53 protein-coding genes and 1 tRNA gene (1 of these 54 running past the window's edge) are annotated in these 57,671 nt (G+C 69.4%); 46 read left to right on the top strand and 8 right to left on the bottom strand.

The window, feature by feature from the left end:
* From fliD to csrA, 30 genes are all read left to right on the top strand, one after another.
* Positions 1-122: the 3' end of a flagellar filament capping protein FliD gene (gene fliD / locus C4K88_RS14260; protein ID WP_104122312.1), read on the top strand. It extends 1,255 nt beyond the left edge of the window; 122 of the gene's 1,377 nt are visible here — the last part of the coding sequence; its start codon lies off the left edge, out of view; its stop codon occupies positions 120-122.
* 9 nt (positions 123-131) lie between these two features.
* Positions 132-584, top strand: coding sequence for a flagellar export chaperone FliS (gene fliS, locus C4K88_RS14255; RefSeq protein WP_174705251.1), 453 nt, complete (start codon positions 132-134; stop codon positions 582-584).
* Entirely contained in the window at positions 574-1,155 is a 582-nt protein-coding gene (locus C4K88_RS14250; protein WP_104122310.1) for a hypothetical protein, read from the top strand. Before fliS ends, C4K88_RS14250 begins: the two co-directional genes overlap by 11 nt.
* A gap of 123 nt (positions 1,156-1,278) precedes the next feature.
* On the top strand, positions 1,279-1,620 hold the full coding sequence (locus tag C4K88_RS14245) for a flagellar basal body rod protein FlgB (protein WP_104122309.1): 342 nt from the start codon (positions 1,279-1,281) through the stop codon (positions 1,618-1,620).
* Positions 1,620-2,012, top strand: a complete 393-nt coding sequence (locus C4K88_RS14240; RefSeq protein ID WP_104122308.1) for a flagellar basal body rod protein FlgC — start codon at positions 1,620-1,622, stop codon at positions 2,010-2,012. Before C4K88_RS14245 ends, C4K88_RS14240 begins: the two co-directional genes overlap by 1 nt.
* Positions 2,012-2,314, top strand: coding sequence for a flagellar hook-basal body complex protein FliE (gene fliE / locus C4K88_RS14235; protein ID WP_104122307.1), 303 nt, complete (start codon positions 2,012-2,014; stop codon positions 2,312-2,314). The genes C4K88_RS14240 and fliE overlap by 1 nt, the downstream gene beginning before the upstream one ends.
* The gene (fliF, locus tag C4K88_RS14230; RefSeq protein WP_104122306.1) at positions 2,314-3,954 is read left to right on the top strand and encodes a flagellar basal-body MS-ring/collar protein FliF; all 1,641 of its coding nucleotides are present in this window, start codon (positions 2,314-2,316) and stop codon (positions 3,952-3,954) included. The genes fliE and fliF overlap by 1 nt, the downstream gene beginning before the upstream one ends.
* Positions 3,951-4,973, top strand: coding sequence for a flagellar motor switch protein FliG (fliG, locus tag C4K88_RS14225; protein WP_104122305.1), 1,023 nt, complete (start codon positions 3,951-3,953; stop codon positions 4,971-4,973). The genes fliF and fliG overlap by 4 nt, the downstream gene beginning before the upstream one ends.
* A complete protein-coding gene (locus C4K88_RS14220) occupies positions 4,963-5,568 on the top strand; it encodes a FliH/SctL family protein (protein WP_104122304.1) in 606 nt (201 codons plus the stop codon). Before fliG ends, C4K88_RS14220 begins: the two co-directional genes overlap by 11 nt.
* The gene (locus C4K88_RS14215) at positions 5,565-6,893 is read left to right on the top strand and encodes a FliI/YscN family ATPase (protein WP_104122303.1); all 1,329 of its coding nucleotides are present in this window, start codon (positions 5,565-5,567) and stop codon (positions 6,891-6,893) included. The genes C4K88_RS14220 and C4K88_RS14215 overlap by 4 nt, the downstream gene beginning before the upstream one ends.
* A complete protein-coding gene (locus C4K88_RS14210; protein WP_104122302.1) occupies positions 6,893-7,327 on the top strand; it encodes a flagellar export protein FliJ in 435 nt (144 codons plus the stop codon). The genes C4K88_RS14215 and C4K88_RS14210 overlap by 1 nt, the downstream gene beginning before the upstream one ends.
* Positions 7,324-8,205, top strand: a complete 882-nt coding sequence (locus C4K88_RS14205; protein ID WP_104122301.1) for a C40 family peptidase — start codon at positions 7,324-7,326, stop codon at positions 8,203-8,205. Before C4K88_RS14210 ends, C4K88_RS14205 begins: the two co-directional genes overlap by 4 nt.
* Before the next feature lie 402 nt (positions 8,206-8,607).
* Positions 8,608-8,937 (top strand): hypothetical protein, encoded by a 330-nt coding sequence (locus C4K88_RS17460; protein WP_167399057.1) that lies wholly within the window; start codon positions 8,608-8,610, stop codon positions 8,935-8,937.
* A 440-nt stretch (positions 8,938-9,377) separates the two neighbouring features.
* Positions 9,378-10,133, top strand: coding sequence for a flagellar hook-length control protein FliK (locus tag C4K88_RS17170; protein ID WP_146065702.1), 756 nt, complete (start codon positions 9,378-9,380; stop codon positions 10,131-10,133).
* Between the two features lie 14 nt (positions 10,134-10,147).
* On the top strand, positions 10,148-10,588 hold the full coding sequence (locus C4K88_RS14190) for a flagellar hook assembly protein FlgD (RefSeq protein ID WP_104122299.1): 441 nt from the start codon (positions 10,148-10,150) through the stop codon (positions 10,586-10,588).
* A 51-nt stretch (positions 10,589-10,639) separates the two neighbouring features.
* Positions 10,640-11,485 (top strand): flagellar hook-basal body complex protein, encoded by an 846-nt coding sequence (locus tag C4K88_RS14185; RefSeq protein ID WP_104122298.1) that lies wholly within the window; start codon positions 10,640-10,642, stop codon positions 11,483-11,485.
* 581 nt (positions 11,486-12,066) lie between these two features.
* Positions 12,067-13,677 (top strand): HNH endonuclease, encoded by a 1,611-nt coding sequence (locus tag C4K88_RS14180; RefSeq protein WP_241521980.1) that lies wholly within the window; start codon positions 12,067-12,069, stop codon positions 13,675-13,677.
* Between the two features lie 219 nt (positions 13,678-13,896).
* Positions 13,897-14,277: a flagellar FlbD family protein gene (locus C4K88_RS14175; RefSeq protein WP_104122296.1), complete on the top strand. Its 381-nt coding sequence runs from the start codon at positions 13,897-13,899 to the stop codon at positions 14,275-14,277.
* Positions 14,277-15,119: a motility protein A gene (locus C4K88_RS14170; RefSeq protein WP_104122295.1), complete on the top strand. Its 843-nt coding sequence runs from the start codon at positions 14,277-14,279 to the stop codon at positions 15,117-15,119. The genes C4K88_RS14175 and C4K88_RS14170 overlap by 1 nt, the downstream gene beginning before the upstream one ends.
* Positions 15,116-16,093 (top strand): OmpA/MotB family protein, encoded by a 978-nt coding sequence (locus C4K88_RS14165; RefSeq protein ID WP_104122294.1) that lies wholly within the window; start codon positions 15,116-15,118, stop codon positions 16,091-16,093. The genes C4K88_RS14170 and C4K88_RS14165 overlap by 4 nt, the downstream gene beginning before the upstream one ends.
* Positions 16,094-16,133: 40 nt before the next feature.
* A complete protein-coding gene (locus tag C4K88_RS14160) occupies positions 16,134-17,045 on the top strand; it encodes a flagellar motor switch protein FliM (RefSeq protein ID WP_241521978.1) in 912 nt (303 codons plus the stop codon).
* Positions 17,042-17,746: a flagellar motor switch protein FliN gene (gene fliN, locus C4K88_RS14155; RefSeq protein WP_104122293.1), complete on the top strand. Its 705-nt coding sequence runs from the start codon at positions 17,042-17,044 to the stop codon at positions 17,744-17,746. The genes C4K88_RS14160 and fliN overlap by 4 nt, the downstream gene beginning before the upstream one ends.
* Positions 17,746-18,327, top strand: a complete 582-nt coding sequence (locus C4K88_RS14150) for a FliO/MopB family protein (protein ID WP_104122292.1) — start codon at positions 17,746-17,748, stop codon at positions 18,325-18,327. The genes fliN and C4K88_RS14150 overlap by 1 nt, the downstream gene beginning before the upstream one ends.
* A 53-nt stretch (positions 18,328-18,380) precedes the next feature.
* Positions 18,381-19,202: a flagellar type III secretion system pore protein FliP gene (gene fliP / locus C4K88_RS14145; protein ID WP_104122526.1), complete on the top strand. Its 822-nt coding sequence runs from the start codon at positions 18,381-18,383 to the stop codon at positions 19,200-19,202.
* 1 nt (position 19,203) lies between these two features.
* Positions 19,204-19,479, top strand: coding sequence for a flagellar biosynthesis protein FliQ (gene fliQ / locus C4K88_RS14140; protein ID WP_104122291.1), 276 nt, complete (start codon positions 19,204-19,206; stop codon positions 19,477-19,479).
* A 1-nt stretch (position 19,480) separates the two neighbouring features.
* The gene (locus C4K88_RS14135) at positions 19,481-20,239 is read left to right on the top strand and encodes a flagellar biosynthetic protein FliR (protein WP_104122290.1); all 759 of its coding nucleotides are present in this window, start codon (positions 19,481-19,483) and stop codon (positions 20,237-20,239) included.
* Between the two features lie 2 nt (positions 20,240-20,241).
* Positions 20,242-21,342, top strand: a complete 1,101-nt coding sequence (locus C4K88_RS14130; RefSeq protein WP_104122289.1) for an EscU/YscU/HrcU family type III secretion system export apparatus switch protein — start codon at positions 20,242-20,244, stop codon at positions 21,340-21,342.
* A 3-nt stretch (positions 21,343-21,345) separates the two neighbouring features.
* Positions 21,346-23,394 (top strand): flagellar biosynthesis protein FlhA, encoded by a 2,049-nt coding sequence (locus tag C4K88_RS14125; RefSeq protein ID WP_104122288.1) that lies wholly within the window; start codon positions 21,346-21,348, stop codon positions 23,392-23,394.
* Positions 23,369-24,904: a hypothetical protein gene (locus C4K88_RS17165; RefSeq protein ID WP_146065701.1), complete on the top strand. Its 1,536-nt coding sequence runs from the start codon at positions 23,369-23,371 to the stop codon at positions 24,902-24,904. The genes C4K88_RS14125 and C4K88_RS17165 overlap by 26 nt, the downstream gene beginning before the upstream one ends.
* Positions 24,905-24,908: 4 nt before the next feature.
* Entirely contained in the window at positions 24,909-25,184 is a 276-nt protein-coding gene (csrA, locus tag C4K88_RS14110) for a carbon storage regulator CsrA (RefSeq protein ID WP_104122285.1), read from the top strand.
* A gap of 169 nt (positions 25,185-25,353) precedes the next feature.
* On the opposite strand, the gene C4K88_RS14105 is transcribed toward csrA, so the two are convergent.
* A tRNA-Thr gene (locus tag C4K88_RS14105) sits at positions 25,354-25,429 on the bottom strand.
* 215 nt (positions 25,430-25,644) lie between these two features.
* Between C4K88_RS14105 and C4K88_RS14100 the strand changes: the two genes are divergently transcribed.
* On the top strand, positions 25,645-26,460 hold the full coding sequence (locus C4K88_RS14100) for an HAD-IA family hydrolase (RefSeq protein WP_104122284.1): 816 nt from the start codon (positions 25,645-25,647) through the stop codon (positions 26,458-26,460).
* A gap of 8 nt (positions 26,461-26,468) precedes the next feature.
* On the opposite strand, the gene C4K88_RS14095 is transcribed toward C4K88_RS14100, so the two are convergent.
* Genes C4K88_RS14095 through tmk form a run of 3 tightly spaced genes read right to left on the bottom strand, consistent with a single transcriptional unit; the run spans position 26,469 to position 29,895 of the window.
* On the bottom strand, positions 26,469-28,061 hold the full coding sequence (locus tag C4K88_RS14095; RefSeq protein ID WP_104122283.1) for an alpha/beta hydrolase: 1,593 nt from the start codon (positions 28,059-28,061) through the stop codon (positions 26,469-26,471).
* A complete protein-coding gene (locus tag C4K88_RS14090) occupies positions 28,058-29,251 on the bottom strand; it encodes a DNA polymerase III subunit delta' (protein ID WP_241521976.1) in 1,194 nt (397 codons plus the stop codon). Before C4K88_RS14090 ends, C4K88_RS14095 begins: the two co-directional genes overlap by 4 nt.
* A complete protein-coding gene (tmk, locus tag C4K88_RS14085; protein WP_104122282.1) occupies positions 29,248-29,895 on the bottom strand; it encodes a dTMP kinase in 648 nt (215 codons plus the stop codon). Before tmk ends, C4K88_RS14090 begins: the two co-directional genes overlap by 4 nt.
* 147 nt (positions 29,896-30,042) lie before the next feature.
* On the opposite strand from tmk, the gene C4K88_RS17805 reads away from it, so the two are divergent.
* The 3 genes from C4K88_RS17805 (at position 30,043) to C4K88_RS14070 (ending at position 33,950) form a co-directional block, all read left to right on the top strand.
* Complete coding sequence (locus C4K88_RS17805; protein ID WP_146065700.1) at positions 30,043-31,950, top strand: HNH endonuclease signature motif containing protein; 1,908 nt, start codon at positions 30,043-30,045, stop codon at positions 31,948-31,950.
* A 118-nt stretch (positions 31,951-32,068) separates the two neighbouring features.
* Entirely contained in the window at positions 32,069-33,370 is a 1,302-nt protein-coding gene (locus C4K88_RS14075; protein ID WP_104122281.1) for a trans-sulfuration enzyme family protein, read from the top strand.
* A gap of 250 nt (positions 33,371-33,620) precedes the next feature.
* Positions 33,621-33,950, top strand: coding sequence for a DUF2516 family protein (locus C4K88_RS14070; RefSeq protein WP_104122280.1), 330 nt, complete (start codon positions 33,621-33,623; stop codon positions 33,948-33,950).
* A 6-nt stretch (positions 33,951-33,956) separates the two neighbouring features.
* Here the strand turns inward: C4K88_RS14070 and C4K88_RS14065 are convergent, their stop codons facing one another.
* Positions 33,957-34,757 carry a class I SAM-dependent methyltransferase gene (locus C4K88_RS14065; protein ID WP_241521974.1) on the bottom strand — a complete coding sequence of 267 codons (801 nt, stop codon included), beginning with the start codon at positions 34,755-34,757 and terminating at the stop codon, positions 33,957-33,959.
* A gap of 674 nt (positions 34,758-35,431) precedes the next feature.
* Here C4K88_RS14065 and C4K88_RS14060 point away from each other — a divergent pair.
* Positions 35,432-36,178, top strand: a complete 747-nt coding sequence (locus tag C4K88_RS14060; RefSeq protein WP_104122278.1) for a phosphoglyceromutase — start codon at positions 35,432-35,434, stop codon at positions 36,176-36,178.
* A 91-nt stretch (positions 36,179-36,269) separates the two neighbouring features.
* Here C4K88_RS14060 and phoU read toward each other — a convergent pair whose 3' ends face one another.
* Positions 36,270-36,929, bottom strand: coding sequence for a phosphate signaling complex protein PhoU (phoU, locus tag C4K88_RS14055; RefSeq protein WP_104122277.1), 660 nt, complete (start codon positions 36,927-36,929; stop codon positions 36,270-36,272).
* A gap of 171 nt (positions 36,930-37,100) precedes the next feature.
* Between phoU and C4K88_RS14050 the strand changes: the two genes are divergently transcribed.
* Both C4K88_RS14050 and C4K88_RS14045 read left to right on the top strand, forming a co-directional pair.
* On the top strand, positions 37,101-38,345 hold the full coding sequence (locus tag C4K88_RS14050) for a sensor histidine kinase (protein ID WP_104122276.1): 1,245 nt from the start codon (positions 37,101-37,103) through the stop codon (positions 38,343-38,345).
* Positions 38,342-39,022, top strand: a complete 681-nt coding sequence (locus C4K88_RS14045; protein ID WP_104122275.1) for a response regulator — start codon at positions 38,342-38,344, stop codon at positions 39,020-39,022. Before C4K88_RS14050 ends, C4K88_RS14045 begins: the two co-directional genes overlap by 4 nt.
* A gap of 146 nt (positions 39,023-39,168) precedes the next feature.
* Here the strand turns inward: C4K88_RS14045 and C4K88_RS14040 are convergent, their stop codons facing one another.
* On the bottom strand, positions 39,169-39,702 hold the full coding sequence (locus tag C4K88_RS14040; protein ID WP_146065699.1) for a hypothetical protein: 534 nt from the start codon (positions 39,700-39,702) through the stop codon (positions 39,169-39,171).
* Positions 39,703-39,959: 257 nt separating this feature from the next.
* On the opposite strand from C4K88_RS14040, the gene C4K88_RS14035 reads away from it, so the two are divergent.
* The 6 genes from C4K88_RS14035 to glgX all read left to right on the top strand — a co-directional run bounded on the left by C4K88_RS14035 (position 39,960) and on the right by glgX (position 46,673).
* Positions 39,960-40,442 carry a CarD family transcriptional regulator gene (locus C4K88_RS14035; protein WP_043443336.1) on the top strand — a complete coding sequence of 161 codons (483 nt, stop codon included), beginning with the start codon at positions 39,960-39,962 and terminating at the stop codon, positions 40,440-40,442.
* A 71-nt stretch (positions 40,443-40,513) separates the two neighbouring features.
* Positions 40,514-41,392: a 2-C-methyl-D-erythritol 4-phosphate cytidylyltransferase gene (gene ispD, locus C4K88_RS14030; RefSeq protein ID WP_104122273.1), complete on the top strand. Its 879-nt coding sequence runs from the start codon at positions 40,514-40,516 to the stop codon at positions 41,390-41,392.
* Positions 41,385-41,918 (top strand): 2-C-methyl-D-erythritol 2,4-cyclodiphosphate synthase, encoded by a 534-nt coding sequence (gene ispF, locus C4K88_RS14025; protein ID WP_104122523.1) that lies wholly within the window; start codon positions 41,385-41,387, stop codon positions 41,916-41,918. Before ispD ends, ispF begins: the two co-directional genes overlap by 8 nt.
* A gap of 26 nt (positions 41,919-41,944) precedes the next feature.
* Positions 41,945-43,405, top strand: coding sequence for a cysteine--tRNA ligase (cysS, locus tag C4K88_RS14020; protein ID WP_104122272.1), 1,461 nt, complete (start codon positions 41,945-41,947; stop codon positions 43,403-43,405).
* 179 nt (positions 43,406-43,584) lie between these two features.
* A complete protein-coding gene (rlmB, locus tag C4K88_RS14015) occupies positions 43,585-44,568 on the top strand; it encodes a 23S rRNA (guanosine(2251)-2'-O)-methyltransferase RlmB (protein ID WP_104122271.1) in 984 nt (327 codons plus the stop codon).
* A 2-nt stretch (positions 44,569-44,570) separates the two neighbouring features.
* Positions 44,571-46,673 carry a glycogen debranching protein GlgX gene (glgX, locus tag C4K88_RS14010; RefSeq protein ID WP_104122270.1) on the top strand — a complete coding sequence of 701 codons (2,103 nt, stop codon included), beginning with the start codon at positions 44,571-44,573 and terminating at the stop codon, positions 46,671-46,673.
* Between the two features lie 307 nt (positions 46,674-46,980).
* Here the strand turns inward: glgX and glgP are convergent, their stop codons facing one another.
* Entirely contained in the window at positions 46,981-49,593 is a 2,613-nt protein-coding gene (gene glgP / locus C4K88_RS14005; RefSeq protein WP_174705250.1) for an alpha-glucan family phosphorylase, read from the bottom strand.
* 134 nt (positions 49,594-49,727) lie between these two features.
* Between glgP and C4K88_RS14000 the strand changes: the two genes are divergently transcribed.
* The 3 genes from C4K88_RS14000 to glgB are packed head-to-tail and all read left to right on the top strand — an operon-like array spanning position 49,728 to position 57,327.
* A complete protein-coding gene (locus C4K88_RS14000) occupies positions 49,728-51,767 on the top strand; it encodes an alpha-1,4-glucan--maltose-1-phosphate maltosyltransferase (protein WP_104122268.1) in 2,040 nt (679 codons plus the stop codon).
* Positions 51,767-53,533, top strand: coding sequence for a maltose alpha-D-glucosyltransferase (gene treS, locus C4K88_RS13995; protein ID WP_104122267.1), 1,767 nt, complete (start codon positions 51,767-51,769; stop codon positions 53,531-53,533). The genes C4K88_RS14000 and treS overlap by 1 nt, the downstream gene beginning before the upstream one ends.
* Complete coding sequence (gene glgB, locus C4K88_RS13990; protein WP_104122266.1) at positions 53,533-57,327, top strand: 1,4-alpha-glucan branching protein GlgB; 3,795 nt, start codon at positions 53,533-53,535, stop codon at positions 57,325-57,327. Before treS ends, glgB begins: the two co-directional genes overlap by 1 nt.
* The last annotated feature ends 344 nt before the right edge of the window (positions 57,328-57,671 follow it).

The raw sequence follows: 57,671 nt of genomic DNA, 5'->3' as shown, positions 1-57,671 counted from the left end.
AGCGCCGGGCCACCCTGGAGCGCACCTACTCGGCACTCGAGGTGCAGCTCTCACAACTCCAATCACAGGGGGACTGGCTGTCATCCCAGCTGGCAGGCCTCCCCACGGGAAGCGGGCTCTAGATGCTGCAGATGAACGGATACCAGGCCAAGCGGTCGCAGTACGTGCAGGACGCCGTCCTCTCGGCGACCCCGGCCGGGCTGCTGACCATGCTCTACGACCGCCTGCTGCTCGACTTGGCCCGCGCCGGTGCCGCCCAGGAGGCGGGGGAGTGGACGGAGGCCTCCGAGCAGCTGCTGCATGCACAGGACATCGTGGGCGAGCTCATGTCATCGCTGCGCACCGACGTGTGGGACGGCGCAGCCGGCCTCATGTCCCTCTACACCTACGTCCGGCAGACCCTGATCGAAGCCAACACCCGGCGGGATCGCGCCAGAACGGCGGAATGCGCCGAGATCCTCGAGCCACTGCGCCAGGCGTGGCACGAAGCGGCCAGCACGGGCCAGGCGCCTGCGAGCCAGGTGCCTGCGCCCCAGCAGGACGAGGCCGCGCCCCGCTCCCTCGGAGTGCTCGGTGTCGGTTGATCCCGACAACCTGAGGGACCCCGACAACTTGAGGGGCCCCGGCAGCCCGATAGATTCCGACAATCCGACAGATCCCGACAGCCCGACGGCGACGGCGGCCCTGAAAGCCTGGACGGCGGTTCTGGACGCCCTGGAAGCGGCGCTGGAAACGGCCCTGGATGCCGCATCCGGGACCCCCGCAAATGCCGCGTCCGCCGCCGACGCCGACCCCGGGACGGCGCCCGACGGCCCCACGGACGCCGCGCTCAGGACGACCGGCGACGGCGTCGTCCCGTCTTGGACCGTGACCGGTGGCGCCGCCACCGGGGACGCCGCGGCGAGCATCTCCGCGGTCGGTGACCTCCAGCGTCAGACCGCCGTCCTCGCCGGGTGGATCCCGCCTCGGGTCGAGGGCCCCATCCCCGCCGAACTCCTCCCGCGTGCGCGCAGCATCAGTGAGCGCCAGCGGGCAGCTCTCGCGCAGCTGACGGCCGACGCCGACACCCTGCGGCGCCACCGGAACGCCCTCGGGACCGTCCAGGCGGCGACCGCCCCGCGGCAGTCGGCCGTGTATCTCGACGTCACGGGCTGAAGTTCCCCCGAAGAGGACCTAACGGCGGGCCCGGGCACGTCCGATAGTGGCCGGTGAGCATGGATCGCTCACCCCCAGGCCATGGATCGGCCGCTCAGCCTTGCCAGAAGAGGTTCTGCCGCCGTGCTCGATTCAGTGTCCTCGCTCGCCCTGCGCAGTGCCCTCGACGGGCTCGCCCTGCGCCAGCGCGTCACCGCGAACAACATCGCCAACGTCAACACCCCTGGCTTCCACGCGCAGCGGGTCAGCTTCGAGGACGCCCTGGCGCGCTCGGTGGCCATGGGGGACGGCAGCGTGCAGGCCACCACCGACACCTCCCTGGAACCCACCCGGCTCAACGGCAGCAACGTCAACATGGACACGGAGACGCTCTCCAACATCGACACCGTCCTGCGCTTCCAGTTCGCGGCCCGCGCCGTTGAGGGCCCCTTCACCAGCCTCCGCACCGCCCTGAGGACCAACTGATGACCTTCGACGCCATCGGCATCTCCGGCACGGGGCTGACCCTGCACCGCAAGTGGCTCGACGCCGTCGCGGACAACATGGCCAACGCCAACACGGTCACCGCGACCGACGGCGCAGCCTTCCAGCAGCGCTACGTCACGGCCCGCGCCGACGGGAACGGGCAGGGCGCTTACGTGGCCGGCGCCGAGTTCGGCAGCGCCGAGGGCCGCATGGTCCACGAACCCACCCACCCCCTCGCGGACGCGGACGGTTACGTCCGCTACCCCGACATCGACATGAGCGCCCAGATGGGGCAGCTCATCATGGCGCAGCGCGGCTATCAGGCCAACGCCGCCGTCGTCGACCGCGCCAAAGCCACCTACGAAGCAGCCCTCCAGATCGGACGCTCCTGATGCCCGTCCCCGCCATCGCCGCCGTCCAGCCGGCCGCCACCTCCTACCTGCCCTCCGTCGGAGCCGTCTCCGACGCCGGCGGTGAAGGCTTCGCGTCGTCCCTCACCTCGGCCGTGGACAATCTCCAGGGCCTGCAGTCGACGTCGAACGCTCTCTCCGTGCAGGCCGTCACCGGCGACCTGACGGACATCCACAACGCCACCCTCGCCTCCACACGGGCCCAGGTGACGCTGGAGCTCGTCGCGGCCGTCCGGAACAAGGGCGTTGACGCCTTCAACGAGATCATGAGGATGCAGGCCTGATGCCCACGCCCCTGTCCACCGCAGCCACCCGCCTGGGTGACGCCGTGAAGAGCTTCACCATCGCCCAGCGCACCATCGCCATCATCGGTGTCGCCGTGCTCGTGCTCGGCGGGATCGCCCTCACGTCCTGGCTCTCCAAGCCCTCCTACACCCCGCTGTTCTCGGGGCTGAGCGGTGAGGACGCCAGCACCATCGTCGACCAGCTGCAGACCGACGGCGTGCCGTACGAGCTGACCCAGGGTGGCGGCACCATCCTCGTCCCCGAGACCGCGGTGTACGACCAGCGGATCAAGGCCGCCTCGGCGGGCCTGCCGTCGTCGTCGACCGGGGGCTACTCGCTGCTCGACGACATGGGGGTCACGTCCTCCGAGTTCCAGCAGTCCACCACCTACAAGCGGGCGCTCGAGGGGGAGCTCGCCGCGACGGTCTCCGCGATCGACGGCGTCAAGGCCGCGACCGTCCGCCTCGCCGTCCCCGAGGACACCGTATTCGTGGCCGAGCAGGGCAAGCCGACGGCGTCGGTCTTCGTGGAGACCAACCCGGGTGCCACACTCTCGAGCGATCAGGTGCAGGCGATCACGCACCTGACCTCCGCCTCGATCGACCGCATGGACGCCGCGGACGTCGCCGTCATCGACTCCGAGGGCCGCGTGCTCTCGGCGGTCGGCGTCGGCGCGACCGGCGGTAGCGACCAGCAGGCCTCGGACTACGAGAAGCGAATCCAGGCGTCGGTGCAGGCCATGCTCGACCGCGTGGTCGGGGTCGGCAACGCGACCGTCGCCGTGGCGGCGGACATGAAGCGCGAGAGCGCCGAGCGTGTCGAGGAGACCTTCACGACGCCCGAGGACGCCCCCGCGCTCAACGAGTCCACCTCCACCGAGGACTACGAGGGGGCCGGAGGCGCCCAGGCCGGCGTCCTGGGTCCGGACAACATCGCCGTCCCCGAGGACGGCGCCAAGGGTGACGGCACCTTCAACTCCGTGACGAGCACGCGCAACAACGCCGTGAACAAGACCACGGAGTCCACCACCGTGCCCTCCGGTGGGATCAACCGCCAGACCATCTCAGTCGCGGTGAACCGCGGCGCCACGGCCAACATGGACGTCGCAGCCCTCACCGCCGTCGTCTCCAGCGCCGCCGGCGTGGACACCGCACGCGGCGACGTGGTGACGGTCGAGGAACTACCGTTCAGCGACGCCGGGGCCAACGCCGCCGCGGACGCCCTCGCGGACGCAGCGGATGCCGCCGCGGAGCAGCAGCGGGCCGAGCTCATCCGGACGCTCTCCATCGTGGCGGCCATCCTGTTCGTCGCCATCGTGGCGCTCATCATCTACGCACGCCGGTCACGCCGCCAGCGGCGCGAACCGCTCGATCTCGGGGAGCTGCAGGGCGTCTACCCGGCGATCCCGGCGCCGAGCACCCCCGCGATCGATCCTGCGGTGGCCCTCCTCGCGCCCCTGGAACCGGTCCCGAACACCACCACGATCGACGTCGCCGCGGTGCAGGCCGCGCTGCAGGCCAAGACGGCGGAATCCGACCTCGACCGCATGCGTGCCGAGGTCGAAGCCCTCGCCACCCAGGACCCCGCGAAGACGGCCGAACTCCTGCGCAGCATGATGGATGACAGGCAGAGCGTATGAGCACGCTCGCCCGCACGGCCGTGACCGGGACGCAGAAGGCCGCCATGGTGCTCATGCAGCTCGATCAGCACCGGGCGTCCGAGGTCCTCAAGCAGATGTCCGAGGCCGAGGCCGAGGAGATCGTCGCGGAGATCGTGCGCCTGCGCCGGGTGGAGCCCGCCGCCGCCGAGGAGGCACTCGCCGAGTTCCACGAGCTGAGCACCAGCGGCCGACGCCGGACGCGCGGCGGGATGGACGTGGCCATCGGGCTGCTCGAGTCCTCCTTCGGCGCGGAGCGTGCAGCGGGCGTGGTGGGGCGCCTGGCCTCGACCGCGGCCGGGAAGTCCTTCGAGTTCCTCGACAGCGTGGAGCCCGGCCAGATCCAGACCGTCCTCGAGGGCGAGCTCCCGCAGACCATCGCCCTGGTCCTCGCGCACCTCAAGCCGGAGCGCGCGTCGGTGGTCCTGGCCGCCCTGAACCAGGACACCGGCACCGACGTGGCCCAGTGCATCGCGACCATGGGCTCCGCGACGCCGGAGGCCGTGTCCATCGTGGCCGACACCATCAGGATCCGGGCCGGTGCCGTCGCGGCGCCGCGGCGGGGCACGACGGCGATCGGCGGCATCCAGCCGCTCGTGGACATCATCAACCGGGCCGACATCGGCACCGAACGCGCACTGCTCGACGGCCTCGAGACCCGTGACCCGGCCCTGGCCGAGGAGGTCCGCGCCCGCATGTTGACCTTCGCGGACATCGTCCACTTCGAGCGTCGCGACGTGCAGCAGGTGCTGCGCGGCATCGACACCGCCGTCCTCGCCCTCGCGATGAAGGGCGCCGCCGAAGCCGTGGTCACCGTGATCCGCTCCAACGTCTCCGAGCGCAACCGGGAGATCCTCGACGACGAGATCCGCGCCGTCGGGCCCGTCCGCATGTCGCAGATCGAGGAGGCCCGCGCCGAGGTGGTGCGCGCCATCCGCGACCTCGAGGCGCAGGGCACCATCACCATCCAGCGCGGGGAGGAGGACGAGTATGTCGACTGACGCCCTGACCCCCGTCGCCTTCCCGCGTCTCGGTCCCGGCTCGGGGCAGGCCACGCACCACGCCGCCGTCGCCCAGGGGCACGCCGCCGGGTACGCCGACGGGCTGGCCCTCGCCCGCGCCGAACTCGCGGAGCGCCGCCTACGGCTCGAGGCCGACCACGCCGCCGCCCGCGCACGGGCCGATGACGCCCTCGCGGAGCGACTGCGGGTCCTCGACGCAGCAGCGCGGGCCTTCGACGCGCGGACCGCCCCGGTCCTGGACGAGGCCCGCACCCGGATCCTCGACGCCGCCGTCCACATCACCGAGGCCCTGCTGGGCCGGGCCCTGGAGGACGGGCCGTCCTCGGCGCGAGCCGCCGTCGCGCGGGCCCTCCAGGGAGCGGAGGATGTGCAGGTGCGCACTGTGCGCCTGCATCCCGCGGACCTCGCCCTGCTCAGCCCGGATGACGCGCCGGCCACCGTGCAGCTCGTGCCCGATGCCTCCCTCCAACGCGGCGACGCCGTCGCGGAGTGCCCGGACGGCCATGTGGATGCACGCCTCGGCACCGCCCTCGCCCGTGTGCGGACCGCCCTCGCCGCAGGGGGTGCCGCATGAGCCTCGCCATCGACGACGCCGTCGGCCTCGCCCGCGCTGCCGCCGCGCCCCAGCGGTACGGCAGGGTCGCGTCCGTCGTGGGACTCGGCGTCGACGTCGTGGGCCTCGACTGCGCCATCGGGGACGTCGTCACGATCGGGGACCCCACCGCCGGCTCCGGCACCGTCGATGCCGAGGTGGTCGCTGCCTCGCTCACCGGGCTGCGCTGCATGCCGTACGCCCACCTCTCCGGGATCCAGGCGGGAGCCCCCGTCCGTGCGCACGGGGGTCCGCTCCTGGTGCCGGTGGGTCCGGGGCTGCTGGGCCGCGTGCTCGACGGCGTGGGTCGGCCCATCGACGGGCGGGGGCCGCTCACCGATGTCGCGTGGGTGTCGCTGGACAACACGCCGCCGCCTGCGCTGGAACGCACCCGCATCACCGAACCGCTCCAGCTCGGCGTGCGTGTGATGGACACGCTCACCACGGTGGGCCGCGGGCAGCGGATGGGTCTGTTCGCCGGGTCCGGGGTCGGCAAGTCCTCGCTGCTGTCGATGATCGCCCGCGGCACGGACGCCGCCGTCTCCGTGATCGCCCTCGTGGGGGAGCGCGGCCGTGAGGTGCGGGACTTCCTCGAGGACGATCTCGGTGCCGAGGGCCTCGCCCGCTCGATCGTGGTCGTTTCGACGTCGGACGAACCGGCGCTCCTGCGCCTGCGTGCCGCGTTCGTGGCCACCCGGATCGCGGAGGCGTTCCGTGACGGCGGCGCCGACGTCATGCTCATGATGGACTCGCTCACGCGGGTCGCGATGGCGCAGCGCGAGATCGGCCTGAGCGTCGGCGAACCACCCGCCACCCGCGGCTACCCGCCGTCCACCTTCTCCCTGCTCGCCCAGCTCCTCGAACGTGCCGGGACCGGCGCGAGAGGGTCCGTGACCGGCATGTACACCGTGCTCGTGGACGGCGACGACCACAACGAGCCCGTCGCCGACGCGGCACGGTCCATCCTCGACGGGCACGTGGTGCTCGACCGCAAGCTCGCCGTCGCAGGACACTTCCCGTCGATCGACCCGCTGGCCTCGATCTCACGGGTGGCGTCCCGTGTGACCACGCGCGAGCAGGCGGCGGTCGCCGCCGTCCTGCGCAGGACGCTCGCCGCGCGGAAGGCAGCCCAGGATCTCATCGACGTCGGTGCGTACGCCCGCGGGTCCAATCCGCTGGTCGACGCCGCGCTGAACCACGAGGCCGGGATCACCGCGTTCCTGCAGCAGCGGATGGACGAGCAGACCCCGTTCGACGACGCCTGGAACCGCCTCGCCCACCTCACCACCTCGATGGGAGTCTCCTGATGGCACGACAGTTCCCCCTGGCGGGCCTGCTCCGGCTGCGCCAGCTGCGCGAGGAGGAGGCCGCGGGATCCCTGGCGGCAGCGAACGAACGCCTCCGGTCATCACGCACCCGCGCCGAGGTGCTGAACGACGCCCTCGACGGCACGGACATCAGCCCCGCGGGCTCGGCATCGCTCTATGCAGTGGCCGCGGCCAGGGCCTCGGCACGCAGCATGATGGCCGACCTCCACGCCCTCGAGGCGCACCTGCAGGGTGAGCAGCACCGTGCACAGGACCAGTACCGCGCAGCACGCGCGGCGACCATGGGTCTCGAGAAGCTCGAGGACCGCCACCGGGACACGGAGGCTGCGGCGCTGATCGGCGCCGAGCAGCGTGTCCTCGACGAACTCGCCTCGGTCAGCAGTGCCCGGCGCGGTGCAGAGGAAAGACCATGACGATCACCGACGCGGTGGGCCGTATCCAGCAGATCCAGTCCACCCTGACCATGCTCTCCACCCCGCCGACGCGGGCGCAGGCTGCTCCGGCAACGACGGCGGGCGCCTCCTCTGCCGGGGCCTCGGCGGCGAGCGCCACTTCGACGGGATCGTCGAAGGCGGCGGCGGGTTCGTCGGCGGATCTGTTCGCCAATGCGCTCGCGGGTGCCTCCGGTACTCCGGGTCCGTCCGCTGCTCCGGGTGCATCGGGTGCATCGGGTGCATCGGGTGCATCGGGTGCGTCCGGTACGTCGGGTGTCGTCGGCGCCGGTGCGGCCGACGCCGCCCCGGTCGTTGCTCCCGCTGCCGAATCACCGGCGCCCGTCGTGCCTGCGGACACCGCGCCGGTTCCCGTTCCGGCCTCCGCGGACGCGGCCCGGCTTATCGAGGCTGCGCGGTCCTACGAGGGTGTCCCCTACGTCTGGGGCGGCACCGACCCGGCGTCGGGCCTCGACTGCTCGAGCTTCGTGCAGCGTGCGTACTCGGACATCGGCATCCAGTTGCCGCGCGTGACCTGGGACCAGATGAACGCGGGGACGCAGGTCCCGTCGCTCGCGCAGGCCCAGCCTGGTGACCTCCTGTTCAGCTTCGACGGCGGCCACGTGTCCATGTACCTCGGCGGAGGCAAGGCGATCGATGCCCCGCAACCCGGCAAGACCGTCGCGGTCCGGGACATGTGGGAGACCGACGCGAACATCACCACCATCCGCCGCATCCTGCCGACGGATCCCGCAGGGGCTGCAGCTATGGGTGCCCCTGTCGCAGCGCCGGCGGTCTCCGAATCGGTCGACGCGGCCCTCTCGGCCCAGGCTGCCTTCCTCGCGAGCATGGCGCGATGACGCCCGTTCAGGGGCCGCCCGCCGCCGCCGTTCCGCGCGCAGCAGGCGATCCGTTCCGTCCGGGTGTCGGGTCCCGCGACAGGAACTCGGCGGCGTCCTTCGGCGACCTGTACCGGACGCACGTTGGGGAGCGCCCGGGCGAGGTCACGGGCGACCGGGGAATCGGCGGGCTAGGGGGTCGTGGTGCGGGTAGCGGCACGGGTCGTGTGGTCGACCGCGGTGTCGCGGGTCCTGCGGTCGACCGGTATGCCGGCCGCGATGCCGGCCCTGTCGCTGGTCGACGCCCGGAGTCCGCCGCAGACCGTGCCGGTCGCTCCTCAGCAGGACCCGGGCCGGGCTCAGCAGCGAACCGGGCGCGCCTGGCCGCGCAGACTTCGGCGGACCGTGTGGATCGGCCCGGTCATGCTGACAGTGCAGATCGCGCTGACCGTGCTGACCGTGCTAACGGTGCTGACCGTGCTGACCGTGCTGACGGTGCTGACGGTGCTGACGGTGCTGACGGTGCTGACGGTGCTGACGGTGCTGACGGTGCTGACGGTGCTGACGGTGCTGACGGTGCTGACGGTGCTGACGGTGCTGACGGTGCGGGTCGCGCTGACCGTGCTGACGGTGCGGATCCTGCTGACCGTGCCGGTCGTGCCATCCCGGATACCGCGATCGCCCCGGCAACGCATTCATCATCCGTGGCAGTCTCATCATTCGTGGGCGGTGGGTCCGTTCCACAGGCAATGAACTCGGCCCCTGGAACAGTCGAACCCGGTGCCGCTTCGTCATTCAGGGGCGATTCGAGTGCCTACGGAAGCACGGCATCACCCGCTCACGGGGTCATGGGTACAAACACCGTAGTGGTCCCGGCACTTGCGGAGGGCCCGGCGACACTGGTTGCCGAGTCCCGAATGGATGTGTCCGCAGCAGCCGCTCACGGGACGGCGTCGTCGGGAGCCGGCACCGGCACGGTGGTGACGTCGTCGAGCGCCGGCACTGTCGCCACATCGCCGGGAAGCGACGCTGGAGTGACGCCACCGGGCACGGTCATCGGTGTCGCGTCATTGTTGGGGGCGGCCGATTCCGCGGGTGCAGGCGCTGCAGTTGCTCCGCCTGGTCCTCTGGTCCAAGCTGCTTCGGCTGCTTCGGCTGGTGCTTCCGTTCAGGCTGGTTCGGTTGGTCCTCTGGTGCAGGCTGGTTCGGCGGACGGCGTCGTGCCCGGCCTGGTCCCGGCGTCCGAGACCATCCCGCCCGAGGCCACCCCGACCGGCGCAGGAGCAGAGGGCGAGGCGCCGGACGCCGTCGATCCTGGTGCGCCGGTCGCTACGGAGACCGGAATGCAGGCCGCCGCTGATTCAGGTGCGCAGACCCCTAACCCTGACGCAACCACCGGGCAGCCCGGGGCCGATCTGCAGCCCGCATCAGGACGCGTCGACCTGCCGGCACCCGCGCACCCGATGTCCGCGGGCGCCGTCGTCGGGTCCTCCGATGCGTCAGCGGCGGCACCGGTCCGACCGGCAGCGGCTCCCCTGCCCCAGCAACTGGGCGGTCACGCGTTCGTGCTCGCCCAGTCCGCGGCCGACGCCCCGGGCGGGACGAGCACCATCACCGTCACCGTCGCGCCCGACGATCTCGGTCCGATCACCATCCGGGCCAGCTTCACGTCGGACGGCACCAGGCTCGAGTTCTTCTCCTCCACGGACACCGGCCGGGAGGCCCTCAAGCAGGCACTACCCGAGCTGCGGCGCGAGGCGTCGTCGTCGGGTCTGTCCGCATCGCTCGATCTCGGGACCGGCACACCGGGCGACCACCGGGACGACCACCGGGACGGGCCGTTCCGCTCCACCACTACGACTGCACCCACGGCCCGCGGGACGATTCAGGACTCCTCCTGGACCAGAAACCCCGCCGCAGGTTCCTCCGCCCTCGACCTCTTCGCCTGATCCGGAAGGACACCATGCCCATCGACCCCGTCGCGTCCGCGACCTTCGCCCCCACCGAGACCCCTGCCCCCGGGACCCGGAAGCAGACCATGGACTCGGAAGTGTTCATGTCCCTGCTCGTCAACCAGCTCCGCAACCAGGATCCCAGCGCGCCCATGGACACCAACGAGATGATCGCGCAGACCACGCAACTGGCCATGATGGAGAAGATCACTCAGATGACCGGCGTCAGCGAGGAGAACTTCCACCTCCAGATGCGATCCTCCGCAGCTGCGCTGATCGGCAACGAGGTCTCCTACACGGGCTTGGACGGCGTCGAGGCCCGAGGCCTGGCGACCGCTGTCTCCTACAGCGGGCCGGTCCCCACCGTCACCATCGGCGGGAAGAGCATCGCCCTCGACCTCGTGTCCGGTGTGGGTACGCTCCCCACACCGACGCCCGTACCGCTGTCCTGATCCCACCTTTGACTTCCTGATCCGCCCGTTCCGTCTCCGAAAGGCATCATCATGCTTCGCTCGCTCTACTCCGGCATCTCGGGGCTCCGCTCCCACCAGACCATGCTCGACGTCACCGGCAATAACATCGCCAACGTCAACACCACGGGCTTCAAGGCGTCCGCCACCCAGTTCCAGGACACACTGTCCCAGCTGACGCAGGGTGCCGGCGCTCCGCAGGAAGCCCTCGGTGGCACCAATCCCGCCCAGGTGGGCCTGGGTGCGCAGGTGGCCGGCATCGTCACCAACTTCTCGCAGGGTTCGGCGCAGTCCACCGGCCGCGCGACGGACATGATGATCAACGGCGACGGACTCTTCGTCACCCGTGTGGGTGCCGAGACCCTCTACACGCGGGCCGGAGCCTTTACGCCCGACGCCGATGGGCGGCTCGTCACGCCCGACGGCTCCATCGTCCAGGGCTGGCCTGCCGTCAACGGGGAGGTCCAGCAGGGCGCGGTGGGCGACCTGCAGATGCCCAAGATGGGCGAGGTCACCGCGAACGGTACGCTCGAGTCCTTCATGCTCAGCCCCGACGGCACCCTGATGGGTGCGTTCAGTGATGGCACCCGCCAGCCGCTAGGCCGGATCGCGCTCGCGGGCTTCGTCAACCCGGCGGGGCTCGAGAAGGCCGGCGGCTCGTCCTACCGGGCGACGGCGAACTCGGGTGCTGCGGAGATCGGTGCGGCCGGAGCCAACGGCCTCGGAACGCTCGACGCCGGAGTCCTCGAGATGTCCAACGTGGACCTCTCGCAGGAGTTCACCAACCTGATCGTGGCGCAGCGCGGGTTCCAGGCGAACGCGCGCATCATCACGACGTCGGACGAGGTGCTCCAGGAGCTCACGAACCTCAAGCGCTAGCTCGCAACGGAAAAGCGCCGGTCGGTCCCGGGATGGACCGACCGGCGCTTTTCGGTCGATAACGGGGTCAGGGAAGGTCCTGTCGGCGTCGCCCGTGACGCCGCAACAGAAGGCCCGGTGCCGTGGGTGGTGCTTCGAGCGCACTCGTACTTGAGATGGTTCAGATTCGGCGAGGTGCGATGGCATCACTCGTCCGGATCGTGCAGGGCCCAACGTCGGTGCCGGCTGCGCGGAAGGCCTGCTTCGGTCTTCGAGGTGGATGATCGCCGAGTCACTCTGCTGATTGACTGCGGCACGCGCCCGTGGGGGTGCTCGTTCGGTCCTGCCCGCCTGCACGAAGCGCTGCGACTTGAGGGCCATGACGGGCTGCGACGCTCGTCAGGGATAGTGCCAATGCATGCCGGCAGCTGCCGTGGAAACTGCTTCGGGCGAGGCGCCCGGACACCTCAAAATGTCGGTGGCGGTTGGGAGAATTCAGTATGGACAGCAGCCGGAACGCTCCTCACGAAGCGACCTTCAGTGGTAGCGCTTCGAGGCAGGCGGGCGTTCCTGCGGCTCGGGTGCGGGATCTCATCGACGTCATGGCTTCCCTTCCCCTGAGTGCAACTGGTCCGGAGCTGATCGACGAGGTGCGGGCCCTGGAGGAGTTGAAGTCGGCGATCGCCGGCGCGCAGGCTCGGGCTGCTGTCGCTTTCGATCTGGTCCAGCGCCAAGTGCAGGCGGCCGCTGGTGTCCCGGTGGCGGAGCAGGGGCGTGGGGTGGGCGCGCAGCTCGCCCTGGCCCGCAGGGAGTCCCCGGCCCGCGGGGGCCGGCTGCTCGGTCTGGCGCGGGCGTTGGTGACGGAGATGCCGAAGACTCTCGCGGCCCTGGAGTCGGGTCGCCTGAATGAGTGGCGGGCGACCCTGCTGGTGCGGGAGACGGCGTGCCTGTCCGCTGCGGACCGGTGCGCGGTCGACGAGGAACTCAGCCCCGATACGGGCACCTTCGACGGCGCCGGCGACCGACAGCTGGTCGCCGCGGCGCGGGCGGCGGCGTACCGGCGGGACCCGCGCAGCGTCACCCAGCGGGCCAGCCATGCCGCCACGGAGCGGCATGTGAGTCTGCGCCCTGCCCCGGACACCATGACCTACCTGACCGCCCTGCTCCCCGTCGCCCAAGGGGTGGCCGTGCATGCGGAACTGACCCGGCACGCCGACACCCAACGCGCCACAGGCGACACCCGCAGCCGGGGACAGCTCATGGCGGACGCCCTGGTGGAGCGGACCACGGGAACCCCAGGCGGGTTCTCCCGCATCGAGGTCCAGCTGATCATGACGGATAGGACCCTGCTGCAGGGCGACAGCGAACCGGCCCGCCTGCCCGGGTACGGGATCGTCCCCGCCGGCTGGGCCCGGGACCTCCTCACCACCACGAACCCGAGGCTGCCCGGGGAATGCGGAGCCGGTCGGCCCGCCGATCAGTCCGCAGGGCGGGCAGCCCGGCGGCACGACGATCGATCAGCCGACAAGGCAGCCGGACTCGCGTCAGGGGCCGCAGCCGATCAGCCCGTGGGGTGGCCCGCCGGCCTCGCGGTTCGAAGCGCACCCGGGCAGGCCGCCCCGGGATTGGACGGGCAACCAGTGGATCAAGCAGCCGGGCCCGCAGGGACCGCAGCCGATCCGGGAGCCGCACCGGGATTCCAGGTGTGCCTCCGCCGCCTCTACACCGCCCCCGGAACCGGGGAACTGGTCGGCGTCGAGTCCAGGTCCCGCCTATTCACTATTGGGCAGCGCCGGTTCCTCCAGGCCCGCGATGATCTGTGCCGGACGCCGTACTGTGATGCGCCGATCCGGCACTACGATCACATCATCCCCTGGCACACCAACGGACCCACCACCCTGGCCAACGGGGCCGGGCTCTGCGAGGCGTGCAACCACACCAAGGAACTCGACGGCTGGAGAGCACGACAACACGCGGACCCCGGGGAACGGCACGCCTTGACGGTCACCACGCCCACCGGGCACACCTACCACTCCACCGCACCACCCCTCCCCGGCAGCAGACCCAGCGGGAGGGACTGCGAGCAGAAGGCCGGGACGCAACACCGTTCCTCGGCGCCGCCCCCATCGCCGGGCCACGCACCCGATGGTCGCAGCACTCAGGGACATTCCTACGTACAACGGAGCCTGCGGGTCGATCTGGTCTACGCGTGATCTGCCGATAGCGATCGACAGGCCGGTCGATGCCACGTTCGGGGATGCCTGCCCGGCCACCGGCAATTTACGAGGCCGCGCATCCCACCGGAGGCGGTCCACCAGAACCTCCTCAGCCCGCGAACGCCGTCCCGGAGTGCCTGCCCTTACAAAGCCCGGACCGCTGCCGACAGTGGGTAGAAGAGACCCCGCCGGGGTGTCCCGAGCGCAGGATGTCCGATGATCGTGGTGACCCGGCTCAACGAGAGCCAGTTCGCGGTGAACCCTGACCTCATCGAGCGTATCCACGAGAATCCGGACACCACGCTCGTGATGGTCGACGGCGCGAAGTACATCGTCACGGAGTCCCTCGTCGAGGTGATCGAACTGATCGCTGAGTACCGCGCACGCATCATTTCTCTGGCACGGTTCATGCCCGGGGACACCTCCGGTGAAACGGCTGACCGCAAAGATCAGGCACCGCAGCGCCCGCTCGGCCTCGTCCGTGATCCGCCTGCCCATGCCACCGACACGAGCGGCACCGCCGACACCAGCCAGAGCGGGAATGCCGGCGCCGACGGCGCGGGCCTGCCCGTCCAGTTCAGACCAAGGACCACGTAATGGATCCCGCAACAATCGTCGGTATTCTCGTCGCCTTCGGTGCGCTGTACGCAATGATCACCCTGGAGCACGCGAGCGTCCAGGCGCTCCTTCTCCCGGCGCCCATGGTCCTCGTCTTCGGCGCCACTATCGCCATCGGGATCGCCGGTGGCACCTTCAAGGACTTCCTGGTCGCGGTGAAGGCCGTCCCTGCCGCGATGATGGGCAAGACCACCCCACCCCAGGACACCATCGACAGCGTGGTGGTCCTCGCCGAGAAGGCCCGCAGCGAGGGGTTGCTCGCCCTCGAGGAGGAAGCCAACACGGTGGGGGACCCGTTCCTCCGAGGAGCCCTCCAAAACATCGCGGACGGGACGGACGGCGAGGAACTGCGCGAGATCCTCGAGGACGAGATCGACTCCGCCTCCCAGACACACCGCACCGCCTCCAAGTTCTTCGCGAGTCTCGGCGGCTACGCGCCGACGGTGGGCATCATCGGGACCGTCGTCTCACTGACCCACGTGCTCGAGAACCTCTCGAGCCCCGACAAGCTGGGACCCATGATCGCCGCGGCGTTCGTCGCCACGCTGTGGGGGCTGCTCTCGGCGAACTTCCTGTGGCTGCCCATCGGCACCCGGATCAAGCGGTTGGGGGAGATGGAGACGGCTCGCATGACCCTCCTGATGGAAGGGGTCCTGGCGGTGCAGGCCGGCAGTCAGCCCCGCCTCCTCGGTGAGCGACTGAAGGCCATGGTGCCCCAGCACGCCCAGGGCAAGAGCGGGAAGGATTCCGGCAAGAACGGCGGCAAGGGCGCGAAGGGCGCCGACGAGGGCCCGACCGCGCAGGGCAAGGCGGCGGCGTGAGCAGACGTCCGCACAAGAGGCGGCGCGGCGAGGAGCACGGCGAAGAGCACCCGGACGAGCGCTGGATGGCGTCCTACATGGACATGGTCACCGTGCTGATGTGCATGTTCATCGTCCTGTACGCCATGTCCAGCGTGGACCAGCAGAAGTTCGAGCAGCTGCGTGCCTCGCTCGCCACGGGCTTCGGCACGGTCGAGACCGCAACGGTGGACACGGCGGAGGGAACCGTCGTCGCCGCAGAGAACGTCAACGCCGAGGGCGAATCCTTCACCGGGGGAGCCGCACTCGCGGACGCCGACCCTGAGACGCAGAAGGACGAACCCGGAGCCGCCGACGTCGCAGCACCGACTCCGTCGCCTGCGCCGTCTGACGGCGGAGCGTCCGAGACCACTGCGCCCACTCCGTCACCCGCGCCGTCGGCCGCTGGGGACGCGGCGGAGCCGACGACGGACCGCGAGCGCGCCGAAGCTGAGGTCGAGAACCTCCGGGCCCTGCAGGAGCGGATCGACGCCGGGCTGCGCGAGCGGGACCTCGAGACGGCTGTCCGCTACGTGATCGACGAGCGTGGCCTCACCATCCGACTCGTCGGTTCCGAGACGTTCTTCCTCCCGGACAGTGCCCAGCTGACCGAGCAGACGCAGCGCGTACTCGAGAGCGTGGGACCGACCCTGGCGACCGTCCCCAACGAGGTAGGCGTCGAGGGGCACACCGCGCGCCTGCCTGATTCCGTGCCGCGGCCGCTCGACTGGGAACTGTCCACCGAGCGGGCCGTCAACGTGGTCCGGAACCTCATCGACACGGGCGGCGTCCCGGCGCCCCGGCTGGTCGCCATCGGCTACGGCGAGTCGCGGCCCCTGGCGCCGGGAACCACCGACGCGGAGCTCGAATTGAACCGCCGCGTGGACATCGTGGTGCATTCCGACGAGCCCGAGAGCGTGCGTGCGCTCATCCCGGGAATCGCCGACGGCGCCTGAACCGCTAACGACGCTCCGGCGTCGTCCGATAGTCGAAGACGTGACGGTCCAGGAACAACTCTCCTTCGGCGTGCCCTCGGCACCCGCCAGGGCGGTGGATGTCTATGACTTCCGCCGGCCCACCACGCTCGCCCGCGAGCACTCCCGCGTCCTCGAACTCGCGTTCGAGACCTTCGCGCGCCAGTGGGGCACGCAGCTCACCGCGAAGGTCCGCGTGATCTCGCAGGTGACCAGCGAACAGGTCCTCATGCAGACCTACAACGAGTACGCGGCATCGCTGCCTGCCACCACGGCGATGGTCCTGTGCACCATCCCGGATCATACGAGCAAAGCCGTGATCCAGTTCCCCGCCTCGGCCGGCCTGTTCTGGGTGGACTCGATGCTGGGCGGTCACGGCACGGTGCCTCCGGGTGAGCGGAAGTTCACGCAGATCGAGCAGGCCCTGATCCGACGGCTCATGGACGACGCCCTCGAGGGGCTCCACTACTCCCTCGGGGCGGTGTTGACCCACCAGCTGGGCATCGACTCCCTGCAGTACAACTCGCAGTTCGCGCAGGCGGCCGCCACCACCGAGCTCATGATCGTGGGCACCTTCGAGATCCGTGTCGGCGAACTGTCCTGCCCCGCGACGGTCGCCATCCCCGCGCAGCTCCTGCTGGCACAGCTCGGGGACACGAACCCCATCGCGACCGGCGAGGACGCCCGCGAGCTGATCGAGCAGCAGGTCGCGCACGTGCCCGTCGACGTCGCGGTACAGCTCGCCGCCCTGCCCGTGCTGCCCTCACGCATCCTCCACCTCGCCGTCGGGGACGTCCTGAAGCTGCCGCATCCGCAGCACCGGCCGTTCGAGCTCGCCGTCAACGGACAGCGGCTCGGAGAGGCCGCCCTGGGCCAGAACGGATCCCGTCTTGCCTGCGTAATCGTGACCACCGAGGAGACTCCCGCACCATGAACACCATCACCGCCGAGTTCGACGCCGCCGCAGCCCTCGCAGCGCGCCTGCCCCTTCCCGGGCCGCTCACGGCCCAGACCTGCATCGCCTCCGAGGTCCCGTCCGCCAGCGCCTCGACCGCCGTCGTCGTGTCCTTCGTGGGGGCGTCCTCGGCGGACCTCGCCGTCGTCCTGATCGACACGCAGCCCCTGGCCGCGGCCGCCGGCGCGTCGTCGCCTCTCGTCTCCCCGGCCGATGTGCTCGTTCCCGCGCTCGAGGCGGCAACCTCGTCCCTCGGCGACGGCGTGCTGGGCACCCCCTCCGTGCAGGACGCCCTGCCGCTGTTCCGCGATGCTGAGACCTCGGTGTTCCGCCTCGCCGGCCCCTCCGGCACCGTGGGATGGTTCGCCGTGCGCCTGCGCGGTGCCCGGCCCGGCGCCGCCCCGCGTCGCTCCGCCGCGTCCGCCGGAGCGGCCAACCTCGGCCGCATCAGCAACGTGGAGATGGCCATGACGGTCGAGATCGGCCGCACCCGCATGTCCGTCCGGGACGTCCTGGACCTCGAACCCGGCGCCGTCATCGAACTGGACCGGTCCGCCGGGGCGCCGGCCGACGTCCTCCTCAACGGCCGACTCGTCGCGCACGGGGAGGTCGTCGTCGTCGACCAGGACTACGCGGTCCGCATCACGCAGATCCTCGACGTCACCGACGGCGCTCTCTAGTGGACGTCGTGGTCCTCGCCCTGCGGGTGCTGCTGTCCCTCGGCGTGGTCCTCGCACTGCTCTTCGTGCTGCACCGCAAGGTCTCGAAGCTCAATGGCACGCGGTCCGGTGCAGGGCTCGTGTCCGTCGTCACCCGTCAGGGTCTCGGGGCGAAGGCCTCGCTCGTCGTGGTCGACGCCGAAGGCACCCGGTTCTACCTGGGCGTCACCGAGCAGTCGGTGTCGGTCCTGCACTCGGCGTCTGCCCCGCGTGCGCTGCAGTCCGTTCCGGCGGTCGACGCCGCCCTGCCGTCCCGCGCAATCCAGCCCGGACCCGGAGGGCCCGACTCCCTCGGCCAGGACTCTCCCAACCCCGGACCGAGCGGCCCCGACTCGTCCATTCCGGAACCCGACGCGGCCTTCGCCGCCTCGCTCCGCCTCGCCACAGCGGGGAACCACCCCGAGCCCGGCACACGCAGGGCGGCCCGTGACGCACGGGCGGGCGGAACCGGACGACCCACGACGCCGCTGCAGGGCTCGATCCTCGCGCCCGCCACCTGGAAGCAGACCGCAGCCTTCCTGCGCCAGGGACGGGCCGGGTGACGGCGGCGCCCCTGCCGCCGGTCCGCCCCGCGCACTCCGCCCGTACCTTCTTCCTGACGGCGCTCGCGGCCCTCGTGCTCGCCGTCGTCGTCATTCTCCTCGGCGCCGCGGCCGGCCATGCCGGCGAACTGGACCCGGGCGTGCCCGCACCCACCGCGCCGTCCGCACCCGCCGATCCGACGGCACCTGCGGCCCCGGGCAGCGACGACGGCCTGTCGGTCGAGATCAACGGCGTCAACGGTGCTCCGAGCTCCGCGGTCCTGACCCTCATCGGGATCACCCTGCTGTCGGTGGCGCCCGCCCTGCTGCTCATGATGACGTCCTTCACGAAGATCTTCGTGGTGCTCGCCATGACGCGGAACGCCCTGTCCCTGCCGTCCATCCCGCCCAACCAGGTGCTGGCCGGGCTCGCCCTGTTCCTGTCGCTGTTCATCATGGCGCCGGTCCTCACCGAGATCAACGATCTCGCCGTCCAGCCCTATCTCAACGGAACGACGACGTTCACGGAGGCCCTCACCGACGGTTCCGGACCGCTACAGACCTTCATGCTGGCGCACACCCGCGAGGAGGATCTCGCCCTCATGACGCGGGCAGCCGGGCAGCCGAACCCCGAGGACGCCGCGAGCGTCCCGCTGACCACCCTGATCCCGGCATTCATGATCTCGGAGCTGCGGGCCGCGTTCATCATCGGTTTCGTGATCTTCGTGCCGTTCCTCGTGATCGACCTCGTGGTGTCCGCGGCCCTGATGTCCATGGGCATGATGATGCTGCCGCCGGTCATGATCTCCCTGCCCTTCAAGATCCTGCTGTTCGTCCTGGTGGACGGATGGGGCCTCATCATCACGGCCCTCATCAACAGCTACCAGGGCGGTTGACGTGGATACCAGTGCCGTCCTCGACATCGGGCTCGCGGGGATCTGGGTCGCCGCGAAGCTGTCCGCGCCCGTCCTCCTGACCGCCCTCGTGGTCGGATTCGCGATCTCGCTGCTGCAGTCCATCACCCAGATCCAGGAGGTCACGCTTTCCTTCGTGCCGAAGGCCGCCGCCGTCTGCATGGCGCTGCTCGTCTGCGGCCACTGGATGATCTCCGAGATGATCTCCTTCACGCACGAGATGTTCGAGCGCATCCCCGGCCTCCTCGGAGGCGGCTGACATGGAGATCGTCCTCGACCAGTCCCGCATCGAAGCGATCATGCTCGCGGGCGTGCGGATCGTCGCGTTCCTCGTGATCGCCCCGCCCTTCTCCTACAGGGGCATCCCGGCGCGCGTGAAGGCGATGCTCGCCGTCGGGCTCGCGCTCGCGGTCTCCCCGACGGTCGAGGCCGGATACCGGACCGGCGGGACGGGCCAGTACTTCGGCGCGCTGGTCCTCGAACTCGTGGTCGGCGCCGCCCTGGGCTTCCTCGTGCTGGTCGTGTTCTCCGCCATCCAGTCCGCCGGCAGCCTCATCGACCTCTTCGGCGGCTTCTCGCTGGCCCAGGGGTTCGACCCGCAGTCCATGGTCAACGGCGCCCAGTTCACGCGCCTGTTCCAGCTGACCGCCCTGACGCTGCTCTTCACCTCGGACGGCTACCAGCTGATCATCGGCGGACTCGTCCGCACCTTCGACGCCCTGCCGCTCGGCGGTGGGCTGGACCTCGCGGAGCCTGCCGAAGCGCTGACCGGAGCCGTCACCGGACTGTTCCTCGCGGCCGTGCAGATCGCCGGGCCGCTCATCGTCGTCCTTTTCCTGGCCGACGTCGGGCTCGGGCTCCTCACACGCGTGGCCCCCGCGCTGAACGCGTTCGCGCTCGGCTTCCCGCTGAAGATCTTCATCACGCTCAGCCTCGGCGGCGTCGTGTTCATCGCCCTCCCGCGCGTGGTCTCGATCCTCGCGGACAACGCCGCCCAGCTCCTGATGGGGGTGGGCTGAGAATGGCCGAGGACTCCGGGGAGAAGACCGAGCAAGCCACCGACAAGCGGATGAAGGACGTCCGCTCGAAGGGCCAGCTGTCCAAGTCCGAGGACTTCACGGCCTGGATCGGCGTCGGGGCGGCCGCCCTGATGCTGCCCTCCCTCATCTCCCGTTCCGCCGATGCCGCCACCGAGCAGCTCGTCCGCGTGACCGACACCATCGCCGGCCCCGACCCCGCGGCCGCCCTGGACGCCCTGGCCGACGGCGGTTCCTCGCTCGCCGGGATCCTCGGCCCCTTCCTCGGGGTGCTGCTGGTAACCGTCCTCGGGACCGCGGCCCTGCAGGGCGGGATCCACGTCAAGAAGTTCTCCGGCAAGTTCGAGCAGTTCAACCTGGTCAACGGCCTCAAGCGGATCCTCGGCGGGCAGGCCCTCTGGCAGGGCGTGAAGGCGCTCCTGAAGACCGGCGTGGTCGGCCTCGTGCTCGTCGTCGTCGTGCAGAACCTGACGCCGGTGCTCATGGCGGCCGGCGGGCTCTCGGTGTCGGCGCTCCTGAACACCGCGGGGGAGGGGACGGGGGCGCTCCTGCAGGCCGCCGTCGTCGCCGGTCTCGCCCTCGCGGCGATGGACGTCCTCGTGGTGCAGCGCCGCAACCGCAAGAAGACCCGCATGACCAAGAAGGAGGTCAAGGACGAGAACAAGAACTCCGACGGCGACCCCCTCATCAAGTCCCAGCGGCGTTCGCGCCAGCTCGCGATGAGCCGGAACCGCATGATCGCCGCCGTGGGCGGGGCCGACGTCGTCCTCGTCAACCCGACGCACGTCGCCGTCGCCCTGACGTACGAACCCGGACGCTCCGCACCGCGTGTCGTCGCGAAGGGCGCGGGGGTCATCGCGGCGAGGATCCGCGAGGAGGCCGAGAAGAAGAACGTCCCGATGGTCTCCGACATCCCGCTCGCCCGCGCCCTGCATGCGGCATGCGACCTCGGCCAGGAGATCCCGTTCGAGAATTACGACCAGGTGGCCCGCATCCTGGCATTCGTCATGTCCCTGAAGACCCGGGGGGCCGCCCGCGGCGTCCACTCCCTGCCCGTCCGATCCGCAACTGCCGGAGGCTCCTAGACCATGCGCTCATCCGCCCCCAAATTCCTGGTGCCCGTCGGCGTCGTCGGGATCATCCTGCTCCTCGTGGTGCCCGTGCCGTCGGTGCTGCTGGACCTGCTGATCATCGTGAACATCCTGCTCGCGCTCGTGATCCTGCTCAACACCATGTTCGTCCGCAAGCCGCTGGACTTCTCGGTGTTCCCGTCCCTGCTGCTCGTGGCCACGCTGTTCCGCCTGGGCCTCAATGTCGCCTCGACGCGCCTCGTCCTCGGCGAGGGTTACGCCGGTGAGGTCATCGCCGCGTTCGGGCACGTCGCCGTCGGCGGGTCGATCATCATCGGCGCCGTGGTCTTCCTCATCCTCGTGGTCATCCAGTTCGTGGTGGTCACCAAGGGTGCCGAGCGCGTGGCCGAGGTGGGCGCCCGCTTCACCCTCGACGCGATGCCGGGCAAGCAGATGGCCATCGACGCCGACCTCAACGCCGGGCTGATCACTGACACGCAGGCCCGGGAACGGCGTGCCGAGGTCTCGGCGGAGGCCGACTTCTACGGGGCCATGGACGGTGCGTCGAAGTTCGTGAAGGGCGATGCGATCGCCGGCATCATCATCATCATCATCAACCTCGTGGGCGGCATCGCCATCGGGATGCTGCAGGACGGCCTGCCGATCTCCGAGGCACTCACCACGTACGGCCTGCTCACCATCGGCGACGGCCTCGTCACCCAGATCCCGGCGCTGCTCATGGCAGTATCCACCGGCATGATCGTCACGCGGTCCAACGCCGAGGCGGACATGGGCTCCACCGCGGCCCAGCAGCTCGGCCAGTCTCAGAACGCACTGCGCATCGCGGGTGCCGCGGCGGTCGTCATGGCGCTGATCCCCGGCATGCCGAAGCTGCCGTTCATCGTGGTGGGTGCGGGCCTGATCGTCATCGCACAGCGCATCAGGAAGTCCGAGGCCGATGCCATGACGGCCGCCAGCGCACTCGAGGCCGAAGCCGCCCGCCCCTCGGCCGACAACACCGACGACCTGCTGGAGCAGATGCGCGTCCATTCCCTCGAGGTGCTGCTCGCACCCGACCTCGTGGACGTCGTCACCGGCGCGCCGGACGATCTCCTCGGCCGGGTCCGCGCCCTGCGCCGCAAGATCGCCATGGAACTCGGCGTCGTGGTGCCTCCCGTGCGCACGCGGGACAGCGTCGAGCTGCCGCCCGCCACGTACGTCATCAAGATCGCCGGCGTCGAGGCGGGGCGGGGCGAGGCTCCGCGCGGCAAGGTCCTGGCCCTCGGCGACCACCTCACGCACCTGCCGGGCACCGCCGTCGTGGAACCCGTGTTCGGGCTCGCCGGGAAGTGGGTCCCGGCCGAGCTCCGGCACAATGCCGAGCTGGCCGGGGCGACCGTGATCGACCGCGTGTCCGTGCTCGTGACGCACCTGTCCTCGGTCATCACGGCGAACGCCGCGCGCCTGTTGTCCCGGGAGGACGTCCGGGTGCTGACCGACGGCGTCCGCCAGGTGAACCCGTCGGCCGTCGAGGAGCTCGTCCCCGGGCTGCTGTCCCTCGCCGAGGTCCAGCGCGTCCTGCAGGGGCTGTTGTCCGAGCAGGTGCCGATCAACGACCTCGCCCGCATCTACGAGGCGCTGACGCTCAAGGCCAAGGCGTCGTCCGAGCCCGAGGGCCTCGTCGAGGCGGCGCGGCTCGCCCTCGGACCCGCGGTGACCCAGCAGTACCTCGACGGCACGCTGCTGCGGGTCATCATGATCGACCCGCTGCTCGAGCAGTCGATGCTCGAGGGGCTCCGGCCCTCCGACCAGGGCACGCAGATCATGCTCGATCCGGCGCGGACCGACGCCGTGCTCACCTCCGTCCGCTCGACGGTCGCCGACGTCGAGGCCGGCGGGAACTCCGCCGTGCTCGTCTGTGCGCCCGCGCTGCGGCCGGCCCTCAGGCGGCTCGTCGGACCGCAGGCAGCGAACCTGCCCGTGTTGTCCTACCAGGAGGTCACGAGCGCCAATGTCGCGATCGAGACAGTAGGGGTGGTCCGTGCAACCGCAGTTATTTCATCTTGAGGGTCCCTCCCTCGAGGAGCTGAAGGCGAAGGCCGCGGCGCTGTACGGGCCGCGTGCCCTCATCGTGTCCGCGGAACTCGTGACGGTGGGCGGTATCCGTGGCGTCCTCTCCCGCAAGCACTACGAGATCGTGGTCGAGGTGCCCGAGCCCGACGGCGCATCCCCCGCGGGATCGGGCGTCCCCGACGGGGGACGCTCGTGGGAGGGCACTCCGGAACGGGCGCGTGGTGGGCCTGATGCTCCCGGCGGTGGCCGGCCTCGCGGGCGTCGCAGTGCGGCTGCCGGGCCCGCGGGCCTCGATGCGCTCCTCCAGCAGGCCGAACTCGATGAGGTCCGCATTGCAGCAGGGCACGACGACCGCACAGGGACCCCGGTGTCCCCTGACACGCCTCCGGCCGTTGTCTCCACGGATTCGGGGCTCTTCGCGGCCCTCATGGACGAACTGACGTTCGCAACGGACCCTGCGGCAGCGCCGGCGCCCTCGCCTTCGGTGGCGCCCTCGCCTTCGGTGGCGCCCTCGCCGGCTGCTGATGCGTCGGGGGCCGTGACGGCCAGGCCCCGACGGGCGTTCGCCGTCGGGCGGGACGCTGTGGCCTCGTCCGGAATGCCCGATGTCCCCATGGCCGACACCAGGACCCGGCGGTCGATGGCTCTCGGACGGGATGCAGAAGCATCGCCCGTGCCGGGTGCGCCGGGTGCGCCGGGAATCGGCGTCAAAACCCGGCGGTCCATCGCTGCCGGACGGGATGGCGAGGCGTTGCCCGCGCCTCGCGTGCCGGAGTACCCCGCGGCTGACGCGGGGACCGCGACGGCGCCCGGGCCCCCCTCCGGATCCGATGCCACGTTCCTCCACGAGGGTGCGGGCGCCCCGACCGATCTGCCCGAGGTTCGGGGCGCGATCCTCCGGATACCCGATCCCGTGGCGTCGGCGCCCTCGGTGCTGCGGGCACCCGGCGATCTCGTCGTCGTCGTCGGCGTCCCCGCCGTCGGCTGGTCGGTCGCGTCCTCGATGGCCACCGTCCTGGGGCGGGGAGCACCCACGGCGGTCGCGGTCTCGGGCCCGCCGAACCGGGCCCACCCGGAGGCCCGCTCGATCGACGACGGGCTGGAGGCGAACGCAGCCCGGGCCGCCGGTGTGGACGGCGGCCATGCCGTCTTCGTCGCGCTGCCCTCCGAGGACCCCCTGATCGACATTCGTGCGCTGCTCGCGCTGCGGCCCGACCAGGTGTGGCTCGCCGTCGATGCCGGGCGCAAGGAAGCGGACACCGCGGCGTGGGTCGGGGCACTGTGCCGCAGCATGGAGCGTGCCGGGCTCGCTCTCGCCGGGCTCGCCGTCATCGGGTCGACGACGACGGCGACGCCGGAGACCGTGCAGGCACTCGGCCTCCCCGTCGGATGGTTGGAGGGACGGCCCGCAGCCGCGACTGCTTCTGCTTCATCCCCTGCGTCGGTCGTACCGCGCAGGACGAGCGGCGGTCGACGTCGTGCCGAGCCGACCGGGATAGAGTGACACGATGCTTGTACTCACGCGAAAGGTCGGCGAGCAGATCCTGATCGGCGACGACATCGTCATCACGGTGCTCGATTCCCGGGGTGATGGTGTGCGCATCGGTATCGATGCTCCCCGGGGTGTCAAGATCCAGCGCGAGGAGGTTCTCCGTGCGGTCACCGAGGCGAACCTGGCGGCTGCGGCGGCCGGTGCCGACGGCGCCGATGCACTGAAGGCCCTGCTGCAGTCCGGGGCGACGGTCTCCGCGGACGACGCGGGAGCCGGCAAGCCGGACACCTGACAGTCGCACCGACGGGGGAGGGCTCGCTGCAGGTCCACCGGCCTATTCGCTCGGGTCGGAGTCACCACGCCGTATCTGTTCCGTGCACCCGGGCCCCCGGCGCCCTGTTCTTCGGGCAGAGTGCCCAGGGCACAGAAAAGCCCCGGTGGCGAACCAACCGGGGCGATCGTGGAGCCTCCTGCCAGAGTCGAACTGGCGACCTTCTCATTACGAGTGAGACGCTCTACCGACTGAGCTAAGGAGGCAATGCTTCCTGGCCCCGGTTGTCGCCCGGGCCGATCCACAAGTGACAACTTTATAGGAGGGGTCGGCCCGCGGTCAAAAGAGGGCCCGTGTCCGGAAGTTCGCCGACCGTTCACTCGCTGTCGGCCTCCCCGACGGAGACATGTCAGCGGCCCCGGGGAGGATGGTCGCCAGCCGCGTCCCGCATCGTCGCGGGTGGCCGCCAGGGGGATGTCGCATGACGCAGGACCGATCATTCACGCTCGCTGTCCTCGACATGGCCGGCACCACGGTCGACGAGGGCGGCCTGCTGGACGAAGCCCTGGCGCGGGCTCTCGCTGCGCACGGGATCCAGGAGGGTACCGGCGCTTTCGACGCGATGGCGGCATACGTCCGCCAGGAGATGGGGACGTCGAAGGAGCTCGTCTTCCGCAGGCTGTTTCCCGACGGCGACGCCGCCGCGCGGGTCAACCGGACCTTCGAGGCAGCCTATGACGACCTCCTGGCGCGATTCGGGGTTCGGCCGGTCGCCGGCGCGGAGGAGGCGATCCTCGGGTTGCGCGAAGCCGGCCTGAAGATCTGCCTTGCAACCGGGTTCGGTCGGCACACCCAGAACATGATTCTGGAATCCCTCGGTTGGATGGGGCTCGCCGATCTCAGCCTCTGCCCCTCGGACGCCGGGCGCGGCCGGCCCTATCCCGACATCATCCTCACCGCGGTCCTCGCGCTCGACATCGAGGACGTGCGTTCCGTGCTGGTCGCGGGGGACACGACGTCGGACATCACAGCGGGCCGACGTGCCGGGGCGGGCGCCGTCGTCGGGGTCCTGACCGGCGCCCATCCGGAACCCGCGTTGCGCCTGGCCGGGGCCGACGTCGTCCTGCCCTCCGTGTGCCATCTGCCCGGATGGCTCGCATCAGCGCCGGTCGTGGTGCGGCTGGGACGTGCTCCCACGGTTGCGTCCGCGCGTGATGTTCCCGTGGACGACCTTCCGTCGGCCGACTCACCGCCGACGGGCATACTCGACGACGGCGGCGTTGCCCAGCGGACCTGAGGAGTCCCTCAGCAGCGGGCGCCGTCCTCCGGGATCGTCCCGTCGATGAAGAAGTCGTCGACCGTGTCCCGGATGCAGTCGTTCGAGCGCCCGTAGGCTGTGTGTCCTTCGCCCTCCCATGTCACGTGGACCCCCGATGCGAGCTGATCGGCCAGCGCCGTGGACCACTCGTACGGGGTCGCCGGGTCGCCGGTGGTGCCGATGACGACGATCGGATCTGCGCCGGCGGCCCGGACGGGAGCGGGGTCGAGGGTCGGCGGGTACTTCCACGCCGCGCAGGTCACGCCGCCGAACGCGAGGAATTGGCCGAACGTTGGGGAGGCCGCGACGAGTTCCTGCTCGTCGGCGCGCATCTGGTCGGGGTCGCTCCTCATCGGGTAGTCCAGGCAGTTGACGGCGAGGAAGGCGGCTGTCGAGTTGCCGGCATAGGTGCCGTCCGGTCCGCGTTCGGCAGAGAGGTCGGCGAGGTAGAGCATGCTGGACGCGTCTCCCTCGAGGGCGTCCGAGACGGCCTGGGTGAGTGTGGGCCAGTTGCCGTTGTCGTACAGCGGCAGGATGAAGCCCTGGACGAAGGTGGAGACAGGGACGACGCGGCCGTCGTCGGCCGTCATCGGCTCGCGCCCGACGGCGGCGAACAGGTCCTGGACCTGCCGGACGCCGTCGTCGACCGTGCCCGTGTAAGGGCACTCCGTGCCCTGCTGGCAGTCGGCGACATACGCACGCAGCGCCTTCTCGAAGCCACCGGCCTGACCGAGGGTGATGTCCTCGTTGCTCAGCGACGGATCGATCGCGCCGTCGAGGACGAGACGCCCGGCCCGCTCGGGGAACAGTTCAGCGTAGGTCGCTCCGAGCTGCGTCCCGTAGGAGAAGCCCAGGAGGTTCAACTTCTCGTCGCTCACCAGCGCGCGCAGGATGTCCATGTCCCGGGCCGCGGAGTCGGTGTCCACGAAGCCCAGCAGTTCGCCCGTGCGTTCGGCGCACACGTCGGCGAATTCCTTGGCGTCCACCGTCATGAGGTCGAGGAGTTCATCCGGGGACGCCTCGGCAGGGTAGCTCTCCTGCCGCGCCTCGTCCTGTTCGGCGTCGGTGTAGCACTCCACGGCACTGGACCGGTTGACGCCCCGGGGATCGAAGCCGACGACGTCGTAGTCCTCCCGCAGGCGGTCGCTCGTGACGTAGTCGAGGGAGTCCCGGACGATGTTGAAGCCCGAGCCGCCCGGCCCGCCCGGGTTCACGAGGATCGTCCCCCGGGCCTCGCCCGAGGCGTCAGCGCGGATCGCGGCGATCTCGATGATGTCACGTCCCGGGTCGCTGTAGTCCAGTGGCACCTCGATCGTCGCGCAGGAGAACGATTCCTCACAGCTCTCCCACCGCACGTCCTGTGTGTAGAAGGTCCGTAGGTTCTCGTCCACGGTGCCGATCGCCGCTGGATCGGCGGTCTCGACCTCGCTCGCAGGCGCGTCGGACCGGGTATCGGGTCCGAGCAGCATGCACCCGGACAGCCCGAACACGACGGCGGTGATCGCGGCGAGGAGCGCGGCGGCGCGGCCGCGGGGACGGCGGGGGGCACCGTCGAGGGGGCGGCGCGGTCCGCTGGTCATCGGTCCAGGTCCTTCCTCGACAGGAGGCTCACCATCATGGCCTCGATCGCGAGCAGCGGGGACACATTGGTGCTGACGAGCCGGGAACGCACCTCGTTGATGGACTCGAGGCGGAGGAGGGTGTCCTCGGGGTGCTCCCGGTGGGCGAAGTCCTCGAGTTCGGGTCGCAGCGGCTCGTTGACGAGCATCTGTCCGCTGGAGACCTGGAGCATCAACACGTCCCGGTAGAAGGAGATGAGATCCGTCAGGGCGCGGTCGAAGTAATCGTTCTTCGAGCGTTTGGCCCGTCGCGTCTGGTCGTCCTCGAGCCTCTTGATCTGTGCGCGCATCGACGGCGGCAGGACGCCCGTCTCGGGGGCGCCCAGCGTGGCGAGCAGGGCCGTCCTCTCCTCGGCGTCGCGCTGCTCGAACGAACTCTGGGCTTCGGCTTCGGCAAGCTTCACCAGGTCTGCCGCGGCACGCATCGCACCGGCCACCGAGCGCAGCGTGAGCGGGAGCCGGACGATCTGGTTGCGTCGCTCGCGGGCGCCGTCGTCCGTGGCGAGCCTCTTCGCGATGCCGATGTGGCTCTGTGCGGCGCGGGCGGCAGCCTCCGCCGTCACCGCATCGATCCCGTCGCGGGCAACGAGCAGGTCGGCGACGTCCTGCACGGGTGGCAGCCGGAGGCCGACGGACCGGCACCTGGAACGGATGGTGACCAGCACGTCGCCGGGGCTCGGAGCGCACAGCAACCAGATGGTCCGCGGCGGTGGTTCCTCGATCGCCTTGAGCAGCACGTTGGTGCTGCGCTCCTGCATGCGGTCGGCGTCCTCGACGATGATGATGCGCCAGCGTCCGGTGGACGGCTTGTCCTGTGCCTTGCGGACGAGCTCGCGTGCCTCGTCGATGCTGATCGTCACCTTCTCGGTGGTGACGTTGGTGAGATCGGCGTGTGCCCCGGAGAGGACGGTCCGGCACGCCTTGCACGTGCCGCAGCCCCGCTCACTGAGGGCTTCGCGCTCGCAGAGCAGGGCGGCGGCGAAGGCGCGTGCGGCGTTGGACCTGCCGGAACCCGGGGGGCCGGTGAAGAGCCAGGCATGCGTGGGCGTGCCGGACTGCGCTGCGCGACGCAACTGTTCCACCACCTGTTCCTGCCCGCGCAGATCGGCCCACACTCCGGAGGACGGGAGGCTGTGCGTCACGGTGCTCACGCCGACACCACCGGGAGGGCATCGAGGATGGAGTGGTGGAGATCCTCGGGCGTCCCCGACGCGGCCAGCACGAGGTACCGTGCGGGGTCCGCACGGGCGAGATCCAGGAACGCGGCCCGGATACTGGCATGGAAGACGTCCGGTTCCGACTCGAGGCGATCCTCGGCGGCTGCGCCGGTGGTGCGGCGGTTCCGGCCCTCGGCGGGGTCGACGTCGAGCAGGACGGTGAGGTCCGGGCGGAGCCCGTCGGTGGCCCAGAGGTTCACGTCGAGGACCGCCTGTGCGCCCAGCCCGCGCCCGGCACCCTGGTAGGCGACCGAGGAGTCGATGAAGCGGTCGCAGACGACGACGTCGCCACGCTCCAGTGCGGGCACGATCACCTGGTGGACGTGGGCCGACCGGGAGGCGGCGAACATGAGGGCTTCGGTGCGTGCGTCGATCTCGCCGTGACCATGCTCGAGGACGAGGGACCGCAGTTTCTCGCCGATGGGTGTACCGCCCGGCTCGCGTGTGCGGACCACGGTGTGGCCGGCGGACTCGAGGGCCTCGCAGAGCAGCGCGGCCTGCGTGGACTTGCCTGCGCCGTCGCCGCCTTCGAGCGCGATGAAGAGCCCGGGAAGCCCGTGCGGAAGGGGAAAGGTCACGCGCCCAGCCTACCGAGTGCCCGTGACATCGGAGCCACAGGGTTCGCGTTGTGTGCTGTGTGAGCTGTCCTCATTCGAGGGACAAGAGTTGTCCACATACGGACCTCCCCCCAATTCTTCGAATGCGTGTACTAATACGCTTGCCTCATGGCGACCGCAGTAGCAGAGGAACAATCGACGACGGCGCAGGCCCTGAGCCTGGTCCGGTCCCACCTCGTGTACATCGCCGGGCAGTTCGAGGCCGACGCCGGTCTGGCCTCCACAGCAGATCTCGCCGAGGCCCTGGGAGTCATCGAGCACCTTGCCCGGGAGGTCGAGTACCTGCAGGTCGTGGGTGCTGCTGCGGCGGACCAGCAGGAGATCGCACGGGTCGGGGAGACCCGGCAGGGCCTCGGCTGGAGCGGTCCTCTCGCTGTTCCGAGTGACAGCCACGAGTTCAGGGACACCGCGGAGTATCTTCGTGCCCGTCTGGGAATCACGCGGCACGAGGCGCAACGGCGGATCCGTCTGGGGAAGTCGGCGCTTCCCCGGCGAACTGTTACAGGTGAGCTTTGTCCGGCCCTTCTCGAATCCGTGGGGGACGCATTCAAGGCCGGTGCGATCAGTTCGTATGCCGCAACCCGGATCAGCGACGCGGTGGACCGCGTCCGGCCCTGTGCCTCGACGGAACAGGTGCAGGCCATGGAGGAGAATCTGGTTGCGCAGGCCACGGAGTCCGATGCGGATCTGGTGAACGTGGTCATCCGACGCTGGGAAGCAGCTCTCGATCCTGACGGGGCCGACCCCACGGAGGCGTTGCTGAAGGCGCAGCAGGGCGTATTCATACGGGGCAGGCGACGCGGCCTGCACCGGCTCGAGATCGCGGCGGATGACGAACAGTTCGAGTACCTCCTCACGGTCATGAACACGGCTACCAACCCACGAACAAGGCGAGACGTCGGTTCCGCGGGCGTGACCTCCGGAGGCGGGGCCACAGGTGTCAGCGCCGGTAGCACAGGAGGCAGCAGTGACCCCGGCGAACGCCTGCCCTGGGAAGTGGCGCAGGGTGGCGCGCCAACGGGTGGCTTCGAGGCGGATACCTCCTTGCCTGACACCTCGATGACTGGCGACGCCCTGTCACCCGACGTCCTGCCACCCGACGCCGGGTCCCGCGGCTCTGTGTCCGGCTGGGAGCGCCGGACCCGAGCACAACGCCATCTCGACGGGGTGGTCGGCGCCTGTCAGGTCGCGCTCGCCACGGATACGCTGCCGGCCACCGGTGGCCATCGACCGCAGGTGATGGTCACCATCGACTACCGGACGCTCCTTGAGGATCTGCGCAATGGGGGAGTGCTCCGGAGGCGAATCCGCGGGTTGTACGGGCAAGCATCCGAATCGGGACGCAACGGCTACTTCCCGGGTGACGGCCACATCGACCAGGACCAACACGCTGAGCAGGACCATCACACTGAGCAGGACGGCCACTTCTGGCGGAACGAGTCTTCGGCGCAGGACAAGCATCCCGGATGGGACGGTCTTTCCAGGCGGCGCAGCCACTTCGAGCCGGACACCCGTCCGATGAACGACACCGGCTCCGACGCCCTCATCGACCCGTCCGACGGTTCAGATCCGCATCCCGCAGGTGGGTACAGCATTTTCGGCGGTCCTGTCAGTGTGCGGACCGTACGCAAGATCGCATGCGATGCAGACATCATCCCGGTCGTCCTGGGAGGGCGCGGGGAAGTTCTCGACGTCGGTCGGGCCCGAAGGCTCTTCGGTGTTGCACAGCGGCGCGCATTGGTAGCCCGGGACAGAGGGTGCGCGTTCCCCGATTGCACTGTCCCCGCCGTCTGGTCGGAAGCACACCACATCACGCCGTGGTTGGCGGGTGGAAGAACCGACGTCTCGAATGGATGTCTCCTGTGTTCCTTCCACCACCGGCTCGTCGAGCGGGGCAACTGGATCATCCAGGTGAAACACGGCGTCCCCTGGTTCACTCCACCGCCGTACATCGACCCCGATCGCACTCCGCGGAGGAACAAGCACCGGGAACTCGTACCCGGCGGGACGTCATGATTACGGACGTCATGAGTACGGATCGCCAGGCAGTCGCCATCGGGAGGGAACTGCACTGCATCGATCACTGTGAACCGCCACTTTCCAGACACACGCCGTTCCGACTTACGCTGACCCCATGACGACATCTCGCGAGGATCTGCTGCACGCCGGGCTCGCCCGGGACACCCTGACCGTCGCGGCAGGCCGACCTCCCCGTGAGCATGACGCCCCGGTCAATGCGCCGATCGTGCTCTCGACGACCTACCACGAGACACGCGCCCCCGAACAGGGTGACCGCATCTACGCCCGTGGCTCCAATCCGACCTGGGATCCGTTCGAGGAGGCGCTCGGCGCACTCGAGGCCGCGGATCTCCCTGCCCTCGTCTTCGGGTCCGGCCTCGGTGCGGCCGCGGCCGCACTGTCCCTCGTCCCGACCGGGGGAGCGGTGGTGATGCCCCGGCACGCCTATGCCGGGTCGATCAGTCTCGCAACCGATCTCGCAGCGCAGGGCCGGTTCGAACTGCGTACCGTCGACATCGCGGACACCGCGAGTGTCCTCACTGAGCTTGACGCGCTCGCCGTACGGTTCGATGCCGGTCAGGTGATGCTGTGGCTGGAGAGTCCCACCAACCCGATGCTCGAGGTGGCCGAACTCGCCGTCCTGACCGACGCCGCCCACGCCGCCGGCGCGGTCGTCGTCGCCGACAACACCTTCAACACGCCCATCGTGCACCGACCCCTCGAGTCCGGTGTCGACGTCGTGCTGCACTCGGTCACGAAGTGGCTGGCCGGGCACTCCGATGTCGTCCTCGGTGCGCTGGTCACGTCCGATCCGGTGCTCCGTGAGCGGCTGCTGGCTCACCGCACCCTGCACGGCGCCATCGCGGGACCCTTCGAGGTCTGGCTCGCGCTGCGCGGACTGCGTACGCTCGCCCTCCGCATGGAGCGGAGCCAGGCCACGGCGGCCGTCCTCGCACACCGCCTCGTCGACCATCCCGTCGTCCGGCACGTGCGGTATCCCGGCCTTCCCTCCGATCCGGGTCATGGACGTGCGGCCGGCCAATTCGACGGCTTCGGAGGGATCGTCAGTATCGAGCTCGACGACGTCGTGACGGCGGATGCCCTCGTCGCAGCCGTACGTCTCTGGCTTCCGGCAACCTCGCTGGGCGGTGTCGAGTCGCTCATCGAACGACGTCGGCGCCAGCCCGCCGAGCCGAAGACCGTCCCCGAAGCGCTCGTCCGCCTGTCCGTAGGTATCGAGAACCCTGACGACCTGTGGACGGACCTCGACCGGGCCCTCCAGCAGGCCTCCGATCGGCATCGTGCTGACCGGGCGGGAACGCCGCCGGTTGGGATCACGGACACCCCAGCGGGTGCGACGGCGAGCCTCATGGTGGATGCACCGGCGGATGCGAAGACGGACGCGACGATGGACTGACCCGCGGTCAGGACGAGGAGGGAGTCAGCGGATGCATCGACGGACGGAACTGCGGGTGCGACGACGGGCTGACCCGTGGTGAAGGCGACGACCGTGCTGGTGAACTCGTCAGCAGGGCGCGAGGACGGGATCAACGGCCGAGGCGTCAGCTGGCATGACGCTGGCTTCCGTAAAGGCGACCCGCGAGTCGGCAGCCCTGATTGCGCCGTCATCAGCACCTCGTCCGAGGCAAGCGAGCTAAGCTGATTCTGTGACTCTTGTACTTGCCATTCAGGCCTACCTGTACCTCGCCCTCGGCATCGTGGCCCTCGGTATCGAGGTATGGGCTTTCTCGGACTGCATACGGCGGCCCGGCTCGGCCTTCGAAGCCGCCTTCAAGAGGACCAAGGGGTTCTGGCTTGCGCTCACGGGTGGTGCCGTCGTCGTCGGTCTGTTGTCCGTGCTCGGAGGCAGGGGCGGCTTCAACCTCTTCCAGCTGGTTGCCATCATCGCAGCGTGTGTCTATCTCGCCGACGTCAAACCGGCCGTCAGCCAGACGTCGGGTCGCGGTGGCAATCAGGGTCCGTACGGTCCCTGGTAGGAACGCTCAGCCTGGAGCGACCGCACTCCAGGCCACGGTGACCTCACCGAGACGCCAGCGTGCTGGCCCGTCCCGTAGCGGCCAGCCTGCAGCCCGCATCGCTGTGCACATCGCCACCCACCGCTGCTGATTCCCGAAGGACGCGAGGGACGCGGCGTCGAGCCACGCCCGGTCCAGCGCTTTCAGGTAGGTGTGCACCCGCTCGCCCTCGACGTTCCGGTGGATCAGCGCTTTCGGCAGCCTCTCCGCGACGTCGGACGGTAGCGTGAATGCGCCGAAACGCAGCGAGATGCTCAAGGACTCCGGTCCCCCCGGTCCGATGGCCGCCCAGGTCGAGCGACGCCCGATCTCGTCGCAGGTCCCGTCGATGAGCAGGCCTTCGGGTGCCAAGCGTCCGCGGACCTCGTCCCAGTGGGCTTCGTACTCGTCCTCGCCGTACTGCCGCAGCACATTGAACGCTCGGACGACGACGGGCCGTCGGCCGGCAAGCGGCAACTCGAACCCGCCCTGACGAAAACTGAGGCCAGGGCGGGCCAGGGGTTCGGCACCCGCAACACGAGCAGGGTCGATCTCTATACCGACCACCTCGACGTCGTCGCGCACCGACCGCAGGCGGGTGAACAGTTCGACGGCAGTCACGGGGGCGGCGCCGTAGCCGAGGTCGACCACGAGCGGATCGGCAGCCCGGCGCAGGCGGACGCCATGGGAGCCTGCAAGCCACCGATCGACGCGGCGGAGGCGGTTGGGGTTGGTGGTGCCACGGGTGATGGTCCCCAAAGGCTTGGGGGGACGGAGACGCGAAGGCACCAGTCAACACTAGGGCACTCCGGACGGGCCGCCGCGCCGGGTGACCAGACCCGGGGGTGCGTTCCACCGGGTCTGCACTGATGCCCCGGCATTACGCCGACACCAGCTGCTCACCCCAGCAGCACGCCGCCTGCTTTACGCCGGCTGGCCGCCGCCTGCCCCGGCCGCTGACGCCGACGCCGACGCGGCCTACCTCGGCATGCCGCCGTTTACGCCGGCACGACGACGCCCGGCACGTCTACCCCGGTACGCCGCCGTTTACGCCGGCATGACGAGGCCCGGCACGCCGCCGCTTAAGCCGGCATGACGGCGCCCGGCTCTGCGCCGTACCCGCGTGCCCCGCACCTGCCGCCGTGACCGCGTGTCCGGCTCTGCGCCGCACCCGCGTGCCCGGCTCTGCGCCGCACCCGCGTGCCCGGCTCTGCGCCGCACCCGCGTGCCCGGCTCTGCGCCGCATCCGCGTGCCCGGCACGACGACGCCCGGCACGCCGCCGCTTACGCCGGCATGACGGCGCCCGGCCGCCGATGCCGACACCGCTGCGGCCTACCTCGGCACGCCGACGCCCGGCAGGTGCGCCGCACCCGCGTGCCCCGCACCCGCGTGCCCCGCTCCTGCCGCCGTGACATGACGAAGCAGCATGACCGCCGCAACACGATGCGGCAGACTAGGACTCATGACCTACACACTGATTTTGCTGCGCCATGGCCAAAGCGAATGGAACGAGAAGAACCTCTTCACCGGCTGGGTGGACGTCGCCCTCACGGAGAAGGGACGCGAGGAAGCAACCCGCGGTGGACACCTCCTGACCGAGGCCGGCATCCTTCCCGACATCGTGTACACGTCCCGGCAGAAGCGTGCCATCATCACCGCCAACCTAGCCCTCGAAGCGGCCGACCGCAGCTGGATCGACGTCAAGCGGAACTGGCGCCTCAACGAACGCCACTACGGAGCGCTGCAGGGCAAGGACAAGGCCCAGACCCTCGCGGAGTACGGCGAGGAGCAGTTCATGGAATGGCGCAGGTCCTACGACACCCCGCCGCCCCCTCTCGACGACTCCAGCGAGTACTCGCAGGTCGCCGATCCCCGCTACGCCGATCTCGGCGACGCCGTACCCCGCACCGAGTGCCTGAAGGACGTCCTCGAGCGCTTCCTGCCGTACTGGGAATCGGACATCACGGTGGACATCAAGGCGGGCAAGACCGTGCTCATCGCCGCCCACGGCAATTCGCTCCGGGCCCTCGTCAAGCACCTCGACGGCATCAGCGACAAGGACATCGCTTCGCTGAACATCCCCACGGGCATCCCCCTCGTGTACGAGCTGGACGAGAACCTCAAGCCCGTCAAGGCGGGCGGCACCTACCTCGACGCCGACGCCGCAGCCGCCGCGATCGAAGCCGTCGCGAACCAGGGCAAGCACTGACACCAGGCACCCGCACCAACAGAACGACGGCGGCCCCCGCAGGGACCGCCGTCGTTCTGTCGATAGTGCGGAGAAGTGCTCCGCGGACGAGTCAGTTCAGTGGTGCGACGGGCTGCCATTCCCCCGTGACGAGGTAGGCGACCTTCCGGGCCACCGAGACTCCGTGATCCGCGAAACGCTCGTAATAGCGGCTGGCAAGAGTGACATCCACCGTCGTCGGCGCACTCTCGGTCCAGTCGTCGGCTGCGACAGCCTTGAAGACACTGGCGTGGAGCTCGTTGACACGCGCGTTGGCGGCCCCGATCTCGTTGATCAGCTCGAGCTTGCGCGTCTCGAGGAGTTCCTTGACCTTCATCGCGATCTGCACGTCGAGTTCGGCGAGTTCGTCGAACGTCGCACGGATACCCTCGGGGATCACATTCGCGGGGAACCGCAGACGCGCGAGCTGGGCCACATGACGTGCGAGGTCACCCATGCGCTCGAGCGACGCGCTCATGCGCAGCGCTCCTACGATCATCCGGAGATCGGACGCCACCGGACCCTGGAGGGCGAGGATGTCGATGGCCCGCTCGTCGAGGGAGTTCTGCAGGAAGTCGATACGCGCATCGGCGGCGATCACCTCCTGCGCGAGCTCGGTGTCGGCGCCCTGGAAGGCACTGTTGGCCTTCTGAATGGCCTCCGTCACCAGCTGGGAGATCTCGATGAGCTCCTCGCCGATCTGGTGAAGCTCGGCCTGAAAAACCTTACGCACGTGGGCGTCCTTCCCTGGAAATGTCGAAGCGAACCGTTCCCACAGTTCTGCCGACGAGCATTCCAGCCAGCGGTGAACTGTTTCTCCGCTTTGTGTGAACGTTAGTTGAACCCCCTGCCTAATGCCACCGGATGGGGTGGGAGGCGAAATGCCAGAGCATAAGCTTGGTCCGTGGACCCCCTTCTCCTGACGCTCGTGGCCGGGCTGGTCGGCCTGGCCCTCGGCGTGACCGGCATGGCGGCGTTCCGTGCAAGCGAGGTACAACGGCTCCGGCTCCTCTACGAGGACGAGCCTTCCCTGCCCGACGGCGCCGCCGAGGTCCTCTCCATCATCGGCAGGGCCTACGTGATCGTGGATGCGATCGACGGGGTCGTGCGGGCCAGCCCTGCTGCCTACGCCTTCGGCCTCGTCCGCGGCCACACGGTGGTCCACTCCGAGCTCCTGGACCTCACCGCTCGCGTCCGGCGCGACGGCGTGATCGAGCAGCAGCAGCTCGAACTCGCTCGAGGCCCGCTCGGCCAGGGGACGATCGTGGTCCAGGTCCGCGTCGCAGCCCTCGGCGCCGAGTACATCCTGATCCTCGCCGACGACCGCACCGAGATCACCCGTACCGAGGAGATCCGCAACGACTTCGTCGCGAACGTGTCCCACGAGCTGAAGACGCCCGTCGGCGCGATCTCCCTGCTCGCCGAGGCCATCGACGATGCCGCCGAGGACGAAGTGGCCGTCCGTCGCTTCGCCCAGCGCATGCACAAGGAATCCGGCCGGCTGTCCGCACTCGTGCAGGACATCATCGAGCTCTCCCGCCTCCAGGGGGCCGACGTCGTCCGCCGCGGCAAGCCGGTGGACATCAACTCCGTCGTTGCCGAAGCCGTGGACCGCAACAAGCTTCCGGCCGAGAGCAAGCAGATCGACATCGTCGTCGGTGGATCGGTCTCCGTGCCGGTGCACGGCGACCGGGACCTGCTCATGACCGCGTTCCGGAACCTCATCGACAACGCCATCCGCTATTCGCCCGAGGGCACGCGGGTGGGTGTCGGTCTCCGGTCCCGCGACGGCCTCGTCCAGGTGTCGGTCACTGACCAGGGTGTGGGCATCACCCCCGAGGAACAGGAACGCATCTTCGAGCGCTTCTACCGCATCGACGCCGCCCGATCCCGCCAGACCGGCGGCACCGGCCTCGGCCTGAGCATCGTCAAGCACGTGGTGTCCAACCACGGCGGCGAAGTCACCGTTTGGTCGCAGCCCGGACAGGGCAGCACATTCACCGTCCGGTTGCCGGAGATGGAAGTGGCAGTGGACGACGACGCCGCAGCGAACAGTTCCGCCTCGGGCGACGGCACCGCACCGTCCGCCGAGCGTAAACCAGGAAGAAAGGGCAGCAGCGCTGCCCACGAGCAGGGAGTCAAGGCTTGAGCCGCATTCTGATCGTCGAGGACGAGGAGTCGTTCAGCGACCCGCTGTCCTACCTCCTCGGCAAGGAAGGGTACGAGGTGTCCGTGGTCGACAACGGCCTCGATGCCATCACCGAGTTCGACCGCTCGGGAGCCGATCTGGTCCTCCTCGACCTCCAGCTGCCGGGGCTACCCGGTACCGAGGTCTGCCGGCAGCTCCGCCAGCGCTCCAGCGTCCCGGTCATCATGCTGACCGCGAAGGACGCCGAGATCGACAAGGTGGTGGGACTGGAGCTCGGGGCCGACGACTACGTGACCAAGCCCTATTCATCCCGCGAGCTCGTGGCTCGGGTCCGCGCGGTGCTACGGCGCCAGGCCGAACCCGAGGAACTCATCTCGAACACCGTCCAGGCCGGACCGGTCCGCATGGACATCGAACGCCATGTCGTGAGTGTCGACGGCAACCAGGTGGCCCTCCCGTTGAAGGAATTCGAGCTGCTCGAGATGCTGCTCCGTAATTCGGGCCGGGTCCTGACCCGCGGACAACTGATCGATCGGGTCTGGGGCTCCGACTACGTGGGGGACACCAAGACGTTGGACGTCCATGTGAAGCGACTGCGCGGCAAGGTGGAACCCGACCCCTCGAATCCCCGCTACCTCATTACCGTGCGGGGTCTCGGCTACAAGTTCGAACCCTGAGCAGCAGGTCCCGAGCCGGGCGGTCCGTGCCCCGCCTCTGAGACCGTGGGTAGCTCCCGGAACCGTGACGCCGGCCGACGGGGACCTGCCGACACGACACTGCCCGCACCCGATCGATCGGGTGCGGGCAGTGTGGGTGCTGAGAGCTACTCGCCCTCGGCCGCTTCTTCGTTCACCTCGGGTTCGACCGGCCGCGGCGTGAAACCGCCGGGCACGAATTCCCGGTACTCCTCGAGTGTTCCGTCCAGCACCGGCACCTCGAAGGTCGCATCCTCGCCGTCGACCCCGAAGTCGACGTCGACCAGCGAACCGGGAGGGGTCGTCATCAGTCCCCCGACGGTGGTGTCGTCCCCGGCCTCCTCCTCGAACCTGAACTCGCCGTCGCCCTCGACGGTGATGATCGTTTCAGCCCCACCCGCCCGAATGGACAGGTCCACGGGCTGGTCGGTCGTGTTGAACACGGTGCCCACGAGGCGGCCTTCGCTCTCGCCCTGGTTGCCCACGATCAGGACGTTCCGCAGCAATACCGGCCCGAGGTCCTTCACGATGCCGTCCGAGGGGGCGTACTCCGTCGTCGTCGACTGCTCCGAGGTGAAGCTGCAGCCGGAGACGCCCAGCATCACCAGCACGGCGCCGGCAGCAACGGACTGCCGCACTCGGTTCTTCGGTGCAAAATTCACAGCACAAACTCCTGGGGTTGAACAGGTGGGACAGGGACGGAATCCGGAGCGGACCTACAGGACAGACTATCGGCAACGCCGCCCGATCGTGGTCTCGGTTTCGATCGCCCATCCGAGCCCGAAGCACCTCAGGCCCGGTCCGTCAAGAGGCGAATGATAGCTACTTTCGCTTGATTCCCGCCCCTGACCTGCGAAAACACGCCCGTCGGCGTGTCGTTGCCGTGATAAACTGATTCCCGGGAAAGGGGAAAGTCCACATGGTTTTTGAGGTCGGCGAAACAGTTGTCTACCCTCACCACGGCGCAGCGAAGATCGAAGAGATCAAGATGCGCGTGGTCAAGGGCGAAGAGAAGATGTACCTCAAGCTCAAGGTAGCCCAGGGTGATCTGACGATAGAAGTACCGGCGGAGAACGTGGACCTCGTCGGGGTCCGCGACGTCGTGGGCAAGGAGGGCCTCGAACATGTGTTCGACGTCCTGCGGGCCGAGTTCACGGAAGAGCCGACCAACTGGTCACGCCGCTATAAGGCGAACCTCGAGAAGCTCGCCTCCGGCGATGTCATCAAGGTTGCCGAGGTAGTACGCGACCTCTGGCGCCGCGACCACGACCGCGGCCTGTCGGCAGGGGAGAAGAGGATGCTCGCCAAGGCGCGGCAGATTCTCATCTCCGAACTCGCACTGGCGGAGAAGACCGACGAAGAGAAGGCGGCAAGCGTTCTCGACGAGGTTCTCGCCTCCTAGGGAGCGGAACGACCACGAAAGAGGGACCCCCCGGGTCCCTCTTTTTCGTTGCGCTGTCATAGGGTGACGGAGTGTCCGCGAGAAATCCGCAGTACCCCACCCCGGTCGAGGTCGGCGTCGTCATCGTCGCGGCAGGCTCCGGCCAACGCCTCGGCCACGGCATCCCGAAGGCCCGTGTCCTCTGCGGCGGACGCCCCCTCCTTGACCACGCCGTCGACGCCGTGCTCCGGTCGGACGTCGCCACCGCCGTCGTCGCGGTGCTCCCGGAGGACGACGACGTCCTGGCCGCCGTCGTCGCGGAGGCGGCCACCCGGTACGCCGGCCGCACGCACGATACCGCAGGGACGCGCACCCCGGTCCGTATCTCGTCCATCACGGGAGGTTCCACCCGGACAGCGTCGGTGCGTGCCGGGATCGACGCCCTGCCGCCGACGATCGGCATCGTGCTGGTCCACGACGCGGCGAGGGCCCTCACGCCCCCTGCCGTCTTCCGGCGGGTCGCGAGCGCCGTCGCCGACGGCGCGCCGGCAGTCGTCCCCGTCCTGCCGGTGGTGGACACGGTCAAGGTCGTCGACGGCGACCTCGTCACGGCGACCCCGGATCGCGCCGCCCTACGGGCCGTCCAGACCCCCCAGGGCTTCGACGCCGTCGCCCTGCGTGCAGCGCATGCCGGTGACGCCGCAGCCCACCCCGGCATCACGGACGACGCCATGCTCATGGAGGCACTGGGGCACGCGGTCCACGTCGTCGAGGGGGACCCCCTGGCCTTCAAGGTCACGACGCCGCTCGACCTCGTCATCGCCGAAGCGGTCCTCGCGCAGGAGTCCGCGGGCAGCATCGCGAGCCCGGGCGACCAGGATCCTGGCCAGGAGCCGGATCGGGACCCCGACCAGGAGCCGGACCCGGCCACCATCCCGACCACCAGCAGGAGCAGCCGTGTACCTGAGTGAGCACCTCCACCTTCCCCGCACCGGGATCGGCGTCGACGTCCACGCGTACGCTGCCGACGGCCAGGCTGACGCCACCCCGCTCTGGCTCGCCGGCCTGCTGTGGGAGGGGGAGCGCGGACTGTCGGGACACTCCGACGGCGACGTGGTGGCCCACGCAGCAGCCGACGCCCTGTTCTCCGCGGCCGGTGTGGGCGATCTCGGGACGCACTTCGGCACGGACCGCCCCGAGTACGCCGGGGCTTCGGGTCACACCCTCCTGTCGGCCGCCGCACGGATCGTACGGGACGCAGGATTCGACGTCGGCAACATCGCCGTCCAGCTCATCGGCAACCGCCCGAAGTTCGGACCACGCCGGGCCGAGGCGGAGGCCGTGCTGTCCGACGCCGCACAGGCCCCAGTGAGCATCTCCGCCACCACCACGGACGGGCTCGGCCTCACCGGCCGGGGGGAGGGCGTCGCAGCCATCGCCACCGCCGTCGTCGTCCGGTCTGCTCCGCGGACGACGCCCCCTGCTTCGCAGGGCTGACACCCGCCGCCGGGTAATCTGGACCGGTGAGCCTGCGATTCTATGACACCGCCCGTGCCGAAGTGCGCCCCTTCGAACCTCTCGAACCGGGCAGGGCGAGTCTCTACTATTGCGGCGCCACCGTGCAGGGCATGCCCCATGTCGGCCACGTCCGGTCCGCCATCGCCTTCGACCAGCTCACCCGCTGGCTCGAGGCACGCGGCCTGCGCGTCACCGTCGTCCGGAACGTCACCGACATCGACGACAAGATCCTCGCCCGGTCCCAGGACTCCTTCCGCCCGGGAGCCACCGACGAGGACCCCTCCCTGAAGCCGGAGGAGCAGTGGTGGGCCCTGGCCTTCCGCTTCGAGCAGGAGTTCCAGCGGGCCTACGCGGCGCTCGGTGTCCGGCCCCCCACCTACGAGCCACGCGCCACCGGGCACATCCCGGAGATGCACGCCCTCATCCAGCTCCTCATCGACCGCGGTCACGCCTACCCGGCACCGGACGGCTCCGGCGACGTCTACTTCGACGTCCGTTCCTGGCCCGCCTACGGCAGTCTGACGCGGCAGGACATCGACGATATGCAGGCCGCCGCCGACGCCGACCCGCGGGGCAAGAAGGATCCGCGGGACTTCGCCCTCTGGAAGGGGTCCAAGGAGACCGACCCGCCGACGGCGTCCTGGCCGAGCCCCTGGGGTGCGGGCCGCCCCGGCTGGCACCTCGAATGCTCCAGCATGGTGACCCGGTACCTCGGAACGGAATTCGACATCCACGGCGGCGGACTGGACCTGCGTTTCCCCCACCACGAGAACGAGATGGCGCAGTCCCAGGCCGCCGGTCACGCGTTCGCCCGCTTCTGGATGCACAACGGGATGGTCACCTACGGTGGCGAGAAGATGTCGAAGTCCATCGGCAACACCGTGAGCCCGCAGGAGATGATCGACGACGCCGGCCCCCGCGTGGTGCGCTACTACCTCGGCCAGGCGCACTACCGCTCGGTGCTCGACTACCGCGAGACCTCGTTGCAGGAGGCGGCCGCCGCCGTGGCGCGCATCGACGGCTTCATCGCGAAGGCGTCCGCCCGCGTCGGTGCGCCCGACCGTGGAGCACTCTCGTCGGCGGATCTCCCCGCGGCCTTCGTGGACGCGATGGACGACGACCTCAATGTGCCCCAGGCCCTCGCGGTCCTCCACACCACGGTGCGCTCCGGCAACACCCGCCTCGCCGGGGGCGACGACGACGCCGTGCGCGCCGATCTCGCCGCCGTCGTCGCCATGACCGGTGTCCTCGGGCTCGACGACGCCGGAGCCTCCGCCATGGTCGGGGACACCGCCGCAGCCGCTGCCCTCGACGCCCTCGTCGGCGATCGCATCGCTGAACGCAGTGCCGCCCGCACAGCACGGGACTGGGCCAGGGCGGACGCCATCCGGGATGCGCTGGCAGCTGCCGGAATCATGCTGGAGGACACCCCCGACGGCGCCACCTGGTCGCTCTCGGAGGGCTGACCAGGGCTCCGGCCGACGGCGCGGGGCGTCCGCGAATCAAGGTCCGGACAACGCCGGAAGGCGCCCGCAGCACGCCCTCGGCAGAGGTCCGGACGCAGCCGGGAGAATGCGTGCTGAGGGAGCCGACGCGCTCCGCGTAAACTGGGGTCGATTCTTCTTCTATATAAAGGTGTTCTTCCATGGCCAGTCACGGACGTCCAGGCGCGGTTCGCAAAACGAAAAAGGGCCCCACCATCGGCACCGGCGGCCACGGACGCAAGTCGCTCGAGGGCAAGGGCCCCACCCCCAAGGCGGAGGACCGCCCCTACCACAAGTCGTACAAGAACAAGGAGCTGGCCGAGCGCTCGGCGGCGAAGCGGGCCGGCGGCAAGAGTGCCGGCACGGGACGCACGAAGGGCAAGGCGGCCGAGGAGGTCGTGACCGGCCGCAACTCGGTGGTCGAGGCCCTCCGTGCCGGCATCCCGGCGAAGGCGCTGCACGTCGCCATCCGCATCGAGATGGACGACCGCGTCCGCGAGTCGCTGAAGATGGCAGCCGAACGCGGCATCCCCGTCATGGAGACGGGCAAGCCCGAACTGGACCGCATGACCGACGGCGCAGTGCACCAGGGACTCATGCTGCAGATCCCGCCGTACGAGTACGCGGACGCGCTCGACCTCGTCGACGAGACCATCGAACGTTACCGGCGCGGGCACATCGGCAACGCCCCGCTCTTCGTCGCCCTGGACGGCATCACCGATCCCCGCAACCTCGGCGCCATCATCCGGTCGGCGTCGGCCTTCAGCAGCCACGGCGTGATCGTCCCCGAGCGGCGCGCCGTCGGCGTGACGGCGTCGGCCTGGAAGACCAGCGCCGGTGCCGCCGTGCGCGTCCCGGTCGCCCGTGTCGGCAACCTCAACTCCGCGCTGAAGTCCCTCAAGGCCAAGGGCATCTTCGTCCTCGGGCTCGACGGCGACGGCGACGTCTCCCTCCCGGAGCTGTCCCTCGGCCGCGACCCCATCTGCATCGTCGTCGGCTCGGAGGGCAAGGGCCTGTCCCGCTTGGTGCGTGAGAACTGCGACCAGATCGTGTCCATCCCCATCGAGTCCGCCATGGAGTCGCTCAACGCCTCGATGGCCGTGGGGATCACGCTGTACGAAGTCTCCCGCCAGCGTTCCGCCTGACCATGCTGAACCCCGCCCCGTCGCCCCGCCCATCGCGTGAGTTCCCGCTCGGACTCCACGGCATCACCGGAGCGTGGGGGCGGGACGCGCATGCCAACGCCGCGGTCTGGGCGCCTGCCATCCCCTCCATCGACGTGCACTGGCGCCGCCCGGACGGCACCTGGACGTCGGAGACGCTGGTGGGGCTCGACGGCGGCGTGCACCACGGCGTCGTCGGTCCGGTGTCCCCGGGCTCCCTGTACGCCTTCTGGCCCACCGGCACGGAGCTGCCCGGCACGGTCGGCGAGGCGCAGCTGCTCCTCGACCCCTACTCCCGCGCGATCGAGGTCGTCGACACACCGCCCGGGGCCGACGAACCGACGTCACGCTCCTACTACTCCGTGTTCCTCGAGCACGCCTTCGACTGGGGGACGAGCGAGCGGCCGCACACCCCGTGGCGGGACACCGTCATCTACGAGGCCCACGTCAAGGGACTCACGAAGCTCCATCCGGACATCCCGACGGAGCTGCAGGGCACGTATGCCGGGTTGGGACACCCCGTCATGCTCGATTACCTGCGCGACCTCGGGGTGACCGCCGTCGAGCTCCTGCCCATCCACTTCCACCTCGACGAACCGCACCTCGAGCCGCTCGGTCTCGGCAACTACTGGGGGTACAACACCCTCGGGTTCTTCTCGGCCCACACCGACTACGCGACGGCGGCCGCACGGGCCGCCGGCCCCGCCGCCGTGCTCGACGAGTTCAAGGGCATGGTCCGCGCACTCCACGAGGCCGGACTCGAGGTGATCCTCGACGTCGTGTACAACCACACGGCCGAGGGTGAGCAGCACCGGCCGGCCCTCTGCTGGCGTGGACTGGGCGACCTCGACTACTACCGGCACGACCACACGGGGCACTACGTGGACACGACCGGCTGCGGCAACAGCCTGGACTTCTCCCAGCCCCGGGTGGTCGAGTTCGCACTGGAGTCGCTGCGTTACTGGGTGGAGGAGTGCCAGGTCGACGGCTTCCGGTTCGACCTCGCCGTCACGCTGTCCCGCGACGAGCGCAACACCTTCACCCCGAGGCACCCCTTCCTGGTCGCAGCCGGCGCCTCCAAGGCGCTCCGCGGCACGAAGCTCATCACCGAACCATGGGACATCGGCCCGGACGGATGGCAGACCGGGCGGTTCCCCGTGGGCTGGGCCGACTGGAACGACGGCTTCCGCGACACGGTCCGCGACTTCTGGCTCCGCGACATCGCCTCCCTGACCCAGGGCGGCACCGGGTCCTCACCCGCCCGGCTCGCGGGCTGCCTCGCCGGCTCGGCGAACACCTTCGCGCACTCGGGCCGCAGCGCCCTGGCCTCCGTCAACCTCGTCACCGCCCACGACGGCTTCACGCTCGCCGACCTGACGGCGTACGAGCGCAAACACAACGAGGCCAACGGCGAGGGCAACCGAGACGGTCACAACGACAACCGCAGCTACAACCATGGTGCCGAGGGTCCCACGGAGGACGAGGGGATCCTCGCGGCCCGCGAACGGACCGCCCGCAACATCATGGCCTCGCTGCTCATCTCGCTGGGCGTCCCGATGATCACGGCCGGCGACGAGTTCGGACGCACCCAGGCCGGGAACAACAACGCCTACTGCCAGGACAACGAACTCGCCTGGGTGCACTGGCCCGACGACGCCGCGTCCCGGCGCCTGCTCGGATCGACCCGCACCCTGCTCGCCATCCGGCGGGCCTTCCTGGCCGAGCAGCCGCCGTCCTTCCCGTCCCGCGGCGACCAGTCGACCCTGCTGTGGTTCAACGCCGCCGGGCTGCCGATGACCGCACAGGAGTGGGAGGACCCCCGGACCCGGACCGTGCAGTTGATCCTCGGATCGGCCGGGGGGACGGTCAACGGGCTCGTCGTGATCAACGGTTCGCTCGAGGAGACCCGCATCCACCTGCCCTCGGCGTGGATCCTGCAGCAGCAGGGCGTCGAACGGGAGCAGCCCCGCGCGTTCCGGCCGGTGTTCGACTCCGCGTCACGCGAACCGGCACCCGCCCGCGCACGACTGCGGTCGGGTGAGGCGGACACCGTCGCCGCCGACTCGGTCCGTATCTACCGCTGCTGATACCCGGACCTGCTCACAGGTACTGCTGCTGACGCGGCGCCCGCCAACCGCGGTAGCTGACCGTCCGTCGTCCGGCCATCCGCGGGTGCTGACCGTCCGTCGTCCGGCCTCCTCCGGCTCTGGGACGGCCGGCGTCTCGTGGAGGGACACGCGGTCCGCCCCCGGAAAGCCGGGAACGACGGCGGGGGAGTGGCCCACAGCGCGGTTGACCTCGGGAGCGACGGCGGGCGGAGCCACTCGCAGCCAGACCGGACCCGGGCACAGCAGGAGCCCGGAACCTCAAGGTCCCGGGCTCCTGCGGTGCCGGTCAGGCGTTGACGACGAGGCCCAGTTCCGCCTTCGTAGCGAGGGTCGCGTGCTTCGGCAGCACGCGCACCGTGTAACCGAAGGAACCGGAATGGTCGATCCTGATGCCCCCGGTGAACAGGTAGCGGCCACTGCCGAGGTTCTCGGCGACCTCCAGGTCCTGGACCGTCACGTCACTCAGCTCGTCGGTCTCGAGGGCGCGGCCGTAGGCCACCTCGACGGCGACGTCCTCGGGATCCAGCCCTCCGAGGGACACATAGGCGTTGACCGTCAGCGAATCACCGATCTGCGGGTCCTCCGTGACGCCCGAGGAATCGACGTGTTCCACCTGGACGGCAGGCCAGTTGCCCTGCACACGGGAACGCCACGCGGCGGTCCTCTTCGCGAGCGAGTAGCTGTCGGCTGCTGCGGCGTTGCCGGCGCGCCAGGCCGGACGGTACAGCTTCTCCACGTAGTCCTGCAGCATGCGCTCGGCCGATACCGCCGGGCCGAGCGTCGCCATGGTGTGCTTGATCATCGCGATCCACTGGTGCGGCACACCGTCGCGTGAGGGCTCCGACGGCCCTGCGGCCCCGGCTCCCTCGGCGGGGACCTGCGAGTAGAAGCGCGGAGCGACCTGCGTTTCCAGGAGGTCGTACAGGGCGTCGGCCTCGATGTCGTCGCGCTCGTCGGCGGACGCTCCGTTGTTGGCCGTCGGGATGGCCCAGCCGTTGTCGCCGTCGTACATCTCGTCCCACCAGCCGTCCAGCACGGACAGGTTGAGGCCACCGTTGATAGCCGCCTTCATGCCCGATGTGCCACAGGCTTCCAGCGGCCGGAGCGGGTTGTTCAGCCAGACGTCACAGCCGGGGAACAGGGTGCGGGCCATCGCGATGTCGTAGTTGGGCAGGAAGACGATCCGATGGCGGACCTCGGGGTCGTCGGTGAAGCGGACCAGGTCCTGGATCATCCGCTTGCCCTGCTCGTCCGCCGGGTGCGACTTCCCGGCGATGACGAGCTGGATGGGATGCTCGGAGTGCAGGAGCAGGGCCTTCAGGCGCGCCGGGTCACGCAGCATGAGCGTGAGGCGCTTGTAGGTCGGCACACGGCGGGCGAAGCCGATCGTGAGGATGTCTGGGTCCAGCACGGAATCGGTCCAGCTCAGGGCGGCGTCGGCTGCGCCGCGCTTCTTCCACGAGGAGCGCAGGCGCTGGCGCACGTCGTCCACGAGATTGGAGCGGAGGTTGCGGCGCAGTGCCCAGACATCGGTGTCCGGCACGTCGTACACCCTGCTCCACTGCGGATCGAGGACGGACTCCGCACCGAAGCTGGTCCGGGCGAAGTCCGCGATCTGGGGATCCACCCAGCTGGGCACGTGCACGCCGTTGGTGACCGAGGTGATGGGCACCTCCTGGGTGTCGAATCCCGGCCAGAGCCCGGAGAACATGCCGCGCGACACTTCGCCGTGCAGCTTCGCCACACCATTGGCACGCTGCGCGAGGCGGAGACCCATGACGGCCATGTTGAACTTCGACCGGTCGCCGTCGTCGTAGTTCTCCGCACCGAGGGCCAGGACGCGGTCCGTGGGTACGGCCGGCGCGAGGCCGGCGTGGAAGAAGTGCTCGATCTGCGCGCGGTCGAACCGGTCGATACCGGCCGGCACGGGGGTGTGGGTGGTGAAGACGGTCGAGGCCCGGCCGGCCGTGAGCGCCTCCTCCCAGGTCATGGGGGATTCGTTGGACGGGTCCATGAGCTCACGGATGCGCTCGATGCCGAGGAAGCCCGCGTGACCCTCGTTGGTGTGGAACACCTCGGGCGCCGGGGTGCCGGTGAGTCGCTCGAAGATCCTCAGGGCCTTCACGCCGCCCATGCCGAGGAGCAGTTCCTGCTGCAGCCGCTGGTCCCCGCCGCCGCCGTAGAGACGGTCGGTGACGTTGCGTGCTGCCTCGTCGTTCCCGGGCACGTTGGAGTCGAGGAGCAGCAGGGGGACGCGCCCGACGTCGGCACGCCAGATATGCGCGGAGAGGTGGCGGCCGTTGGGCAACGGCAGCACCACCTTCGCCGCCGAGCCGTCCTGCTCGCGGAGCAGGGTCAGGGGCAGCCCGTCCGGGTCGAGGACGGGGTAGGTCTCCTGCTGCCAGGCGTCACGCGAGAGGGACTGCTTGAAGTAGCCGGACTGGTAGAGCAGGCCGACGCCGATCAGGGGGATGCCGAGGTCCGAGGCGGACTTCAGGTGGTCGCCGGCCAGGATGCCGAGGCCGCCGGAGTACTGGGGGAGGACGGCGGCGATGCCGTATTCGGGGGAGAAGTAGGCGATGCTGCGGGGCGCGTCGTCACCGAGCCCCTGGTACCAGCGCGGCTGCGTCAGGTAGTCGTCGAGGTCGGCACCGACCTCCTGGATGCGTTGCACCAGCGCCTCGTCACCGGCGAGCTGCTCGAGCTTCTCGCGGGTCACGGAGCCGAGGAAGGACACCGGGTCGTGACCGCTCTCCTCCCAGGCGGCGGGGTCGATCTCCTCGAACAAACGCGAGGTCGGCAGGTGCCACGACCAGCGCAGGTTGCCCGCGAGTTTGCCGAGCGGGGCGATCTTCTCGGGGAGGACGGTTCGGACGGTAAATCTGCGGATTGCCTTCACCCCGGTTACGCTAGCGCACTCGCCGAGAGGTATGGCAGAGGCGTTCCGTAAACGCTTGCTCGGTGTGTTACCGACGCGGATGTTACGCAAAGCCCCCTTAGCAATTCGGCCCATTACTCGCTAACGTCATACGGGTGACCACCACTACGGACCAGAACCGAAATGCCCCTTATCCCGAAGGACTGCGATTCGGCCGCATTCCCATCACCGCGGTCAGCCCCGTTGTCGAGGACGGACGTTTCCCGGCCAAGGCACTTCCAGGCTCGGACATCGCCGTAGGCGCCACCGTCTTCAGGGAAGGACACGACCAGCTAGGTGTCTCGGCCGTCCTGTACGACCCCCGGGGCAAGGAGGTGCAGCGCATCCGGATGACGCCTGTCGGCTCCGGGCTGGATCGCTGGGCCGGAACCCTGACCCCGCGTGCGAAGGGCCTGCACACCTTCACGATCGAGGGCTGGTCCGACCTCTTCGGGACGTGGGAGCACGACGCCACCATCAAGATCGCAGCCGGCGTCGACGTCGAGCTGATGCTGATGGAGGGTGCAGCACTCTTCACCCGTGCAGCAGGGGAGCGCAGCGCACGTGATGCGGCGCTCTTCCGCCGCACTGCGGCGGTCCTCGCCGATGCCTCCCTGAGCGTCGACGAGCGTCTCGCCGCGGGCCTGACCCCCCAGATCCACGAGGCGGTCGCCCGCCAGCCCATCCGCGCACTGGTCACCGCGTCCCGTGCGTACCCGATCGACGTCGAGCGGGCACTCGCAGGCCGCGCCGCCTGGTACGAGTTCTTCCCGCGCTCCGAGGGCGCCACCTACGACCCGGAGACGGCGCAGTGGACCTCCGGTACGTTCCGGGACGCCGCCAAGCGACTCGACGCCGTGGCCGCCATGAACTTCGACGTCGTCTACCTGCCGCCGATCCACCCGATCGGACACACGCACCGCAAGGGTCCGAACAACACCCTCACCGCCGGCCCCGGCGATCCGGGCTCGCCCTGGGCCATCGGATCCGCGGAGGGCGGCCACGACGCCATCCACCCCGATCTCGGCACCTTCGAGGACTTCGACGCCTTCGTCGCCCGTGCCGGCGAGCTCGGGCTCGAGGTGGCCCTCGACCTCGCGCTGCAGGCAGCACCGGACCACCCGTGGGTCCGGACGCACCCCGAGTGGTTCACCACCCGCGTGGACGGCACCATCGCCTACGCGGAGAACCCTCCGAAGAAGTACCAGGACATCTATCCGATCAACTTCGACAACGACCCCCAGGGTCTGGCGAAGGAGATCCTGCGGATCGTCCTCATGTGGGTCCAGCACGGCGTGAAGATCTTCCGGGTGGACAACCCGCACACCAAGCCCGTCCAGTTCTGGGAGTGGCTCATCGCGAAGGTCAACAAGAAGCACCCCGATGTCATCTTCCTGGCCGAGGCCTTCACACGCCCGCCCATGATGCACGCCCTCGGCCGCGCCGGGTTCCAGCAGTCCTACTCCTACTTCACCTGGCGCAACACGAAGACGGAGCTCGAGGAGTACTTCACGGAGATCAGCCAGGTCTCCCCGGCCTACTTCCGGCCCAACTTCTTCGTCAACACCCCGGACATCCTGACCGAGTACCTCCAGTACGGCGGCCCGGCCGCCTTCAAGATCCGCGCCGTGCTCGCCTCCATGGCCAGCCCGCTGTGGGGTGTCTACTCCGGGTACGAGCTCTTCGAGCACGTGGCCCGGCCCGGCGCCGAGGAGTACATCGACAACGAGAAGTTCCAGTACCGTCCGCGGGACTACGCAGCAGCCGAGGCCGAGGGCCGGTCACTGGCCCCGTTCATCACCCGGCTCAACGCCATCCGCCGCGCACACCCCGCGCTCGGTGACCTCGAGAACCTCACCATCCACAGCAGCACCGACCCGGCCACGCTGGTCTTCGTCAAGCACAAGCAGACGGCGGAGGGCAAGGACACGATCATCGTCGTCGTCAACGTCGATCCGCACAGCACCCGCGAGAGTACGGTGTCGCTCGATCTGGCAAAATTGGGCCTCGACGCAGCCGACGTCGACGAGACCGGGACGTTCCTCGTGGACGATCTCATCACGGGTCAGACCTTCGCCTGGGGCGAACACAACTACGTCCGGCTGGATGCCCATGTGGAACCGGCTCACATTCTCTCAATCAGGAGGCAGCACTAGTGCCCAACCCCTTCCAGCTCAATGCACCTGGACTGGCCCACGACCCCCTGTGGTACCGCAAGGCGGTCTTCTACGAGGCTCTGGTGCGCGGCTTCGCCGATGCGAACGGGGACGGCTCCGGTGACCTGTCCGGTCTGATCGAGAAACTGGACTACCTCCAGTGGCTCGGCGTCGACTGCCTTTGGCTGCCCCCCTTCTTCAAGTCCCCGCTGCGCGACGGCGGGTACGACATCTCGGACTACTACGACGTCCTCGACGAATTCGGCTCCCTCAGCGACTTCAAGCGCCTCGTCGCGGAAGCGCATGCACGCGGCGTCCGGGTCATCATCGACCTGCCCGTGAACCACACCTCGGACCAGCACCACTGGTTCCAGGAATCGCGCCGCGACCCCGAGGGGCCGTACGGTGACTTCTACGTCTGGAGCGACACCGACGAGAAGTACGAGGACGCACGAATCATCTTCGTCGACACCGAGGAGTCCAACTGGACGTTCGACCCGGTGCGTCGGCAGTTCTTCTGGCACCGGTTCTTCAGCCACCAGCCGGACCTCAACTTCGAGAATCCCAAGGTGCAGGAAGCCATCTTCGACGTCGTGAAGTTCTGGCTCGACCAGGGCATCGACGGATTCCGCGCTGACGCCATCCCGTACCTGTTCGAGGAGGAGGGCACCAACTGCGAGAACCTGCCGAAGACGCACGAGTTCCTGAAGCGACTCCGTGCCATGGTCGACGAGACCTACCCCGGCCGGGTCATCATCGCTGAGGCGAACCAGATGCCGGACGAGGTCGTCGAGTACTTCGGTGACGCCGAGGGCCCGGAGTGCCACATGGCGTTCCACTTCCCGATCATGCCGCGGCTCTTCTACGCGCTGCGTGACCAGAAGGCCGCGCCCATCATCGAGACGATGAAGGACACGCCGGACATCCCGGCCGGAGCGCAGTGGGGCACCTTCCTCCGCAACCACGACGAACTCACGCTCGAGATGGTCACCAGCGAGGAACGCGAAGCCATGCTCGGTTGGTACGCGCCGGATCCCCGCATGCGGGCGAACGTCGGTATCCGCCGTCGGCTGTCCCCGCTGCTGGACAATTCACGGGCCGAGGTGGAGCTCATCCACGCCCTCCTGCTGTCCCTGCCCGGTAGCCCGTTCCTGTACTACGGGGACGAGATCGGCATGGGCGACAACATCTGGCTGGAGGACCGCGACGCGTCACGTACGCCGATGCAGTGGAACCCGGACCGCAACGCCGGCTTCTCCCCGGTGGACCCCGGCAAGCTGTACCTGCCGGTCGTCCAGTCGCTCGTCTACCACTACAACCACGTGAACGTGGAAGCCCAGATGGCCAGTTCGAGCTCACTGCTCCACTGGGTGCGCCAGATGCTCGCGGTACGCAAGACCCACCCCGCCTTCGGTCTGGGCTCCTACCGGCATGTCGCCGTCGAGTCCGAGCACGTGCTCGCCTTCCTCCGCGAGATCAACGACGGCAATGCGGAGGGCGAGCAGGCGGAGTCGGTGCTGTGCGTCTTCAACCTCTCGCAGCACCCGGTCGCAGCGAAGATGCGGCTGCCCGAGTTCGCCGGCCGCGGCCTGCGGGACCTCTTCGGCGGGTCGATCTTCCCGGCCTTCGGCGAGGACGGAGAGGTCACCCTGACGCTCGGCAGCCACGACTTCTTCTGGCTCCGCGTCCGTTCGGCCAGCTCCAACACGTCCTCCCCGCACACCCAGGCCATCCCGGTCATCCCCATCCCGGAGGCGATCCGATAATGGCGGTCCACACACCGTTCGTCCCGGAGATCCTCACGGCGTGGCTTCCCACCCAGCGATGGTTCCCCGCACGGGGGCAGTCGGTCGACCTGACGGTCGTCGGCGGCGCCGTCCTCGAGGACCCGACGGGCGCAGCGAGCTTCGAGGTGCACTTCCTCGCGGTCGATTCGGGACGCCGCACCGACGTCGTCAGCGTGCCGATCAGCTATCGCAGCGCACCGCTCGACGACGCCGCGTCCGGCCTGATCGGTCAGGTGGACCACCCCGCGCTCGGGCGGCGGTACGCCTACGACGCGACGCACGACCCCGCTTTCGTGCGCCTCTGGGTCGATTTCATGCTCGGCGCGGGCAGTGCCTCGGACGGTCGCCTGACGGGCGTCGCCATCAAGGCACCGGCCCACCAGGAGCCCGGCGTCGTCCAGCCCGTGAAGGTCCTGCAGGGCGAGCAGTCGAACACCTCGGTGATCTACGGCTCCGGACCCGGGTCCATGATCGTGAAGTTCTTCCGGGTGCTCGCGGCCGGGGACAGCCCCGACGTGGAGCTCAGCGCCCAGCTCACCGCGGGCGGCTCCACCGACACGCCGGACACCTTCAGCTGGGTGACGGGCACCTGGCAGCACGCCGGGGCGGAACCGGGCCACCACGTCACGGGTCACGTCAGCGTGCTGCGCGACTTCGTGGAGGGCAGCACCGACGCCTGGCGCACAGCATCGCTCGCCGCCTCCACCGCCACCGACTTCACCGCGGAGGCGCGCGGACTCGGGCAGGCCGTCGCGAGGATCCACCGGCAGCTCGACACCGCCTTCGGGCACCGTCAGGCGACCGAGGCCGAGAAGAAGGACTTCCGGGAAGCACTCACGGCGCGCATCCGGTGGGCCTGGGAGGAAGCCGGCGACGCCGTCGGGCCGCTCGGCGCAGAGGTCGAGCACATCATCGGCGCCGTGGAGACGCTCGAGGACATCCCGCCCCTGCAGCGGATCCACGCCGACCTGCACCTCGGCCAGATCCTGCAGGCGCCGGACGGCACCTGGCTCGTCATCGACTTCGAGGGCGAGCCCCTTCGGCCCACGGCCGAGCGGAGCGTCCCCGACGTGCCGCTGCGCGACGTCGTCGGCATGGTCCGCTCGCTCGAGTACGCCGCGGCATCACGAGGCGCAGCACCCGTCGGCTCGCCCGCGGCGGTCGAGGCCGAGCAATGGTCCATCGCTGCCCGTGAGGCGTTCCTCGCGGGCTATGCGGAGGAGGCCGGTGCGCCCGTCGACACCGACGGCCCGCTCTTCCGCGCACTCTGGCTCGACAAGGCCCTGTACGAAGTCGTCTACGAGATCCGCAACAGACCGGACTGGGTCGAGATGCCCGTCCGGGATGTCCGACGCGCCCTGGGTGCACACCCCGGTGCGGACGCCACGAAAGCAGCTGACATGAATCCTCCGAAGAAGTCCGCCCCACGCAAGGGTGCCGGCAAGGAAACCCTCGCGGGCAAGGCAGCAAAGGCAGTCACCGAGACCGCGAAGACCGTGGCCGACAAGGCGAAGAGTGCGACGGCGGACATCGCCGAGAAGGCGAAGGACGCGGCCCCGGCGGCGAAGGCCCCGGTCTCCGCTGCCGACCTCACGCCCGTCGCCGTCGAGCAGTCCGTGCTGCAGCAGGTCTCCGAGGGCTCCTACCACCAGCCCCATGCGGTGCTGGGCGCCCACCTGAACAGCGACGACGTCGTCACCATCCGTACGCTGCGTCGCCTGGCCGGCTCGGTCGTCGTCGTCACCGGAAGCGGCAGGACGGAGCTGACCCACGAGCACAACGGCATCTGGGTCGGCGCGCTGGCAGCCGAGAACTCCGGGCACGTCCCCGACTACCGGCTCGAAGTGACCTACGACGGCGGCCCCATCACGGTCGACGACCCCTACCGGTTCCTGCCGACCCTCGGCGAGATCGACATGCACCTCCTCGGTGAGGGCCGGCACGAGACCCTGTGGACCGCGCTGGGCGCGCACGTCCGCCGGTACTCGTCCGTCCTCGGCGACATCGAGGGCGTCTCCTTCTCCGTCTGGGCCCCGAACGCCCGCGCGGTCCGCGTCATGGGCGAGTTCAACGGCTGGGACGGCAGCGTCAACGCGATGCGCGTGCTGGGCAGTACGGGCATCTGGGAGATCTTCATCCCCGGGGCCGCTGCCGGAAGCGTCTACAAGTTCGAGATCCTGGGCAGCGACGGGCAGTGGCGCCAGAAGGCCGACCCAATGGCGCGGGGCACCGAGATCCCACCGCTCACGGGTTCGAAGGTCGTCGAGTCGAACTACGTCTTCGGCGACGACGAGTGGATGCAGGCACGAGCCGCCACCGATCCGCACAACGGGCCCATGAGCGTCTACGAAGTGCACCTGGGTTCGTGGCGCCAGGGTCTGAGCTATCGGGAACTGGCGGAGCAGCTCGTGGAGTACGTCTCCTGGCAGGGCTTCACCCACGTGGAGCTCATGCCCGTCGCCGAACACCCCTTCGGCGGGTCGTGGGGCTACCAGGTCACCTCCTACTTCGCGCCGACGGCCCGTTTCGGGTCGCCCGACGACTTCAAGTACCTCATCGACAGGCTCCACCAGGCCGGCATCGGCGTCATCATGGACTGGGTCCCCGCGCACTTCCCCAAGGACGAGTGGGCGCTGGCCAACTTCGACGGCGGCACCCTCTACGAGCACGGCGACCCGTTCCTCGGTGAGCACCGGGACTGGGGCACGCTCATCTTCGACTTCGGTCGTCGTGAGGTCCGCAACTTCCTCGTGGCCAACGCCCTGTACTGGCTCGAGGAGTTCCACATCGACGGTCTGCGGGTCGATGCCGTGGCGTCGATGCTGTACCTGAACTACTCCCGCGAGGAGGGCCAGTGGCGGCCGAACAAGTTCGGCGGCCAGGAGAACCTCGAAGCCATCTCCTTCCTCCAGGAGGTCAACGCGACCGCCTACAAGAGGGCCCCGGGAATCGTCATGGTGGCCGAGGAGTCGACGGCGTTCGACGGCGTCACCAGGGCCACCAGTGCCGGAGGCCTGGGGTTCGGCATCAAGTGGAACATGGGCTGGATGCACGACACCCTCGAATACATCGCCGAGGATCCGATCAACCGGATGTACCACCACGGCAAGGCCACGTTCTCCATGGTGTACGCGTACACGGAGAACTTCATGCTGCCCATCAGCCACGACGAGGTCGTACACGGCAAGGGTTCCCTCCTCCGCAAGATGCCGGGGGACCGCTGGCAGCAGCTTGCCAACGTCCGCGCCTATCTCGCGTTCCAGTGGGCGCACCCGGGCAAGCAGCTGGTCTTCATGGGAACCGAGTTCGCCCAGGAGGCCGAGTGGGCCGAGCAGCACAGCCTCGACTGGTGGCTCACGGACACCCCCTCCCACAAGGGGGTCCAGGAACTCGTCCGGTCGCTGAACGCCGTGTACCGGGAGACCCCGGCGCTGTACGCACGGGACAACGAGCCCGCCGGCTTCCAGTGGATCGACGAGAACGACGGCGAACACAACACGCTGTCCTTCATCCGCTGGGACCACCAGGGCAACCCCCTCGTCTGCATCGCGAACTTCGCCGGCGGCCCGCACGAGGGGTTCCGTGTGGGACTGCCCTGGGCGGGGGAATGGACCGAGGTGCTCAACACCGACGCCGAGGAGTTCGGCGGATCGGGTGTCGGCAACTCCGGACCGGTGACTGCCCACGAGGGGGCGCACAACGGCCAGCCCGCCTACGGCGACGTCCGCGTCCCGCCGCTGGGCGTGCTCTACCTGAAGCCCGCCACCTCCTGACGCTGGACGCCCACAGCGGCGGACCCCGATCCGGGGTCCGCCGCTGCTTTGCATCCGGTGCCTGCCGGTGCTATCGTTTATATCCGCGCCGACGAAGTAATCTGGTCGGCCGATCACCACAGCATCGGGATTCACCTCCTGTCCACGCGGACGGGAATGGAGAACGAAGCGACGGAGATCGGCGGATTTGCGGTTACGGGGTGGGTGCGGGTAAGCTTGAAAAGTTGCTCCGGAGCGAGGACATGACGGTTTGGTCGTGTGTGGTGCCGGTTGTTCCTGTTGTTTGAGAACTCAATAGTGTGCCAAGTTTGTTGATACCGATTGTTTGTTGATTGGTTGAATTG

Source organism: Arthrobacter pityocampae, from assembly GCF_002927275.1.
In the GTDB taxonomy this organism is placed as follows: Bacteria; Actinomycetota; Actinomycetes; order Actinomycetales; family Micrococcaceae; genus Arthrobacter_D; species Arthrobacter_D pityocampae.
This window is presented reverse-complemented; position numbering and strand designations above follow the sequence as displayed.

What these genes read in the sequence shown, in the direction of transcription:
- fliS (WP_174705251.1), top strand. Translation starts at nt 132, where the DNA reads ATGAACGGATACCAGGCCAAGCGGTCGCAGTACGTGCAGGACGCCGTC.
- C4K88_RS14240 (WP_104122308.1), top strand. Translation starts at nt 1,620, where the DNA reads ATGACCTTCGACGCCATCGGCATCTCCGGCACGGGGCTGACCCTGCAC.
- fliE (WP_104122307.1), top strand. Translation starts at nt 2,012, where the DNA reads ATGCCCGTCCCCGCCATCGCCGCCGTCCAGCCGGCCGCCACCTCCTAC.
- fliF (WP_104122306.1), top strand. Translation starts at nt 2,314, where the DNA reads ATGCCCACGCCCCTGTCCACCGCAGCCACCCGCCTGGGTGACGCCGTG.
- fliG (WP_104122305.1), top strand. Translation starts at nt 3,951, where the DNA reads ATGAGCACGCTCGCCCGCACGGCCGTGACCGGGACGCAGAAGGCCGCC.
- C4K88_RS14220 (WP_104122304.1), top strand. Translation starts at nt 4,963, where the DNA reads ATGTCGACTGACGCCCTGACCCCCGTCGCCTTCCCGCGTCTCGGTCCC.
- C4K88_RS14215 (WP_104122303.1), top strand. Translation starts at nt 5,565, where the DNA reads ATGAGCCTCGCCATCGACGACGCCGTCGGCCTCGCCCGCGCTGCCGCC.
- C4K88_RS14210 (WP_104122302.1), top strand. Translation starts at nt 6,893, where the DNA reads ATGGCACGACAGTTCCCCCTGGCGGGCCTGCTCCGGCTGCGCCAGCTG.
- C4K88_RS14205 (WP_104122301.1), top strand. Translation starts at nt 7,324, where the DNA reads ATGACGATCACCGACGCGGTGGGCCGTATCCAGCAGATCCAGTCCACC.
- C4K88_RS17460 (WP_167399057.1), top strand. Translation starts at nt 8,608, where the DNA reads ATGCTGACAGTGCAGATCGCGCTGACCGTGCTGACCGTGCTAACGGTG.
- C4K88_RS14190 (WP_104122299.1), top strand. Translation starts at nt 10,148, where the DNA reads ATGCCCATCGACCCCGTCGCGTCCGCGACCTTCGCCCCCACCGAGACC.
- C4K88_RS14185 (WP_104122298.1), top strand. Translation starts at nt 10,640, where the DNA reads ATGCTTCGCTCGCTCTACTCCGGCATCTCGGGGCTCCGCTCCCACCAG.
- C4K88_RS14180 (WP_241521980.1), top strand. Translation starts at nt 12,067, where the DNA reads ATGGCTTCCCTTCCCCTGAGTGCAACTGGTCCGGAGCTGATCGACGAG.
- C4K88_RS14175 (WP_104122296.1), top strand. Translation starts at nt 13,897, where the DNA reads ATGATCGTGGTGACCCGGCTCAACGAGAGCCAGTTCGCGGTGAACCCT.
- C4K88_RS14170 (WP_104122295.1), top strand. Translation starts at nt 14,277, where the DNA reads ATGGATCCCGCAACAATCGTCGGTATTCTCGTCGCCTTCGGTGCGCTG.
- fliN (WP_104122293.1), top strand. Translation starts at nt 17,042, where the DNA reads ATGAACACCATCACCGCCGAGTTCGACGCCGCCGCAGCCCTCGCAGCG.
- C4K88_RS14135 (WP_104122290.1), top strand. Translation starts at nt 19,481, where the DNA reads ATGGAGATCGTCCTCGACCAGTCCCGCATCGAAGCGATCATGCTCGCG.
- C4K88_RS14130 (WP_104122289.1), top strand. Translation starts at nt 20,242, where the DNA reads ATGGCCGAGGACTCCGGGGAGAAGACCGAGCAAGCCACCGACAAGCGG.
- C4K88_RS14125 (WP_104122288.1), top strand. Translation starts at nt 21,346, where the DNA reads ATGCGCTCATCCGCCCCCAAATTCCTGGTGCCCGTCGGCGTCGTCGGG.
- csrA (WP_104122285.1), top strand. Translation starts at nt 24,909, where the DNA reads ATGCTTGTACTCACGCGAAAGGTCGGCGAGCAGATCCTGATCGGCGAC.
- C4K88_RS14100 (WP_104122284.1), top strand. Translation starts at nt 25,645, where the DNA reads ATGACGCAGGACCGATCATTCACGCTCGCTGTCCTCGACATGGCCGGC.
- C4K88_RS14095 (WP_104122283.1), bottom strand. Translation starts at nt 28,061, where the DNA reads ATGACCAGCGGACCGCGCCGCCCCCTCGACGGTGCCCCCCGCCGTCCC.
- C4K88_RS17805 (WP_146065700.1), top strand. Translation starts at nt 30,043, where the DNA reads ATGGCGACCGCAGTAGCAGAGGAACAATCGACGACGGCGCAGGCCCTG.
- C4K88_RS14075 (WP_104122281.1), top strand. Translation starts at nt 32,069, where the DNA reads ATGACGACATCTCGCGAGGATCTGCTGCACGCCGGGCTCGCCCGGGAC.
- C4K88_RS14060 (WP_104122278.1), top strand. Translation starts at nt 35,432, where the DNA reads ATGACCTACACACTGATTTTGCTGCGCCATGGCCAAAGCGAATGGAAC.
- C4K88_RS14035 (WP_043443336.1), top strand. Translation starts at nt 39,960, where the DNA reads ATGGTTTTTGAGGTCGGCGAAACAGTTGTCTACCCTCACCACGGCGCA.
- rlmB (WP_104122271.1), top strand. Translation starts at nt 43,585, where the DNA reads ATGGCCAGTCACGGACGTCCAGGCGCGGTTCGCAAAACGAAAAAGGGC.
- glgX (WP_104122270.1), top strand. Translation starts at nt 44,571, where the DNA reads ATGCTGAACCCCGCCCCGTCGCCCCGCCCATCGCGTGAGTTCCCGCTC.
- glgB (WP_104122266.1), top strand. Translation starts at nt 53,533, where the DNA reads ATGGCGGTCCACACACCGTTCGTCCCGGAGATCCTCACGGCGTGGCTT.